The organism is Acinetobacter sp. WCHAc060042 (genome assembly GCF_003231195.1).
GTDB lineage: Bacteria > Pseudomonadota > Gammaproteobacteria > Pseudomonadales > Moraxellaceae > Acinetobacter.
The window spans coordinates 57,672-115,342 of record NZ_QKVN01000003.1 but is presented as its reverse complement, the minus strand read 5'-3'; the positions used below and the strand labels follow the sequence as shown (position 1 = coordinate 115,342).

Sequence of the window (57,671 nt, the reverse complement as noted above, 5' to 3'; positions counted from 1 at the left end):
GTTTAGGTTGTAACATGGATTATTCTCCTTTTTCAGCAGAACGATCATTGCGACGACCACGACGCTCTTGACCTTCACCACGACCACGACCACGTTTAGCTGGACGTTCTTCAGCTGGAGCTGGGTTCATGACTTGTTTCATGCCACCCAAGATCTCACCACGGAAGATCCAAACTTTAACACCAATGGTACCGTAAGTCGTTTCAGCACGCATAGTTGCATAGTCGATGTCTGCACGAAGTGTATGCAAAGGTACACGACCCTCACGATACCATTCAGTACGAGCAATCTCAGCACCACCTAAACGGCCTGATACTTCAACTTTAATACCTTTAGCACCAGCACGCATTGTGTTTTGAACCGCACGCTTCATAGCACGACGGAACATTACACGTTTTTCTAATTGAGAAGCGATTGCTTCAGCAACTAAACGAGCGTCTAAGTCTGGGCGATCAATTTCATTGATACTTACTTGCGCTGGAATACCCATAATCTGAGTAAGTTCACGCTGTAATTTCTCAATATCTTCGCCTTTTTTACCGATCACGATACCAGGACGTGCAGTGCTAATTGTTACTTTAGCAGCGCCCGTAGGACGTTCGATAAGAATATTGCTGATCATCGCATTCTTAAGTTTTTTAGTTAAAAACTCACGAACTTGAAGATCTTTAAGCAAGTATTCAGCGTATTGTTTCGGACTCGCATACCAGTTGGCGTTATGACGTTTTACAACACCAAGGCGGATACCGATTGGATGAACCTTCTGACCCATATCAAACCCCTACCTTAACGGTAATGTGACAAGTACGCTTAGTAATACGATCTGCACGGCCTTTAGCACGTGGCATAATACGCTTAAGGCTAGTACCTTCATCAACGTAAATCGTAGTAACCTTAAGGTCGTCTACATCTAAACTGTTATTGTGTTCAGCGTTTGCAATCGCAGATTCCAATGCTTTTTTAACCAAAACTGCAGCTTTTTTGTTGCTAAAGTTAAGAATATTAAGCGCGTGAGCAACAGATTTGCCACGGATTAGGTCTGCAACCAAACGAGTTTTTTGTGCCGAGATAGCGGCACCGCGTAATTTAGCAGTAACTTCCATCATAGCACCTTAACGTTTAGATTTCTTGTCAACACCGTGACCACGATAGGTACGAGTTGGCGCGAATTCACCAAGTTTGTGACCAACCATATGTTCAGATACGATCACTGGAACATGGTTACGGCCATTATGTACAGAAATTGTTAAACCAACAAAATCTGGGAGGATCATCGAACGACGCGACCAAGTTTTGATCGGCTTACGGTTATTAGCCGCGATAGCCGCTTCAACCTTAGCGAACAAGTGCGCATCGACGAATGGGCCTTTTTTCAGAGAACGAGGCATTGTCAGATTCCTTTACTTGTTACTTAACGCGACGGTCGCGAATAATCATCTTAGTCGTACGCTTATTGGTACGTGTCTTGTACCCTTTAGCTTTTTGACCCCATGGGCTTACAGGTTGAATACCTTTGCTACGACCTTCACCACCACCGTGCGGGTGATCTACTGGGTTCATCGCCATACCACGAACGGTAGGACGAACGCCACGCCAGCGTGCTGCACCTGCTTTACCAAGTGAACGAAGGTTGCTTTCTTGGTTAGAAACTTCACCAAGAACTGCACGGCACTCAACGTGAATTTTACGCATTTCACCAGAACGTAAACGAACGATGGCGTAAGAACCGTCACGACCCAACAACTGAACTGAAGTACCAGCAGAACGAGCTAATTGCGCGCCTTTACCAATTTTAAGTTCAATGTTGTGAAGAGTAGAACCGATAGGCATGTTGCGAAGCGGTAAACAGTTACCTGGACGAATTGGTGCATCGTTACCAGATTGAACTTTATCGCCAGCGCGAAGGCCTTTAGGCGCGATGATGTAGCGACGCTCACCATCAGCATACAATACTAGTGCAATGTGTGCTGTACGGTTAGGATCGTATTCAATACGCTCTACAGTTGCAGGAATACCATCTTTGTTACGTTTGAAGTCAACTAGACGATAGTGCTGCTTGTGACCGCCACCAACGTGACGAGTCGTGATGTGACCGTTGTTATTACGACCACCAGTACGTTTTTTAGCTTCAACCAACGGAGCATAAGGCGCGCCTTTGTGAAGATGGTCGTGAACGACTTTCTCTACAAAGCGACGTCCAGGAGACGTTGGCTTACATTTTTGAATTGGCATAATTCTCGTCCTTATTCCGCTGCGCTTTCAGCGGTATCGCCCAAGTCAGCCATTTCAACATCTTGGCCAGCTTTCAGGGTGACGTATGCTTTTTTAACATCAGAACGACGTCCTAATGTTTTACCAAAGCGTTTAGTCTTACCTTTAGTGATCGTTGTGTTAACTTTAACAACTTGAACACCAAACAATTGCTCAACCGCTTTTTTGATTTCAAGTTTGTTTGCATCAAGTGCAACTTTAAAAACTTGAACACCAGCAGTTTCGCCTAAAACTTGTGCTTTTTCTGAGAATACAGGTCCTTGTAGGACTTGATAGATACGTTCGTTGTTCATCCGAGTTCTACCTCAATTTTCTTAGCAGCAGCTACAGACATAACAACTTTATCGAACGCGATCAAGCTAACAGGATCGATAGCAGCAGCATCAACCACATCAACGTGTGGAATGTTGCGCGCTGCAAGGTATAGATTCTCATCTACAGCTTCTGTAACGATCAATGCGCGAGTAGCATTCAAGTCGTTAAGTTTTGCAAGCAACTCTTTAGTTTTTGGAGCAGCAACAGCAAACTCTTCAACTAATACTAGACGATCTTGGCGAACAAGTTCAGCTAAGATACATTGCATTGCACCGCGGTACATTTTGCGGTTAACTTTTTGAGACCAATCTTGTGGGCGAGCAGCAAAAGTTTTACCACCACCTACCCAGATTGGGCTACGAATAGAACCCGCACGAGCGCGACCAGTACCTTTTTGACGGAATGGTTTTTTACCACCGCCAGAAACGTCTGCACGTGATTTCTGAGCTTTTGAACCTTGACGGCCACCAGCTAAATAAGCGGTAACAACTTGGTGTACAAGAGCTTCATTGAATTCACGACCGAACGCAACTTCTGATAATTCAACAGCAGAGCCGGAAACAGTATTTAAATTCACGTTATTTCCCCTCAGGCCTTGATCGTAGGACGAACAGTTACGTCACCGCCAGTAGCGCCAGGAATCGCACCTTTTACTACTAAAACTGAACGTTCTGCGTCGATAGATACAATTTCTAGACCCTGTACAGTTACGCGTTCAGCACCTAAATGGCCAGCCATTTTTTTGCCTTTGAATACGCGACCAGGAGTCTGGTTTTGACCTGTAGAACCTAGAACACGGTGAGAAACTGAGTTACCGTGAGTTGCGTCTTGCGTACGGAAGTTCCAACGCTTAACACCACCTTGGAAACCTTTACCTTTCGACTGACCAGTTACGTCAACAACTTGACCCACTGTAAACAAGTCTACACCGATAGTTCCACCAACTTCACGACCTTCAAGATCAGCTTCTGTTGCACGGAATTCTTGAACTAAACGACCAGCAGCAACACCCGCTTTAGCGAAGTGACCTTTCTGAGCGCTAGTTACGCGAGATTCGCGACGTTCACCAGTAGTGATTTGAATCGCTTGATAACCATCAGTTTCAAGCGTTTTGATTTGAGTGATGCGGTTAGGATCAACCTCAATCACTGTAACAGGCACAGAAACACCAGCATCTGTAAAGATACGTGTCATACCGCACTTGCGACCGACTAAACCAATAGCCATGTGCATAAACCTCTAAAAAAGCGGCCTAATTAACTTAGAGCGTTAATTAACCCGAAAGCCTTAACCCAATGCGATCTGAACATCAACACCAGCTGCAAGATCCAACTTCATCAATGCATCTACAGTTTTGTCTGTAGGTTGAACGATGTCGATCAAACGTTTGTAAGTGCGGATCTCGTATTGGTCACGCGCATCTTTATTAACGTGTGGTGATGTTAAAACGTTAAAACGTTCAATGCGTGTAGGCATTGGGATTGGACCACAAACCTGTGCACCAGTACGTTTTGCTGTTTCTACGATTTCTTGAGCTGATTGATCAATTAGACGGTGATCAAAAGACTTAAGACGGATACGAATTCTCTGGTTAGACATACCAGTAAACTCCAAGCCAAATATATAAAGAATCACTCTTGACGCATCTCACCCCACTATTTAAGGTAAGTGTCAAGAGCAGTGAAATATCACTAAGGTCATGATCGATGCCACGACTGTCACGATGTTAACTACTTTATTCGTAGCCAACCCCTTTCATTAAAGGGTCGCTCATTATAGCCATTGTTTAATGCATAAGCAAATTGATTTTCGAGTTTTTACAATATTTTCAATTTGTTTGCATTTTCAGTAGCTTAAAAAATCATCAATATATTGTTTGTCGGAGCACATATTCAATAGCCCTATTAAGAATCTGATTTCCTTCAATAAAATTTAATTTAGGTGTTTTTTTCAATTCTGTTTCCGCGGTGACATAACGCCCTGAAAATTTACTCAACTCATCATCATTCTCTAAAAACAAGTCTAATGTTTCAGGTGTGATTTCTGGGTGAAACTGAAAACCCAATACGTTTTTGCCAATTTGGTACATTTGATTACGACAGATGGTATTTTCTGCCAAATGAATAGCCCCTTTAGGAATTTCAAACGTTTCACTATGCCATTGCATTACATTAAATTGTTCTGGTAGCTCAAAACATTCTATTGGCACATGTTGAATTTTCCGTACTGTTGTCCAACCTAGTTCCTGTTGTTCATTTCGACTCACAGCAGCCCCAAGTGCATTTGCAATCAACTGCCCCCCTAAGCATAGCCCAATGACAGGTTTACCTGATGCCAAATACCGACGTAACCAACGTTTTTCTATCTTTAGCCATGGATAATTTACTTCATCATTAACGCTCATTGTTCCCCCCATAATGATAAGTAAATCCACATCTTCAATGTTGGGTAAAGCTTCAATTTCCAGAGCCTGATCAACGGGTAATGCAAAAAACTCCGTTGCACTTATAACAGCACCTTGCTTTTTCAAATATTCATAACAACTACCGAACCCTTCACCAGCAATATGCTGAAAATAATGTACTTTTAAATGCGACTTCATGCGCTTAAGCCTTCTTTTATGCTATCTCTTCAGATGGTTTAGCAAAATTGAAGCCAACTTTTTTATTTTGCTGAGCTTTACTTACATTTACTCAATTTTCTAGCCTATTTCATCACTTTCTCTTAAGCTAAAACAATTTAGCGCTTTATGTTGAGTCGATTCGTGAAGAAAAATCCGCAAACCGCTTTAATCCATGCACCAAGACAAGCCCCGCAATCCATTTCAACCATTCAACCTCCCCTCTATCGTGCATCAACGATCATTTTTAAAAATACCGATGCACTATTTAATCGCCATTGGACAGATGAATATGATTACAGTTATGGCACCCATGGCACTCCTACCACATTCACATTGGGCGATAACATTGCACAAATTGAAGGGGGTAAATATTGCTTACTGGCGCCCAGTGGTTTATCCGCCATTAATCTAGTCAATTCATGTTTTCTCAATCAGGGTGATGAAGTTTGGGTTGCAGACAATATTTACGGTCCGAACATGGAGCATCTGCGCAATCTAGAAAAGCGCTATGACATTACGGTCAAAGTCTATAACGCCATTGATGTGAACTCATTTCAACCAACGGAAAAAGCAAGACTAATCTGGTTAGAGGCAGCAGGCTCAGTCACCTTAGAGTTTCCCGATTTAGTTGGACTTATTAAAAAGGCAGAAGCACATAACATACTCACCGCTTTGGATAATACTTGGGGAGCAGGTCTTGCCTTTAATGCTTTTGATTTTAGTGATGCACATTTAAGTGTCGATATGACCGTACATGCCCTAACCAAGTACCCCAGCGGTGGCGGTGATATCTTGATGGGTTCTGTGGTCACACGTAAGCAACATTTGCACCATCAATTATTTCAAATGCATGCCATTCAAGGTATTTGTGTATCGGGAGATGATGTTGCTCAAGTGCAGCGCAGTCTGGCCTCGATGCGTGTTCGCTATGCCGCACAGTCTCAAAGTGCAATACAACTCCTCACTTGGCTAAAGCAACGACCTGAATTTTTACAAGTTTTACACCCAGCAGATCCGAATACTGCAGGTCACACCTTCTGGAAAGATATTTGCATAGAACAACACAGCGCAGGTTTGGTCAGTGTGATTTTTAAACCAGAGTTTAACTTACAAGATATTCGTCATTTTTGTGATGCCTTGTCTTTGTTTAAACTGGGTTTTAGCTGGGGTGGTCCCGTCAGTTTAGTGATGCTCTATGATCTCAAAGACATGCGTCTGCTTGAACATACACATTTACAACAAGGTTTATTGGTTCGCTTTTGTATAGGACTGGAACATCCTAACGATTTAATTCAAGATATAGAAAACGCACTAAAACAATTGAATAGCCATCACAAGAAAACCGAATAGGAAGAAATATGAGTACACCGATTATCATTGCAAAAAAAACCAGTGATACCCAACAAGACGTGGTTCTACATTCAAAATTTGCTAACCGCCATGGCTTAATTGCTGGTGCAACAGGGACAGGCAAAACCATCACTTTAAAAGTATTAGCTGAAAGTTTTTCACGACTCGGTGTACCCGTGTTTCTGGCTGATGCCAAAGGTGATGTTTCAAGCTTAGCCCAAGCAGGAACAGCCAATCCTAAGTTTGATGAACGCATCAAAAGCTTAGGTATTGATAGTATTCCGTTTGCCGCATCCCCTGTAGTGTTTTGGGATTTATTTGCTGAACAAGGTCATCCTATTCGTACAACAATTACAGAAATTGGCCCATTACTTCTGGCGCGCATGCTGAATTTAAATGATACTCAGGAAGGTGTCCTTTCTGCGGTGTTTCGTATTGCGGATGATCAAGGTCTACTATTGATCGACTTTAAAGACTTAAAAGCCATGATTAGCTATGTCAGCGAACATGCTGCTGAGTTTAAAGCAGAATATGGCAATCTATCGCCTGCTAGTCTTGGCGCCATTCAGCGCAATTTACTGGCTCTAGCCGACCAAGGTGGTGATCAATTCTTTGGTGAACCTAGCTTAAATATTCTCGACTTTATTCAAACCGACAGTAATGGACACGGCTATATCAATATTTTAGCTGCAGACAAGCTGATGAATACGCCGAAGTTGTATGCAACCTTTTTATTGTGGATGCTCTCCGAACTGTTTGAACAGCTCCCTGAAGTGGGCGATATGGACAAGCCTAAACTGGTGTTCTTCTTTGATGAAGCGCATTTATTGTTTGATAATGCTAGTACAGCACTACAAGAAAAAATTGAACAGGTGGTCCGTCTAATTCGATCTAAAGGTGTGGGGATCTACTTTGTCACCCAAAATCCTCTTGATTTACCCGAAAGCGTTTTGGGGCAGTTGGGTAACCGTATTCAGCATGCGTTGCGTGCTTTCACCCCAAAAGACCAAAAGGCTGTAAAAACAGCAGCAGATACCTTCCGTGCCAATCCTGAATTTAAGGTTGAACAAGCCATTACCGAACTAGCTGTCGGGGAAGCGCTGATTAGCTGCCTTGATGAGCAAGGTACACCGCAAATTGTAGAACGTGCATGGGTCATGCCTCCCTACTCATCGTTCAGCCCGATTAGCCCTGAACAACGTCAGGTCTTAATCTCACAAAGTATTGTCGCTGGCATTTATGAGAAAACATTAGACCGCGAAAGTGCCTTTGAATTGTTACAAAACAAAGTCGCTGAACGCCAACAACAAGCGGTACAGATAGAGCAAGAAAAACAACAAGCCAAAGAACAAGAGCAGCTCGCAAAACAACAAGCCAAAGAAGCGGAAGCAATTGCCAAACAACAAGCGCGTGAACAAGAGCGTGTTGCCAAAGAACAGCAAAAAGAAGCTGAGCGCTCAGCTAAACAGCGTGAGAAGCTAATTCAAGACACAGTAGGAACGTTCGCCAAAAGTGCAGCACGTAGTCTGGGTGGCAGTACTGGACAGAAAATTATGCGTGGTATTTTAGGGTCTATTTTTGGTAAGTAATGCGCGCCTAACTGCTTACAACCTTCATTCAACGTCACCAATTTTTGGTGACGTTTTTTATGTACGACGATTAAATACTCCATTACAACATGACGTCATCTGCATATAACTTGGCATGATCGGATGTCAGAAAGCTGGACTCAATCACTAAAATTCAATCATCAAGTTAGATCAACAAAGTATTGAGGATAGTGAAATGAATAAAGCCCAAGAACAAGTGGTATTAATTACAGGCGCATCATCAGGCATGGGTAGAGCATTTACACGCGCCTTATTACAACAAGGCGCCCTCGTATATGCTGTAGCACGTCGTCTTGAAGCAATGAATGAGCTAAAAATACTCGGCGCTCGTACATTAAAAATGGACATCAGCCGATCTGAAGATATTCATCAAGTCATCCAACAGATTGAACGAGAAACCCAAGGTGTAGACATCCTGATTAACTGTGCAGGATTTGGCTTATACGGTGCCATGGAAGATACGTCGATTGCAGACGCCCGCTATCAATTTGAAGTGAACCTGTTTGGCATGGCTGAATTGACCCAACAAGTTTTGCCATCCATGCGCCAAAAAAATAAGGGGCGCATCATCAACATCTCCTCAATGGGTGGCAAAATTTATACGCCGCTCGGCAGTTGGTATCATGCCAGTAAACATGCTGTTGAAGGCTGGTCAGATTGCCTACGTCTAGAGCTGAAAGCTTTTAATATTGACGTGGTTGTGATCGAACCCGGTGCGATTAATACTGAATTTGCCGACGTCATGCTCCAACCCATGCTCTCACGTTCAGGTACAGGTGCTTATGCCCACATGGCGCAAGCAGTTGCCCATGCTACCAATGAATCGGTGCGTAAAGGTGAACTCTCAGATGTACAAGTCGTGGTCGATATGTTGATAAAAGCCGTTAATGCAAAGCAACCAAAGACCCGATATGTGGGTGGCAAGTATGCCAAACTCATGATTTTTGTGCGCAAATGGTTTGGGGATCGTATTTTCGATATGATGGTCATGTCAGTCGTTAAATAATGCCAGTGACTCATTCACATGAAATCGCAATATCTAATGCAGGGATTGCTACCATGAAATATGCAACAAAGTTTGTACTGCAACCTAATTGGAGGCTTTTTTTGATTGATTTAGGCATCCGACCTGAAGATGTAGTTCGACAAGCTGACCTGCCATTAGATGCGTTTAACCGTGAAAAAATGGAACTCACACCACAACATTATTTTCAATTTTGGGAAGCTGTTGAGCATATTGCAAATATTGAGCATTTACCGCTTAAAATCGGGCAAATGCTCTCAGTAGAACTTTTCGATCCCGCCATTTTTGCGTGTATATGCAGCCCCAATTTAAGCGTTGCTTTGGAACGCATAACGCTGTTTAAAAAATTGATTGGTCCTATTCATCTAAATACAGCAACCGATGCTCAGCAAATGCGCTTAGACATTGAATTCTATCAAGTCGGCGCAGCCATTCCCCAAAGTCTGATACTGACAGAATTGGTCTTTTTTACGCAGTTGGCACGATTATGCCTGCGTAGCCATATTATGCCACTAGCAATCACTTTACCTGAGCTCCCCGAACAACTCGCGCCCTATCGAGACTACTTTGGTGTCACCCCAAAGAAAGACTCAAAAATTTCGATCAGTTTTTCACACGTAGACTGTACCAAGCCCTTCTTGACAGCAAACCCAACCATGTGGGCATTTTTTGAGCCCAATCTCAGACAAAATCTGCTGAATTTAAACAATGCAGTGCAAACTCAAGAAAAAGTAAAAACAATTTTACTAGAAAATTTACCTGCTGGATTTAGCCGAATTGAGGATGTCGCAGAAAAACTGGCGCTCAGTAAGCGTAGCTTACAACGACTTTTAGAGGAAGAGCAGACCAACTTCCAAAGCATTTTGGATAACACGCGCCAAGCTCTAGCCGAACACTATCTCACCCGCTCCTCAATTAGCCCCAGTGAGGTCTCTTATCTACTCGGTTTTCAAGAAGTGAACTCTTTTGCTCGCGCCTTCAAAAAGTGGACAGGCGAAACTCCCTATGCTTTTCGACATCGCTATTCATAATCAAATAATAAAAAGACCTCTTGATGAATCAATACCTCACGCCTTGTCACCATTGAACACTAAAGAAAATCTACGTAATCGGTTGAAAAAACGCTAAATGAAACATCAATTCCATATAATGTTTCATAGAAATATAAAACATTCCTATAGGCGCAATAATAAACATCTAAAAAGAGCAAACTAAGATATTAAAAATGTTAAAGAATTCACCATCACATCAAAAACTTTCCTATACGCCTGAAAATATTTTATCCTTTTAGTATAAAGATGTATTTACATTACATCTTTAAAGGTATATTTTTAATACATCTTATAAATGATAGCCAAGAGAGATCAACCATGACTCCGCAGCAAATTGACCTTGTAAAAGCAACTGTTCCTGTCCTCCGTGAAAACGGTGTCGCGCTCACAGGTTATTTTTATAACCGCATGTTAGGTAATAACCCTGCTTTAAAAGAAACCTTTAATATGGGTCACCAACGCAGCGGTGCTCAAGCTCAAGCTTTGGCTGGCGCAGTGTTAGCTTATGCTGAAAACATTGAAGATCCTTCTGTATTGCTTCCAGTGGTTGAGCTGATTGCACATAAACATGTGAGCTTGAATATTCAAGCTCCTGATTACAATATTGTTGGAGAAAATCTGCTACATTCCATCAGCGAAGTTTTAAGTATTTCAATGGAAGACCCTTTAATTGGTGCGTGGGCTGCGGCTTATGGTCAGTTGGCTGACTTATTCATTAGCACCGAAAAGGCAATTTATGAACAGCATCAACAAACCAAAGGAAGTTGGTTAGGCTGGCGCAACTTTAAAATCGCGAAAAAAGTGGTTGAAAGTGAAGAAATCACGTCGTTCTACCTTACCCCTGTTGATGGTGGTGATTTACCACAATATGAAGCGGGTCAGTACATTTCAGTACGTGTATTTGTTGAAGAACTTGGCCTAAAACAACCACGCCAATACACCCTTTCAACGAGTCCTCAAGCAGATTATTTACGCATCTCAGTTAAACGTGAAGATGAAAAAGGCGACTTGGTTGCAGGCTGGGTTTCAAATACTCTACATGGTCTGGACGTTGGTGCCGAAATTGAAGTCTCTGCACCAACAGGTAACTTCTACCTGATTGATCCAAACAAACGTAATGTCTTTATTAGTGGTGGTGTGGGTCTCACCCCAATGGTGGCAATGCTGAATCAGTTGGTGACTTTAGATATGCCTGAGCCTGTAACCTTCATTCATGCATGTCGTAGTAAACAAGTACATGCCATGAAACAGCACATTCATGACTTAAAAGCGAAGTACCCTCGCCTAAGTACCTTTACTGCTTACGAGTTTCCACATCAAAGTGATATTTTAGGTCAAGACTTTGATGCGAAAGGTCGTCTTGATTTGAGTACCATTGATAGTGCGATTCTACCAACGCAAGCAGATTATTATTTATGTGGTCCAATGCCATTTATGGCTGAGCAACAAAAAGCTCTGATTGCCCGTGGTGTTCCTGCCGAAAATATCCACAGTGAAGCTTTTGGTACAGGTGGTGTTCATCACTAACTGATGCCATCGGCATAAAATAGAGTGGGTTAGTCAGGTTATGCTAGACTAGCCCTTTGTTTTTTGCGTATCGACGATTAATACCCTCATGCAGCTCAATAAATTTACAGATTATGCTTTGCGAATTCTGATGTATGTCTCTCAGCCGAAAGCGCTGCCACATACCATTGCAGAACTGGCTCAAGCACTTCAAGTGTCTGAAAATCACTTGATGAAAATCGTGCATTTTATGGCAAAGCAGCAATGGATTATTACCGCACGCGGTCGTGGTGGTGGGATTCGACTCAACCCAGAAACCCTACATTTAAGACTAGGGCAGATTGTGCGGGTTTTACAAGCCGATCAAAACATAGTTGAATGCAATACCCCGCCCTGTGTACTCCGCTCTAACTGTGGTCTGAAAGGTATTTTAGATAATGCCTTAGATGAGTTTTACAACAGCTTAGACCAATACACCCTAGCTGATGTGCTTGGTACCCCTTCGCAGAATAAGTTTGCAACACACTCCCCGATTAGCTTGATCAATCTTGTAGACTGAAGTCTTTTCTCGACAAGATTGCCGACTTTATGTTGCAAAGGTCGATTGCCTGCCCGACTTCTATTATAATGGCTGATTGTAGATCATAAATTGAAGTTGAGTTATGCACCACAGCCGAGGAAAATCCAAAAACAGTAAGATTGCTGCTGCCCCAAAGCAAAAAATTAGCTATGAAAAAAAGGTAGATTCTGCAGTTACTGAATATGCTGTGCGCGCTCTCAACTGGCTGCGTAAAGCCGAGTTTTTAATGAGTGCCCCGAAGCTCAATCTTTGTGTAGAAGATACAGGTTATGAAATTGCCTTTGCGGGTCGTTCAAATGCAGGTAAGTCTAGTGCTATCAATGCCTTAACCAACCAAAAGCAATTGGCTCGTGCCTCGAAAAGACCGGGTCGTACGCAGATGATTAACTTTTTCAGTCTAGGGAATCCTGACCAACGTCTCGTCGACTTACCCGGTTATGGTTATGCAGCCGTGCCTGAAGCGATGAAAATCGTGTGGCAAAAAGAGTTAGAAAACTACCTGATTCAGCGTAAAAGCTTACAAGGCTTAGTATTGTTAATGGATATTCGTCATCCGCTACAGCACTTTGACGTGATGATGTTGGAATGGGCTTATTCGCGTAAATTGTTTGTGCATGTACTACTCACCAAGTCCGACAAACTCAACCGTGGCCCTGCTTCTAAGGCATTGCAAGAAGTTAAAGCCCAATTGAAAAAGATGAAATTGGATTTCTCAATTCAATTGTTCTCCTCCCTCAACAAACAAGGTCTAGAAGAACTGGCGAGCGTGATGGGTGGACGACTCAATTTTACGTTAGACCAAGCCCAACACTTTGACTTAAGCAGCATTCCAGATGCGACAGCCGATGAGCTGGATGCAGACGAATTCGATGAAGATACTGAAGTAGCTATGGATATTGACGCTGAAGATCATATTGAAACTAAAGGCGATGTTGAAACCAAACCACAGTCTGAGGCTTAAGTTTTAAACACCATTCGATAAAAACATCATCTATTGCTGTATCTGTGTCCCCTATTGCTAATCACAATTGGGGACTTTTTTTTATACTGAATTTATTCAACTCGTGAAAAAGTTCAACACATATAAAAATAGGTCAGCATATGAAATTATGGTCTCGATTGAAAAAAAACAAAATTCGCTCCTCGATTGCCTACACCATTAAGCCCCGCAAAGTTAAATTTGAATGGCAAGACAGCCCGATTGATTGGATTCCCAACCAACCTTTTGCTAGCTATTTCATCAATGAAATTAATATGATCCTACCCGCAGGTGAGTTCTGGTTCTGCCGCCTCTACAACAAAGTCTTACCGCAAATTAGCGATGAAAAGCTGAAGCAAGATGTACAAGCCTTTATCCGCCAAGAAGCCATGCATGCGCAAGCACACAACTCAGCCAATAAAGAGTATCTCAGCCAAAGAAAGATTGATGTCTCCCGTAATCTAGAGTTGATGGATTTCTTATTTGGAAAATTACTGGCCGATAAACCCCTTGATCTCACTGTACCCAAAGCACTTGAACACCAGTGGGATTTGTTTCGACTTGGCATTATTGCAACGGTGGAACACATGACCTGCGTACTTGGCAAATATGCACTGTATAACACTGAATGGGAGAAAATGGGCGCAGACCCTGCTATGCTGGACTTAGTGAAATGGCACGGCGCAGAAGAAATTGAACACCGTACCGTCGCATTTGATTTGTACCGACATTTAGGCGGTGGCTATATTGCACGTTATTATTTGAGTCTCGTCGTGATTGCTGCCGTTCTCGGTTTATGGGTCGATGGTGCAGCCCATATTATGAAACAAGATGACCGCTTTAAGTCGATTCAACCCAGTCTGTTTAAACCTTGGATTTGGCGTGAATGGTTCTCTATTTCCAAGCGGAATCATCAAGTACTACCAAGCCCGCTCTGGTTAGTGTCACAACAGTTCGGCTATTTGGTGCCATGGTATGACCCTGTACACGAAGCCAAAACAGAAGATGCGATTACCTACTTAGACCAATCCCCTGCGGCAAAACGTGCCATGCTCAAAGTCGCTTAAATCCAAAATAAAAAAGCAGTTCAATCGGCTGCTTTTTTATTCTAGAGCAAGACTTAAGATGAATTTGATAAATTCGGTAAAGGTGCATCCAGATCTTGGGTATGTCGATCGACCACCACACTAATCATCATGTCGCCTTGTACATTGACCACGGTACGCACGGTATCCAGTAAGCGATCAATCGGCAATAAAATCGCAATCGCTTCCGCAGGAAGCCCGACAGACTGCAAGACCATAATCATGGTGACCATACCTGCACTCGGAATCCCGGGAGCTCCTAAAGAAGCAATCATCGCGGTCAGACACACCACCAACTGCTGACTCAAGCTCAAATCGAGTCCCATCAAGTTGGCAATAAACAAAGCTGCCGCCGCCTCATATAGTGCAGTACCATCCATATTGAGCTGCGTCCCCAATGGAATCACAAAGCCCGCCGTTTGCGGACGTACACCGAGATTTTCTTGCGCACATTTCAGTGATAAAGGCATAGTCGCCGAGCTTGAACTGGTGGCAAAAGCAGTAATTAAGGCCACACGCGTGCCTTTAAAAAAGGTGATCGGATTCATCTTGCCAAAAATCCACAGCAATAGCGGCAAAACCACCAGACCATGAAAAATGGTGGTGCCTGTTACCACAGCCGCAAACTCGGCCAAACGGCTCAATACCGAGATGTCTTCAATGGCAATCAATTTGGCAAGTAAGGCAAAAATTCCCAGTGGTGCAAGCTTCATCACCCACCCAATCATCAGCATCATGATGTCAAAGAACTGCTGACTCAGCTTACGCACGGTACGGAATTGCTCTCCACCTTTAACCAGTGCCACTCCAATAAACAGAGCAAAAACCACCACCGCCAAAACATTGCCTTCAGCAAAAGCTTTAAACGGGTTAATCAACGTATTTTGAATAAAGTTGGTGAAGAACGAAGATGGAGTGAGGGTATCTGGAGTTTGATGATTCGCCATGGCATCTTGAAACATGGCAATATCGACACCTTTGCCGACTTCAAATAAATGCGCGCAGCTTAAACCCAATATCAAGGCCAATGTCGTGGTAGTGACACAGCATGCCACCGTAATTTTCCAAACACGGGAGAGCTGTCCGCCCGCCTGTAAGTTGGATACCCCCACCACAATTGAGCTAAAAATGAGGGGAATCAGAAGCATTTTTAATAAACCGATAAAAATACTACTGACCACTCCAATTCCATACAAACTCATTTCTAAAAAAGCGGTTTCAGGAAATAGATTTAAAACAAACCCGAAGACGACCCCAAAGATCGCTGCAATTAGAATTTGCGTGTTTAAGCTCATAGCTTCATGCTTTTCAAAGATTTCTTTGGGAAACTATGCCATGTGAATCGGCTAGAATCGAGGATTTTTTTGTCACAAGTACTGCACATTTCCCCATATACCTATCACCAAAGGTGAGACCATGACAATTGAAACTCAACTCATAGCCCAGCTCTGACCACCTTTCAGTCATAAAATCAGTCATAAAAAAAGCTGAGTCATATCACTCAGCTTTTTCCTATACTCAGGCTTTATTGGGCTTCGATTTCACGGAGCCGAATCAAACCTTCTTGCGTAGTGCTACACACCAACTCACCGTTTTGCCACATCCGACCAAAGTTTAAACCACGTGAACTGGCACTCACTGTGGCGTCCATGTCATACAGCATAAACTCATCCACGCGAAAGGGTTTATGAAAATACATAGCATGATCAATGCTCGCACACTGTAAACTTGGAGACAAATAGCTTAAACCATGTGGACGCAGTGCCGTAGTCATTAAGGTAAAGTCTGAATAGAATGCCGCAATCGCTTGATGTAACGAAACCTCATCTACCTCAGATGCAATGCGGTCATGCGTACGAATATAGTGTGCATAGACAGGCGCTTCTGGCTGCGGTTGATATGGGTTTTGTGGATTGATGGGACGAATCTCCACATGCCGATCTCGCATAAAACTTGCACGTACATTTTCAGGCACAAACTCTACCATCATCTTTTTCAGTTCAGCCTCAGACTTTAGCGACTCTGGTGCTGGGTATTCAGGTTCGCTAATTTGATAGTTCAGCCCTTCTTCATTGTCAGCAAAGGACACCATACACATAAAGATGGTTTTACCATGTTGAATGGCACGCACTTGACGGCTGACAAAACTACGCCCATCACGAATCCGATCGACTTCATAGATAATCGGTGCGTTTACGTCACCACCAAATAAAAAGTACGCATGTAAAGAGTGTGCAGGACGATCTGTGGTATATGATGCTGCACGCAGTGCCTGACCTAAGACTTGCCCACCAAAAACACGCTTCCCAACCAAATTACGGCTTTGTCCACGAAAGATGTTTTCCTCAATTTTTTCGAGGCTCAGTAATTCAACCAACTCTTGGGTTAAAGCATTCATAAACAACCTACTTAATGGTGAGATACCCAATATTTCTGTAAAGTAATAGGTATCATATATAGAGTATAAAACCTATTTTGCCATAAATTCTGACTAAAACCCTAGAGATTGCTTGACTGAGATGTCACAACTTTTTTTCGTTATTTTTGACTAAAAATACGATTTTTAACGATAAAATTCACCATATAAAACAAATTTGTCAGGAAATGACATACGGTTTATGTTTACAATTACGCAAAATAAATACCCCTTCAGGCAAACTGCGGGATTGGTCATTTAAGCAGGAGTGTATATGTCCAAAAGTGGCTTTGGTCAAATGTATAGAAAGCTTTCAAGTAAGCTTCTTGACCTAATCGTAACCCCACACGTATTGGGTGAGGTTCCAACAGAACCGACAGTAAACGATGCTGACTCAGCAGCTTCAGACCATCCCAAAAAAATTGTCTGTTATGTACTCCAAAACCACTCTCGTAGTAATGCGCTGTTGGTGGATGGTGAAACACGTCGCTTAAAGCTTTCCCCTGCACTAGACCCTTTAGTCTTGGGTACACATCAAGAAAAAGCATCAATCGTGTTTCTACAACATAACGATGAAAATAATTTACTTAACGCTCCATCCCACACCTTTCCACCACGTCTTTTACGTTTGGTTGAAGCTTTAGAAAAACAACCCGACTTAGACGTTGAACTTGTCCCCGTGACAGTGCTTTGGGGACGTTCACCAGATAAAGAAGACTCTTGGTTTAAATTGTTATTTACTGACACTTGGGCGACACCAAGTACAGTGAAACAGCTGATGAATATTGGTTTACATGGTCGCCAGTCATTTTTAGAGTTCCATGAAAGTCAGTCTTTACGTGCTTTAATTGACTTTGCAAAAACCACCTATCCGAACTTATCGCCTGCAACGTATATTCTAAACACCCTAAATAATCAGCTCGATGCACACCGTGAAGCAGTACTCGGCCCTGACCTTTCAGATCGCCGCAACGTGATGCATTCATTGATTAAAGCTAATGATGTACAAGATGCCATTCGTCGTGAAAGTATCCGCGGCAAAATTAGCATGTTGGATGCAGAGCGTCGTGCCATTGGTTATGTCAATGAAATCGTATCGGACTATTCACATTCCACCATCCGTTTTGCGGAAATGGCGCTAGCACGTTTATGGACGCAGCTCTATGACGGGGTTGAAGTCCATAACTTCAATACGGTTCGTGAGTTGGCAAAAGATTATGAAATTGTGTATACCCCATGTCACCGCAGTCATATCGACTATTTACTGCTGTCTTATGTGGTGTATAACCGTGGTTTGATGGTGCCTTATATCGCTGCGGGCGATAACCTGAATATGCCATTTGTTGGGCAAATTCTACGTGGTGGCGGTGCATTCTTTATTCGCCGTACCTTCCGCGGTAACGCGCTCTATACTTCGGTCTTTAAAGAATACCTATACAGTATTTTGTCGCGTAACACGCCTTTAGAATACTTCATCGAAGGTGGTCGTTCACGTACAGGTCGTCTGCTACCCCCAAAAACAGGTATGTTGGCCATGACGGTGCACAGTCACTTACGTGGTCGTGCCAAACCGATTGTCTTTGTTCCGACCTATATCGGTTATGAACGCTTGATGGAAGGTGCAACCTACGTTGGTGAGATGAACGGTAAACCGAAAGAAGCTGAATCTGTCTTTGGGATTCTGCAAACTTTACGCAAAATTGAACGTATTTTCGGTAAAGTCCATCTCAACTTTGGCGAACCAGTCTTCTTAGATGACATGCTGAAAAAGCATGGCGCTGAGAATGTACAAATTGCTAAAAATGATGATCCGATTCCGCAAGAAGTCTCTGATGCTGTGAATAGTTCTGCACATGCGATTTTAGAAAATATTAACCGTGCCGCTGTGGTGAACCCTGTTTCATTACTGTCTTTGGTTCTGTTGGCTACTGAGAAGCATACGCTTGATGAAGAAATCTGTATCAAACAGCTTGATACCTATCGCAAGTTGTTGACCACACTTCCTTATGATGAGCGCCTCTTGGTCACGCCATTATCAGGTAAAGAAATCATTGCTTATGGCTTGAAGCTAAAACTGATCAAACGCGTCAATCACGTACTGGGCGACATCATTGCGATTGCGGACAATCAAGCGGTACTGCTGACCTACTTCCGTAATAACATTTTGCATGCCTTTGTATTGCCATCACTCGTTGCCGCTTTGGTTGAACACAATGGAACCATTGGCCGTGGTGATTTAATCAATGTGATTCGCACGCTCTATCCATTCTTAAAAGCAGAATTGTTTTTAAAATGGGAAGATGCTGAACTCAAAGATCAAATCTGTGCCTATGTAGATGGTTTGATTCAAGCCAAACTGATTTCTGAAGATGCCGAAGGTCACTTGATTTCCCCTGCTCCAAACAGCGAAGACCATAACCAATTGGTGGTATTGGCGGCGCCAGTCATGCAGAGTCTTGAACGTTACTACATGACGCTTGCGTTAATTACACAGCGTGGTTCTGGGAATATTTCAGCACGTCAAGTGGAAGAGCTCAGTCATTTGGTGGGTCAGCGTTTGTCTGTCCTATATGAGTTCAATTCGCCTGAATTCTTTGATAAGGCTCTATTCCAAAGCTTTATTAAAGTGCTCACGCAACAGGGTTATATCAGTACCAACTCTGACAACGCGATTGTGTTTGATGAGAACTTCCAAAACGTTGCGCAATATGCCAACTTGGTACTAGATGATGTCACGCTACAAATGTTGCAACACATCACTACTTTCAGCGATGAAGAACTGAAAGACACGCTAGACAAAGTCGCTGCTGAGCAAGCGAAGAAGCGTTTGAAACGCAAGAAGAAGTAATTTCTTTTTAAAAGCATAGGTATCTACAAAATGTAGGTGCCTGTGCTGTAAGTCTATGAATAAAAATTAAAATCTATGTCGTACAAGCTCTATTATGTTAAATAGAATGCTTTTATCGCCTCTTCTTTAATATTTTGCAGTTGTTCCAGTTGATAAATTAATATTTAATTCTGCCTGAATTTTATATTTTGCGGAGAAAAAATGAATAATCTAATGATCAAAGTTGCTAGCTTAGATCACGCTGATACTCTTCAGGAGATACATGCTGCTGCTTTTTCTTCTAATGCCAGATTTTTCCCTGACAATATGGAAGAGGACGAAGATGATGAAGAGGACGATGAGCTTTCTTTTAGATCATTAATCGAGATGCAAACTAAAGTTATTCTTAGTATTTTTGATAATAATAATTTGATAGGCGGTGCAGTCTTATCTACAGATGAACATAACGTGAAAGTACTCGAACGATTATTTATTTCACCCAATTTACAGGGGAAGGGGTATGGCTATCTTGCTTGGGAAAAAATAGAAAAAATGTATCCTAGCCCGAATGGATGGCGGTTAAGAACACCATCTTGTCTTATTAATAATGTATGTTTTTATGTGAATAAATGTGGGTTCTCAATTGTTCGAGTTGAAGATGTTGGTAATGATGGAGTTGGAATGTATGTTTTCACGAAAATCTAACTTTTATATTAAATTTAAGGACTAAGGAAAGATCTCTTATGCCTAATCATATAGTTCATCGTCGTAATGGAGATGATATTTTTGAATCAAGTTAAAGCGATTGCTATATCAGAAGAAGACTTCGATCGTATCTATGAAATTTGTCTTAGTAAGACAATGAAGTCTATGATGACATTGAACTAGTAATTATGGAGAAAAACTTAGAATAATAAATTAAGTTTTTCTAGAATCAATATAATACACCTTATACGAAATGATTAAAATTTTCTTATAATTATCAATATCTTAATTAAATAAATTCTAAGGTTCATCGCACTAGAACGGATTTGTCATGATTTTCCACGTTCCACAGCCATTTTCTCAGCTACGTTTCACATTTTTTATGAGTGAAAGTAAAAAATTATTTTGACTCACACACTGCTAACAACGCCAAATAATCATCAAAACAATGTGGATGCTGTAATTCAAAATTCATTTGCTGCATCTGCGTAGCATAAATTTTCTTGCCTGATGGCACATCACTTTCTAGAACCAAAACTGGCAGTCCTAACTGTTGTTGAAACCATTGGATAATTTCATGCAAAGGCAGTGGTTGGCTATTGCTACAAATGTAAGACTTTTCAGTATGTTCCACGTGAAGCAAGTGCGCTAAAAAAGCCGCCAAATCCTCAATATGAATTCGGTTCGACCAATGAAGTTTAGGATAAGATTTTGTGGTTTCTGCAAGTTTAATCATACGTGTAACTGAGGTTCCATAAATGCCTGTTGGACACACAATCACACATTCAGATGGATAAGCCTGTTGCCACAAAGTTTCCATATTCAATAACACCTGCCCTTGCGCATCGCTCGGCTGGGGACATGTGTCATCATCAACTCGCTCACCTGCACTTTCACCATAAACGCGTGTGGAAGAAACCACGATCACTTTTTTTAAAGGATGACTTTTTAAGGCGTGTAGCATGGGTGCAATCGAGTCTACAAAAGTTCGCTGATACGCCTCCACCGTACTGCCCTCAGGCGAGAGTAAGACATACACAGCATCAACCGGTGCGATTTGGGACAGATCCAACTGATGAATATCTTGAGTCAAATGCTCAGCCCAATCATCGGATTTCGGACTTCGGCTAATTGTGGTAATTTGGTGGCCTTGCTGAAATAACTGTTTAGCAACACGCTGAGATGTTTTACCATAACCGATAAATAAAATATGCATTTAGCACCAAATCACAGACAAAGTTGAGGGGACATGGCTGCAGTCCATCAGTTGCAGGGGGTCGGAGCTGCCTCTGCTGCACTACTTGAAAAGTTGAATCTCTTCACTACAGATGATCTGTTGTTTCATCTGCCACGAGACTATGAAGATCGTAGCACGATCATCCCCATGAACCAATTGACTGTGGGGCGTAGCTACTTACTCCAAGGCACGATTCAAGGTGTGGACTTTCCACCGGGTAAACGAAAATCAATGGCGATTGGACTGCAAGACGACTTTGGCAAAGTGACTTTACGCTTTTACCATATTTATAAAGGCTTAACGGATCGCGCAAAGGTTGGCAACCGTCTGCGTATTTTTGGTGAAGTCCGCGTGGGCGCGCGTGGCTTGGAAATGTATCACCCTGAAATTCAACTCATTACAGAGCATACGCCGCTTCCACAAACTCAACTGACTGCGATTTATCCCAGTACAGAAGGGCTGACTCAACCGAAGTTTCGTGAATACATCAAACAGGCTTTAGCCAAACACAGTGATGATTTACCTGAACTACTGCCCGCAAAATTTACCAATGGCTATGCACTTAAACAGGCATTGGATTACATTCACCATCCCCCAGTCGATGCCAATATGCTGCAATTGAGTCAAGGTTCGCATCCAGCCCAGCAACGTTTGATTTTTGAAGAGTTGGTTGCGCATCAGGTCAGTCTATTAAGCCGTCGTGCCTATATCCAACAGATTGAAGCCCCACGTATTTCTGCCAGTCGTCAGTTTGCCAAACAACTGCTCAGTAGCCTGCCTTTTGAAATGACCAATGCACAAAAGCGCGTCTCCAAAGAAATTGTACACGACTTAAAACTCAATAAACCGATGCTACGTTTGGTTCAAGGCGATGTCGGTGCTGGCAAAACCTTGGTCGCAGGCGTCGCAGCCTGTCATGCTTTAGAAGAAGGTTGGCAAGTGGCGTTAATGGCACCGACTGAAATTTTGGCGGAACAACATTATCTCAATTTTAAAAAATGGTTTGAGCCTTTAGGACTCAGTGTATCTTGGCTTTCAGGTAAACAAAAAGGCAAAGCCCGTGCCACAGCCGAACAAGCCATTGTTGACGGCACGGCGCATCTGGTGGTGGGTACGCATGCCCTGTTTCAAGACAATGTCCGCTTTGCCAAACTCGGGCTGGTGATTATTGATGAGCAGCACCGCTTCGGGGTCGATCAGCGCTTAGCCCTGCGTACTAAAGGTGCGCAGAATATGACCCCACATCAATTGGTCATGACCGCAACGCCGATTCCACGAACTTTAGCCATGTCCGCCTATGGAGACTTAGATACGTCCGTGATTGATGAACTTCCACCCGGACGAACGCCGATTCAAACCGTGACCATTCCACTCGACCGCCGTGAAGAAGTCCTGCAACGTATTGCCAGTAACTGTCTAGAAGGCAAACAAGCTTACTGGGTCTGCACCTTGGTTGAAGAGTCTGAAACCTTAGATGCCCAAGCCGCTGAAGCGACCTATTTAGAAATTAAAGAACGCTTCCCCGAGCTCAACATTGGCCTCGTACATGGCAAAATGAAAGCCGATGAAAAACAAGCCGTGATGCAACAGTTTAAAGCCAATCAATTACAACTGTTGATTGCGACCACAGTGATTGAAGTGGGGGTTGATGTACCAAATGCCTCGATCATGGTGATTGAAAATGCGGAACGTTTAGGACTGTCTCAATTGCACCAATTACGTGGCCGTGTTGGTCGAGGTGCCAAGGCTAGCTTTTGCGCCCTGCTATATAAAAGTCCGCTGTCTCAAAATGGACAAGAACGTTTGCGCATCATGCGTGAAACCAATGATGGTTTTTTAATTGCCGAAAAAGATTTGGAAATTCGTGGCCCGGGTGAATTACTCGGCACCAAACAAACCGGGGATATGGGCTTTCGTGTAGCCAAACTAGAACGCGATGATCATTTGCTCAATCAAGCCCACTTTGTCGCAGCTCAGATTTTAAAAGACTATCCTAGAAATGCCGAAGCCTTACTGAAACGCTGGCTGCCTGAAGCACCACGCTATGCCTATGTTTAGTCATTTACTGCACACCGCCAAACAGTTGTTACACAAAACACAGCCTTGTCAGTTGTGTGGCATTGTACGCACAGATCTGCATTCGGTCTGTCTGGACTGCTGGCAACAACTTCCTCTGCATCCACAAACCATTGAAAAACAAGCGCTGAGTATTCATGTCGCAGGACAATATCAATATCCTTTAGATCATTTGATTCAGCAGTTCAAATATGAACAACAACTGCATTGGCAACCTTTACTTTCAGGCATTCTTCAGCAAATACGCTTACCTAAAGTCCAAGCAATTGTTCCAATGCCGATTTCGAGCCAACGTTTAGCGGAACGTGGCTATAACCAATCAATGATCCTCGCCAAAGACTTAGCCAAGCAGCTAAATGTTCCCATTTGGCAACCTGTGATTCGGCTGCATCAACATTCGCAAAAAGGACTCAGTCGACTAGAACGCTTAGATCACATTCAGCAGCAATTTAAAATTGATCCACAGCAACGCCAATATGCAAAACGTTACCGACGTGTTTTGATTTTGGATGATGTCGTGACCACAGGCAGCTCGATTCAGGCCCTGACTTTACAACTTGAACACTTAGGTTGTCATAAAGTCAGCGCCGCGTGTATTGCCTACGCACTGGAATAGTTAAACGACTTCAATCAGCAAATGTTCGCGCACCCAAGGGATGACCACCTCAGTGGTTAACGGTGCAAGTGCAGTTTGTTGATCATCCAAGTTCAGCCACTTCATTTCCGCAATTTCAGCCGCAATCTGTGGCGCTTGCTGAAGCTGAACATGGTAAACGTAGCTGACCAATTTAAAATCAGGCTCGTTAGCTGTGGCTGTTTCAAAACGACCGACAAACTGTTTAATAATCGCATCTGTGCCTATTTCTTCCTGAATCTCACGCAGCATGGTTTGCTCAGGTGCTTCATTTGGCTCAAGCTTACCGCCAACTTGCATAAAACACGTGGTGTTTTGCTTGCGCACCAATAAAAGCTGCTGTTGTGCATTTACAATAATGGCTGCAGCAACCGTAATCACCTTCATGCTTTGACATCCAACAACTCAGGATCAACCATGCCCCACTTCGGTTCAGGCGCTTGGAATTGATCCATTTGCTTTAAAATTGTTTTCACTGAGTCCGATACAATCAGGCTGTCGGTAAAACGTGTATGGGTAAAACCTTTGCTAGTTGTCATTTTTAGAAACTTGATTAAATCATCATAAAAGCCATTTACATTCAAAAAGGCATTTGGCTTGAGGTGAATGCCGAGTTGAGCCCATGTCCATTGTTCAAAGATTTCTTCTAAAGTCCCAGCACCGCCTGGCATTGCAATAAATCCATCCGACAAGGCTGACATTTTCAGTTTACGCTCTTGCATGTCTTTGACGACATATAACTCGGTGAGGCCTTGATGTGCCAATTCACGATCCACCAGCACGTGTGGAATCACACCAATCACTTGACCACCCGCTTCTAAAGCACTGTCAGCCACGATACCCATTAAACCTGAGCGACCCCCACCATAGACCAAGGTTTTGCCTTGTTCAGCGATGGTGTGTCCAACCTGACGAGCTGTTTCTGAAAAGATTTGATCTGAACCTAATGCGGAACCACAAAAGATCGCAATTGAATTTGTCATTTTTTACTCTGATATTTAATTGTCATGCAACTTCACTAAAATGAATGGATATTTTTTAGCAATTTAACCATTCGATCAGTGTTTTTATTGCAATCCTTGTCTAAAATACACCCATCCACCTCAACCATTACTGCGCAAAGGAGAAAGACGGCATGCTTGAAGCCTTTTACGCCACAGAGCGCGGTAGCTTAGAAGACATCACCATTAATGGCGATTTCGATCTTCAGCCCGATTTGGTCTGGCTTGACCTCATTGCTCCCTCACAAGAAGAACAACAGTGGATTTTAGATGCATATGAACAAAATTTACCTACGTTAAAATCACTCGAAGACATTTCATCTTCAGCTCGATTCTACCGTGATGATGATGGTATTTTGCATATCAGTACGTATTTTTTAACGAAAAATAAAAATTACCAAGTCGATGGCGAAACTGAAGAAAGCAACGGAGCGCTTGCCACGGTACAAACCGTGGCTTTCATTTTGCATAAAGAGCGACTCTTCACTCTTCGTGGTGAAAAATTGGTCGCATTTCGGGCATTCCGTGCGCGTGCACGTCGTAATGACTACGAAATTGACTATAAAGACCCGACATGGATCTTACTCGGTTTACTTGAAGCCAAATTGGACGAGCTTGCGGATATCTTAGAAGATATCCACAAGGACTTGGAAAAGTATTCCACAGAAGTGCTGAATAACCGACACCGTGAGATGATTCTCGACTTGGATGACATGATTACGCGTCTGGCCCACTTGGAAGATATGCTTGGAAAAGCACAGCTGTGTCTGATTGACTTACGTCGTGTACTGACTTTTTTATCCCGTCCACGTGCTTTAGGCAGTCATATTTATGATGCGGATATTCGAGAGCTTAGCGAAGACGTCCGCTCACTGGTTGAACACGATGCCTTCTTGTTCCAAAAAGTCCGATTCTTGCTCGACACCACCTCAGGCTTCATTAACACCGAGCAGAATGACACGATTCGTCGCTTCTCCATCTTACCAAGTATGCTCGCTCCACCAATGCTGATTGCCAGTATTTATGGGATGAACACCGATGTGTTGCCTTTTGCAAGAGGAACGACCAGTTTTGTGATTGTCAGCTTAATTTTGGTGGCTTTCTTGATTGGCCCACTGATTTACTTCCGCTGGAAAAAATGGATTTGAGTACACCTTAAGACACTGCTTTTCCTCATAGATTTAAGAAATGCAATACATAAAAAAAGCACCTCACGGTGCTTTTTTTTATTTAAGGGATTAACTTGAGGTCATCCTGTAAATGACAGGCTTGAATGATTTTCATCATTTTTTCAGGCACCGCTTTAAAATGTAAACTGTGCGCATTTGGTGTTTGACGCACCCAACGGACTAAAACCGCCAGTGCCAATGTACTACCATGCTCAAGCTGGGCCAAATTAACCACCACAGGATAAGACTGTGACTGCATCACCTTCAAACCTTGCTGATAGTAACTTTCAGCATTGTCATAGGTAATCTGACCTGAAAGCTGCATTTCCTGATTGCTAAAGTTAATCACCTTTCACCTACTTATTTTTTCTTTTCAACCGCTGCTTCTGCATCAGGTTGGAAGTTTGCAATCGCTTTATCTAGGTCGCCACCATTACGTTTAACCGTTGCCGCGAACTGATTACGGAACTGTAAACCAAGGTCGATACCCGACACATTGATATTACGGATTTTCCATTGGTTGCCTTTATCCGCCAACTGGAAAGATACTGGGATTTTTTCGCCTTTGTTATTAAAGTCGATCGTCACCACAGGGTTTTTGCTGTTCGTTTCTTTATACGGACGGATGGTATATGTCTGATTACTAAACTTCGCGAATGCAGTACCGTAGTTTTCAATCAAAGTTTCACGAAAGTTATTTTCAAACTTCGCACGCTGTGCAGCAGTACTGTATTGATTGGTCGCATAAGTCCCCATCACGATACGTGAAAATGCTTGTGAATCGACATACGGATCTAGATTTTGACGAACAATCGTTTTCACAGCAGCTGGGTTGTTTTGTAGCTTGGCATGATCTGCTTTTAAACGCGCAATCAGGCCATCTGCCACTTTTTTAACAAAAGCAGGTGGTGCTTCACTTGGCGCTGCAAAAGCAGTACCTGCAAGCAAGGTTGATAAAATGCTAGCTGTTAGTGTTTGTTTCAATAAAGTATTCACTACAATTGTTCCTCTTCAAATCATTCAACAAATGACACATTGGCATCTGTTGTTTCAGCGGTTTCAGGTTGCTCAGTCTTTGCTGTAGCATCTTGCGATTTACCTGCCCCACCCGTAATAAATTTAGTAATTAAGTCTTCTAGATCCATTGTACCTTGGGTATTGCCAATGCTTTCACCACGTTTCACGTAGTTCAAGCCACCCCCCGGAACAATTTTCAAGTACTTTTCACCAAGCAGACCATTGGTTGCCACCATAATATAAGCATCTTCATCTATGCTGGTAATGGACTTCATGTTCGCAATAAGTTGCTTTTCCATTTCTTTTTGTTGCGCAGCATCCGCAGCGGTATAGTCGCTACTGTAACGAAGCTCTTCAAGTGCATTCTTTTCAACTTCTTTGAGCTGTGTTGCATTGAAAGATGTCAACTTCCCATCTAAAGAAAAAGAAACCGTGGCTAAACGTGTCACAGGGTCTAAGCTAATTTGATCAACTTGACCAATTTTCACCCCACTCATCGTCACTTTCGCACGTGGTTTTAAACCATTCACGTTATCGAAGGTTGCACTCATTTCATAGCGATCACTGAGATTTGAACCCACCAAGCCACTTACTCGCATCGCAATAAAAAACAAAGCGATACCGAAGAGAATGACAAATATGCCGACTGCCAGCTCACTTGCACGTGATTTCATTAAACACCTCCAAACATGACCGCAGTCAACACAAAATCAAAACCTAAAACACAGAGCGATGAATACACCACAGTGCGTGTGGTTGATGTCGCAATACCTTCAGATGTCGGTTCACAGGCATAGCCTTGATACACCGCAATCCATGTACAAATTAAAGCAAAAACAAAACTTTTAATGATGGTGCCATTCAGGACATCTTTATAGAACTCTACGCTACTTTGAATGCCACTCCAGTAAGAGCCCTCATCTGCACCCAAGAAGTCCACACCCACCATTTTACCGCCCATAATCCCGACTGCAGCAAAGATGACAGACAGCATCGGCAAACTAAAAATACCCGCCCAAAGTCGCGGTGAAATCACACGTTTGAGTGGATCAACCCCGATCATTTCCATACTGGACAACTGCTCTGTGGCTTTCATTAAGCCAATCTCAGCTGTTAATGCCGAACCTGCACGGCCTGCAAACAACAGTGCAGCAACCACAGGTGCTAACTCACGGAGTAAAGTCAATGCAACCGCAGTACCTAGCATCGCTTCGCTACCAAAGGTCACTAAGATGCTATACATCTGTAGACCCAAGACCGCACCAATAAATAGCCCCGACACCACAATAATAAGTAGCGACAATACGCCAACACGGTACATTTGGTATACAAATAACCGAACGCCCTGTACCGTTGGCATCGAAAATAAGATTTGCAATAACATTAAGCTCGCAACACCTATGCCGCGAACCCGTTCAATCACACGTCGACCTAAGAGTGCTATCGCATTCATGCTTGCACCTCAGTACTTAGATATGCCTTTTGGCTAAATTGATAATCGACAGGTCCTTCAACTGAACCTGTTAAAAATTGTTTCACGAATGGAGATGCATTCGCCTGTAACTGTTCAGGCGTCCCCTCACCTTGCACTTTGCCCTCAGCGACAACATAGATATAATCTGCTATCGACAAAGTTTCAGCCACATCATGTGAGACAATAATTGTTGTTAAATCAAGAGCTTCTCGCAATGATCGAATCAGACGTGTGAGTACACCCTTCACAATCGGATCTTGTCCTGCAAAGGGTTCATCGTACATAATCAGTTCAGGATCCAGTGCAATCGCACGCGCCAAAGCCACACGACGGTTCATCCCGCCTGAAAGCTCAGAAGGCATCATCAGCTCTGCGCCGCGCAGGCCGACAGATTCCAGTTTTAAAGACACAATCTCTGCAATCAAATGTTCAGGCAATGCCGTGTGCGCGCGAATTGGGAAAGCTACATTTTCATAGACTGACATGTCGGTAAACAGCGCTCCACTTTGAAACAACATGCCCATACGTGCACGCGCAGCAAATAACTCTTTGCGTGACATTTTCGCAATGTTTTGTCCATCTAAAAGCACTTCGCCCTGATCTGGTGTCAATTGTCCCCCAATCAGACGCAGTAAAGTGGTTTTACCTGTTCCCGATGGTCCCATGATGGCCGTGATTTGACCCTGTCGTATTGTAATACCGACATTGTCGTAAATAACACGTTCCCCTCGCTTAAAGCTCAGGTTTTTGACCTCAATGAGGGCTTGAGCAGTCAGAGGCGCTTGATTATTCATAGCTGTGCGTTTTCCTGCATTTTTTCAGCATGCATACTATAAAGGATTAAAAAACGATATGTTAGCGTATTCCATGCCTAATTTTGTGCACGAATTGATTTCAATTGGTTGTATTTATATTTATTTAATGGAAGAAAACAACCTAAATAAAGCGGATCACTTCATCCATAGCGACTATAGACAAAGAAAAGGATATTGCAAATCAGTAAAAAAAATCCAAGATAATGTGCCATATTGACCTCTTTCGCGTCAGAGTGAGTGGCGATTGATTCAACCTCATTATTGTGCATCATTATTATCAATGTAATTAAAATATGACTCAGTATACATTTTAATTTTCGGATTGAAAGCAATAGACATAAAAAAAACCAGTGTTTCCACTGGTTTTTTTAATTTTAGTTCAAATTAGTCATTGAACTTACGACGTGGGCGGTCAAAACCACCTTCAGTGCGTGGACGATCTGAGTTAAATTCACGCTTTGGACGATCTTCACCAAATGTACGCTTAGGGCGGTCATCACCACCAAACGAACGCTTAGGACGATCTTCACCAAAAGAACGTTGTGGACGGTCACCAAAACCACCTTCACGGCGTTGTGGACGATCACCAAAATCACGTTTAGGACGGTCACCAAAAGAACCTTCACGACGTGGTTTATAGTCTACACGGTTACCACGGTTGTCATCATTCGAGTCAAAACGCGGCTTGTCGTTGAAACCACCTTCGCGACGCGGGCGATCGTTGTTAAATTCGCGACGTGGACGGTCTTCGAAACCACCTTCACGACGTGGACGATCATTGTTAAATTCGCGACGTGGACGGTCTTCAAAACCACCTTCACGACGTGGACGATCGTTGTTAAATTCGCGACGTGGACGGTCTTCAAAACCACCTTCACGACGTGGACGATCATTGTTAAATTCGCGACGTGGACGGTCTTCACCACCGAATGAACGGCGTTCGCCATCACGACCACCTTCACGACGTTTAAAGTTGCTTTCGCCTTCAAAACGACGACCGCCACCAAAACCGCCACGACCGCCATCACGACGACCACCGCCATTGCGACCACGACCACCATCACGACCAGAACGTGCTGGAGGTGGAGATGGCTCTAAACCTTCAATTTCAGATACTTCTAAACGTGCATCTAAGTAGTCTTCTAAAGCACGGATTTTACCGCGTTCACGGTAAGTTGCTAAAGTAATTGCTTTACCAGTACGACCCGCACGACCTGTACGACCAATACGGTGTACATAGTCTTCGTTCTTCATAGGAAGACCGAAGTTAATAACGTGTGAAATTGTTGGTACGTCTAAACCACGTGCAGCAACGTCAGTTGCAACCAAGATTTTTGCACGACCTTCGCGGATGCTACGTAAACGACGGTTACGAACGGTTTGTGGCATTGCACCGTGAAGTGCAACCACTGAGTGACCCGCTTCAGCCAATTCTTCAGCAAGCATGTCTGTGTCTTCTTGTGTAGACGCGAAAACAACTGCTTGATCAAGATCTTCTTCGCTCAACCAGTGAGTTAAAAGTTTTTTCTTGTGCTCGAAACCATCAGTCCAGTGTAAAGTCTGAGTGATATCTGTATTGGTAGAATGACCTGTCTCAATTGCAATACGTTCAGGATCATTCATCATGCGTTCAGCAAGTGTGATGATACGTGGTGCAAATGTTGCAGAGAACATTAAAGTTTGTTTACGGTTTGCAGCAAGGTCGCTAATCGCTTCTAAGTCTTCAGAGAAACCTAGATCAAGCATACGGTCTGCTTCGTCAACAATTAGAGCATCAACTTTGTCTAATTTGATTTGACGACGGTTCACAAGGTCAAGTAAACGACCTGGTGTTGCAACAACAACTTGCGCACCTTTTAACTGTTGGATTTGTTTACCAAATGGCATACCACCCATGATTGCAGCAATACGTGCACCTTTCATGTGGCGAACAAATGCAATTGCATCTTGGCTCACCTGTTGCGCCAACTCACGTGTTGGGCAAAGAACTAAGATATTCGGTTGAGTAATTGCTTTCATACGTTCTTTGAACGGAACGAAAGTTTCTTGGCCTGCAAGTGCGTTTAACGTTGGTAATAAAAACGCTGCAGTTTTACCTGAACCAGTTTGGCTCGATACTAAAAGGTCTTTACCGTCTAAAGCTGCAGGAATAGATTGTTCCTGAACTGGCGTAGGAGACGTAAATCCTAGGCTTTGTAGAGCTTGTTGTAACGATTCGTGTAAAGGAAATTCAGCAAAAGTCTTGCTCATAGAGTATTTCACCCGAAAAATGGGTGCTCCATTAAAAATAAAATCAGATGGACATCGGCAAAAAGCGGCACAGCAATAATCGCTGAAAATATAGAATCAGCGGCGATCCGAGAACGACGATGCGTATAACGCACATTTGATTACAGCCGCAACCTGAAGGAATCGCTTAAGCGATTGGGTGGGGCGCGAAATAATGTCCTCTCTTTGGACCGGACGCGCATACACAATGATAGAAGAGAATGTTCAGGTAATGAACGAAATTTAGTGCGTGGGCGGAGTATAGCAGGATATTTTCAAAAGTCACCTCTTTTCTTAAAATTGATACAATATTTTTATCAAACATTGAATAAATACAGGTTTTCACTTCAATTTTTTTGACCATCTAGGAAAAAATTAAATAGCATTCTTCGTTCTCCCCCTCCACTATCAACCATAAAACGCAATTAATTGTACTAGCTCTTGCTCTAATGCTGCCACGATTTGACACGGCAATTGATCGGTGATGACGGTCCTACACGGCAAACTTAAATAGTGATCTATACGCTTATTGATTTTAGTGCTCTCTTTTTCTTTATTTGCCTTTAAATAACTGCGCCCCATTTGTCGTTTCACAATTTCTTGAATACAGCATTGCTTGTCTAATGATGGCAAAAATAAAAAAGTATAAGGATCTAAAATGATCTGTTGTTTAAGCCTTATATATGTATCACTAAGCGGATGTGTATAGGTCATAAATCCAGATGAACACACCAAAATATGATGTTGCTGTGGACTAAGTGATTTTCCAAGTTGTATATATAATTCAATGTTCCGAAGTACGTAAGCATCGTAACCATAATATTCAATATAATCGGAAATATCCCCCTCTCTATGCATGAAGTATTCATCTAAATCATGGCTCTCTACCTCCATTTGTACTGAAAGTAGTTTAGCAACCGTTGTTTTTCCTGCTCCACCAGGACCGATAAAATGAAAGAGCATAAATACCTTTACTTGTTTTTATTTTCCGCATCATAAAAGAAAAAGCCCTCTTGTGAGGGCTTTTTCAATGTCTTAAACTCAATCTACATGCTATTACTTAGCAGCTTCACCCCAAGCAGGTACAACTGCTTTCATTAAAGGTTTCAACAGCTTCATAGAACATGCCAGTACTTGGCCATTTTCCATAGATTCGCTACCACCACGTGCATCAACCACTGTTCCGCCTGCTTCTTTCACAATCAACTCACCAGCTGCGATGTCCCAAGGCTTTAAGCCGAGTTCGAAATACGCATCGAAACGACCTGCTGCCACATACGCCAAATCTAATGCTGCTGAACCTGTACGACGGTATTGCGCGCCAGCTTCAGTCACATTTAATAATGAATCAAAGTGATTTTTTGCATAAGAAATCACTTCACCATTACGTTTTGCACGGTAAGCATGACCCACAGACATGAATGTATTTTCAAGGCTGTCTTTTACATTTACACGGATACGGCGTTGATTCATCATGGCACCACGACCACGACTTGCAGAGAATAACTCATCTTTCACAGGGTCATAAATTACACCGTGTTGAGTAATGCCTTTATGTTGAACTGCAATAGAGATACAGAAGTGAGGAACACCGTTAATGAAGTTTAGCGTGCCATCAAGTGGGTCAATGATCCAACACCAATCTGCGTCGTGACCTTTACCTTCTTGAAGACCAAACTCTTCACCAAGGAAGCTGTGATTTTTATAACTTTTACGTAGGGTATCTATCGCCAATTGTTCCAAATAACGGTCTACACGCGTTACCGGACCATCAATTCCTTTTTCTTCGACTTGTAGATCGAGCTTATGACGATTTTGATGCGCTTTTAAAAGCTCTTGACCGACTAATTGAGCCGCACGCGCAGCCATCACCACCATAGGTTCCATTGAACACCCACTACAATCTGAAGATATTGATAAAGAATAATGCATAAAAGCCCGCATATCTTAGCAAAGATCGGGGCTTTTAGGGAAAAAATGTTTCTAAAATTTAAAAACGGCGTTTACACCATATGTACAAGTTTTAACCACGCTTGGCGTACTGAACGTTCAATGCCTTCGGCATCTAGTCCGGCCTGATGCAACATTTGCGCATGCGTGGCTTGATGCATGAAGGTATCTGCTAAACCAAGATTTAACATCGGTTTCACGATTTGAGCCTGTGCCAAATATTCATTCACTGCACTGCCCGCACCCGCCATCACCGCATGTTCTTCAACCGTGACAAATAAAGCCGTTGAGGGCGCTAAAGCCGTAATCATTTTTTCATCAAGCGGCTTCACAAAGCGCATATTTACCACACGAACCGCCAAATCTTGTTCAGCCAAAGCCTGTGCTGCTTCTACTGCGGCCTGAACACGACTACCAAAGGCAAGAATGCTAATAACGTCATCTTGGGCATCATTAAAACTCGCGACAATTTCAGCCTGACCAATTTCCATCGGGGTCATCTGTTGTTGAATCTCAACTCCGAGACCATTGCCACGCGGGTAACGCACTGCGGCAGGACCATTGTATAAATAAGCAGTATGCAACATTTGACGACATTCATTTTCATCTTTAGGCGCCATAATCACCAAATTCGGTACGGTGCGCATGAAAGCATAGTCATAGGCCCCAGCATGAGTCGGTCCATCTTCACCCACTAAGCCTGCACGGTCGATACCAAAGGTAACATCTAGGTTTTGTAGTGCCACATCATGAATCAATTGATCATAACCGCGTTGCAAGAAAGTCGAGTAGATTGCAACTACAGGTTTTAAGCCTTCACACGCCATGCCTGCAGCCAAAGTCACCGCATGCTGTTCTGCAATCGCGACATCAAAAAAGCGCTGTGGGTACTGTTTGGCAAAACCCACCATACCTGAGCCTTCACACATGGCAGGGGTGATCGCTAACAAACGCTCATCTTGTGCGGCTTCATCGCATAACCATTGACCAAAGACATCTGAGTACTTCGGTGCAGTATTGCTAGATGCGGTAGCATTTATTTTTGTAATTGCGTGATATTTAATTTGGTCAGCTTCAGCTGGGGCAAAGCCTTTGCCTTTTTTGGTATAGACATGAATTAAACGTGGCCCTTTACGTTTTTTCAATGCGGTAAAGACTTGTGTCAACTGCTCGACATCGTGCCCATCGAAAGGCCCAAAGTAATCAAAACCAATCGCTTTAAAAACGTTGTCGGCCGCATCTGTGGCTGCACTATGTAAGCGCGAGTTATAAGTCCATTCAGGATGTGGCTGCACATAGGCTTCGCCATCATCTGAAATATTAATGGACTGTCCACTTTCCCAAATTGAAGCCAGATGTTTTGCAAAACCACCAGTACTACATGAAATCGACATATCGTTGTCATTCAGTACCACCATCAGGTCCGCATCATGCGCAACTGCATCGTTCATGGCTTCAAAGGCCATACCTGCAGTCATCGCCCCATCGCCAATGATTGCGACCACTTCACAAGGATTGTTTTGATAACGACGTGCCAGTGCCATCCCCAAACCTGCTGAAATCGCAGTCGAAGAATGTCCAACACCAAAAGTATCAAATACCGATTCATCACGTGCAGGAAAGGCAGCTAAACCATCTTTGGCACGAATCGTAGTCAACTGTTCACGACGCCCAGTCAAAGCTTTATGCGGATAGGCTTGATGACCGACATCCCAAATTAAGCGGTCATTTGGTGTGTTAAAACAATAATGCAATGCCACGGTGAGCTCGACCACACCAAGGTTTGCACCAAAGTGTCCCCCACTTTGTCCTGCGGCATACAGAATAAATTGACGTAGCTCGTCTGCCACTTGTGCTAATTGACTTTGCTCAAGCAAGCGAAGTTGTTGAGGATGATCAATCGTATCCAACAACGGTGTTACAGGGCGATGAGCTGGTATTTCTGTATACAACATAATATGGCAAAGCCTTCTAAAGCCTGGCAAATCTAGCTAGGTCAAATGGGTAATTCGATCATATCGTCGAATGCTATCACCTTCAATCAGCCATATTTCTAGCGATGCAGTTTTGAGCAGTGCTCTCACTGGGTGTTCGTTTAGTGGATGTGATTATCCTGAATAATCTTACTATTTATCAACTATTATCGTTCGCTTTATACAAAAAAGAAAATCTTCTGCATAAATTCATGGATGCAATTCTACCAATGTCGATGCATTACGCTATACTTTAGCCAATTTCTGAACTATTTACAGGTTTAGCTGTGCCGATTGAATTTGTTGCTACATCCCGTTTACCGACTGCTTTTGGTGAGTTTAACATCACCGTATTTCAAGATCCTAAGACCGGTGAAGAACATGTTGCACTCTCAAAAGGTCTCGATCAACCGATCACAGAACCCGTTTTAGTCCGTGTTCATTCAGAATGTCTCACAGGCGATGCCTTTGCGTCCTTGAAGTGTGACTGTGGCCCACAATTGCAAGCCACGCAAAAACTGATTAATGAAGCTGGACAAGGGGTGATTCTGTATTTGCGTCAAGAAGGTCGTGGCATTGGTCTCACCAATAAAATTCGTGCTTATGCGCTGCAAGACCAAGGGCATGACACCGTTGATGCCAACCTGATGCTTAACCTCCCTGCCGATGCACGTCGTTATGACATGGTCAGCATTATGTTGGATCACCTGAAGATTCAGCAGGTGCGCTTGATTACCAATAATCCACTGAAGATTGCAGCACTGCAAGAACAAGGGATCAATGTGGTGGATCGTGTACCATTGACGGTTGGTTTAAATCCCTTCAATGAAGAATATTTAAAGACCAAACATGAGCGCATGGCGCACTTGTACAAGAAAGATGATTTTTAAATTTTGAAAACATGCTCTAAGCCTGCTTTTTTAAAGGGCGACTTAGAGCACTCCAATCATATTAGATGGTCATGGAGAAAATACGGCTCTCGGGTCGGCGGCGTTTTAAATGCAAATCAAACGCCATACAAATATTACGTACAAAGGCTTTGCCTTGCTCAGTCACCCGTATACTTTGTGGCTTAATCTCTAATAAACCATCGTCCTGCATTTCTTCTAGTTGTCCCAAGACCTCAACCAATTCTGGAAATTGCATCTCTGGTTCTGCCCACGACGTTTGAAAGCCACACATCAAATTTAAAATATGACGACGAATCATCAAATCTTCGGCACTTAAAATATGCCCACGATAGACAGGAATTTCATTGTTTTCGAGTCTCGCATAATAATCTTCGAGTTTTTTTTCATTTTGCGCAAAGCTATACCAACTGTCGCTGATTGAGGAAAGCCCTAAACCAATCATCACTTGGGTTTTCGAAGCGGTGTAGCCCATAAAATTGCGATGCAGAGTGCCTGCCTGAAATGATTGGTACATCGCATCACTTTCTAAAGCAAAGTGATCCATGCCAATTTCATGATATCCCTGTGCCAGTAATTTATTCTTTCCTTCTTCATAGCACTGGCGTTTTATTTCATCTTTCGGCACATCATGGTCTTTAAAACCACGCTGTCCATTGCCCTTAATCCAAGGCACATGCGCATAACTATAAAATGCCAAACGGTCTGGGCGTAAACGATTGGTTTGATTAATGGTATTGAGGACATCATCTAGGTTCTGAAAAGGTAAACCAAAGACCAAATCATGTGAAATTGAGCTATAGCCTATTTCACGTGCCCACTGCGTCACTTGCTCGACATGTTCAAAAGGCTGTATCCGATGAATGGCTTTTTGAACCGTTTCATTATAATCCTGCACCCCATAACTGACACGGCGAAAGCCTAGGTCATACAAGGCTTGCAAATGCGCCCGTGTGGTATTGTTGGGATGCCCTTCAAAGCTAAACTCATACTGTTCAGCAATCTCTGCTTGCGCAAGAATACCTTCAATCAATTGAGTTAAATGCATTGGCGAAAAGAAAGTTGGCGTTCCGCCACCCAAGTGAATTTCTTTAATGCGGGGTTTTTCTTCAAGCAAGTCACAATACAGTGACCATTCCTTTAAAACCGCCCGAATATAGGGCTGCTCCATCTCATGCTTTTTAGTCACACGTTTGTGGCAGCCACAAAAAGTACAGAGGCTTTCGCAAAAAGGCAGATGAATATACAGACTGATGCCTTCAGTCGAATTCGATTCAGCAAACGATGTTTTCAGCGTCTGTTTCCATTGCTCTAGAGAAAACTGCGCCTCTTCCCAATATGGCACCGTTGGATAACTGGTATAACGTGGACCAGGAACATTGTATTTTTGAATCAATGAATCGCGCATATTTACCATCAGTTCTTCCGCATTCAGAAGATGCAGCCCATTCTGCATCATCAAACTCGGGTCTGTATTTGGGTTATTCTGCTGAGCTTGGAATCAGAATTCAACCTAGCGAATTAGTCAGATTATTTTTCACATGGCAGCATTTCATTTTTAAATTACTTCGAGACGACTCAATCTGCTGTAAGCCTCTCAGGAAAATATTCTTAATCTTTTTGCTATTTTATGTTTTGATGTAGGCAGTTTTCATCTCTTCCCTTGAGGCTTTTCATGCAGCACCCAACGTCTGCGGATATCCAACGCGTTCGCGAATTTCTCCTCGATTTACAAGCACGTATTTGCTCTGCACTTGAACAACAAGAGTGTGCTGGCGGTGGAACAGCGCAATTTGAAATAGATGACTGGGAACGTCCTGAAGGCGGTGGGGGGCGTTCACGCGTTTTACAAAATGGCACAGTGATTGAAAAAGGCGGGGTGATGTTCTCACACATCAACATTTCTAAACTCCCCGCTTCAGCGACTGAACGCCATCCGCAAATTGCAGGTGCCAAAGCACAAGCCATGGGTGTGTCCTTGGTGATCCATCCGAAAAACCCGAATGTCCCGACTTCACATGCCAATGTGCGCTTATTCGTGGCTGAAAAAGAAGGGCAAGACCCCATTTGGTGGTTTGGGGGTGGTTTTGACCTCACCCCATTTTATCCCAACGATGAAGATGTACTGTCATGGCATCAGACGGCGCATGACTTATGTGCTCCCTTTGGCGCTGAAGTCTATGCCGAACATAAACAATGGTGCGATGACTATTTTTACTTAAAACATCGTGATGAACAGCGCGGTGTCGGCGGATTGTTCTTTGACGATCTTAATCAATGGGACTTTGAAACCTGTTTCCAATATATTCAAGCTGTGGGCAATGGCTATCTGAATGCCATTCTTCCAATCTTCCAGCGCAACCAAGACAAGTCATATAGCGAGGCACAACGCGACTTTCAAATCTATCGTCGCGGTCGTTATGTCGAATATAATTTGGTCTATGACCGTGGTACGCTTTTTGGTCTACAAACAGGAGGTCGTATCGAGTCGATTTTAGTGAGCTTGCCGAATTTGGCGGGTTGGTCATATCGACCTGAATGGGAGCTTGATTCCGCTGAGAAAAAACTCACCGATTATTACCTCAAACCCCAAGATTGGCTCAACCTACTCAAATAGACACACAGGCTTACAATTCTATACCCTCTACGCATGCCCTTTTCACTAGATTAGGGCAGCTTATCCATTAAATTTTATATATTTCCCGATCAATTCCCCGTAGAATGACCACTACACAAAGCGTCATTTCTTTGCATTTATTAAAGCATTGTCACAGGTTTAAAACAGCAATTGGGTTCTTTTGAGTTCGCAAAAACCGTAAGCTAAATTAAGTCATTTTCAATGTATTCATTTTAATGACATCAACATTTAGTATCCTCCTTTGCTGTTCTCTGAGGTCCCAAACATGTTCGCAAAAAGAGTTAGCTCGACCACCATGGTTCTTTTCTGCTTTGCTATAGTGTTGCTAAGCTCGATCAGTACCACTATTTTTTCTGAAAGTGCATTCAATGATAATGCTTCTATCAGCATCACCGTATTTGCAGGTATCGGATTAACCCTGACTGCGGCAAAGCTATTGTTTGATACGATTCACAACATCTGTAATCCATAAGCCCTTCTGCTTCAGAAAAAATAGTCTAACGCTTTAGCCTGAGTCTAATTTGCCGTATATTGAACGGCATTTCTCACATGGACTTGGTGCGATGAGCAAACAATTCGCTGTCATTGGCAACCCGATTGAGCAGTCTTGCTCACCTGAACTTCACCATGCGTTTGCACAAAAAATGGGGCTCGACCTCAACTATAGTAAACGTCTTGCACCGCTCGATGGCTTTCTCGCCAACATCCAAGAATTTTTCGCCCACGGTGGCATAGGTCTAAACGTCACAGTTCCATTTAAAGAGCAAGCTTTTGCTGCCTGCGCAGTCCTCACTGAACGCGCCAAAATCGCAAAAGCAGTGAATACTTTATGGATGGTCGATGGTCAACTGCATGGAGACAACACCGATGGTCAAGGGCTAGTTGATGCTATTCATGCTTTGGACTGGAACTTAGACCAGACTGATGTGCTGATCATCGGTGCAGGTGGTGCAACTCGCGGCGTTATCTACCCACTGGTACAAGCAGGGGTAAAAAAAATTGTGATTGCCAATCGTACCCTTGCCCGTGCAGAGCAACTGGTGAGTGACTTAAAAACAGCTGTCCCTCAAGCTGAACTCCAAGCTATCGGCTTAGATGCACTCGATGGTCAGTTTGATCTAGTGATTAACGCAACCTCCGCCAGCCTAAGTGGTGACGCCCTCGTTCTGCCCGAGACACTCCTGTTTCAACATGCCTATGAAATGGCCTATGGCAAACCTTCGACCTTTTTAGACCAAGCCAAAGCACGTGGCGTACTCACCTCAGAAGGCTATGGCATGCTTGTTGGTCAGGCGATTGAATCTTTTTCCATTTGGAATGGCGTCAAACCCAACCTGAAAGATTTTTTATAAAAATCAATAAAAAAGAACCTCCGCAGAGGTTCTTTTTTCACATTACTTCATCTGCTTTTGTACGGATTTATACGTCTCATAATAAGTCGACTCACTAAAGAAGTCGTCATGTTCAAGCTTCAAACCTTGCAATGATTTTTCTGTCAATTGACCTTTTAAGTCATCGGCAAATGCTTTAGCAAAGATTTGTGCCGCCTGCGCTAAGTCTGCTTTTTGCTCTGGCTCAATCTCATAGCTATCGGTAAATTTTTCTTGATAGACATGTGCAAAGAGTGCCTGCTTGGTCTTGTATTTTTTAACCAAGTCTTTCCATTGCTGACTTTCTTGTGCTTCGTCTAAGGCATCTTCAACAATATTCGCGACACGTTCGCCCAATTCGTCAAAGTCTTGTTGGTGCTGTAGGACATGTTTTTGACGTAACTGATTCAAACGTTTCAGTGCTGAACCTTTCGGCTCTGCAATATCCATGAACTCATAGGCATACACTTCTGAAATTTCATTGATGGTCGCTGGGCTATAATAACGAATATATTCTGGACGTTGCGCAGCGAATACCAAGGCAAAGGTTGCTTGATATGCTTTTAACTCTGAATGATGACGTGCATAGCTTTGTTTGGAAACTTGCTGGTAATAATCAGAAATGTCTTTAGGTTGCTCTGCCGTATCTGACAATGTTGTCTCAACACTTTGAGATGCGCTAGCGTCTGCACCTAATGGTCCAAGCATGCCTTTCACTACGTTTTCCAGTAATGAACCTTTAGACACTTCCTCAATAGATTTGGCGTTTTTTAAAGCTTGACGGTCAATCGCTGCGGCATTGCCATAATTAAACACCTGATTGGTACTCTTAATTTGTAGCTTACCAATTTGCTCATCGCTGATTACAATGTTGTAATCCATATTTTGCGCACGGCCTTTTTGGTCGAGTGCAACATCCATCACAAATGGTGAACGCTCTGTTCCCAATTGTGCCATGATCGGTGTAATTTCAGCCTGATGTTTTTGCCAAAGTTGTTTAAAACCTTGCGCATCGACCAGTTGCTCAGTTTGATATGCCGTAAAGAGTGGTTTTAGCTCTTCCAAAACATTGATCGCGGCTTGACCAAAACTCTCTGTATCTACCGATTGAGTCACGGCTTTAGGCGCAAGCACATCAATATCTTGATAGTCCCGACATGCCGTCACTTTGCCGATAGGAATATTCTTAGTGTTGATGAGCGCATCACAAGCTTCTTCAGAGAGAGTATTAGATGATGCAGAAGCAGAGACTTCTTCTGTATCCTCTGTCTCATCCTCTGCATAGGCAACATCAGCAGCCGCATCTGTAACCGCATCGCTGACAGCATCTACCACGATGCCCTGCTCATCCCCATCTGTATGTGAACCTAAATGATGTATTTGCTGATTCACTAAACTCGTGACACGCTCAAGTGAGGCATAAGCAGGGTCTTCAGTTGCTACACCTGCGGCAGCCATCTCCGCTTCTTTCGCTGCTTGCATCGCATCATCTGCTGCGCTTGGCGTTTTTTCAGCGTCTTGAATCAGACGCTCGGCATCAAAAGCTTGTATCTGCTGGGTATAGTGCAGTTTGTTGACGTATTCAAATAAGCCCAATTGTACTTGTGCTGTTTCTAAGTCGCCGATATAGCGAATTTTCTTACTCAATCCTGCATCTTTTTCTTGTTTACTCAAACCCACACTATGCACCTGATTTGGCTCTGCCAATGCATAAGGTAAGGCATTCATTTGCTTTAAATATTCTGCAAATTTCTTAAAATCAATATGGCCAAATGCATCTTTATGCTTGGAAAAGTCAATGTATGCAAAACGATCCTGACTTTCACGGTTCACCATGAATGGCATAAAGGCAAAATAGTTGGTGTAAAACTTATAGTCATTAAAATCAACCACCATCGGCAACTGCGCTTGCACTTGTAAGGTTGGCTTTTGATAACTCAACTGCAACGTCAGTGCAGCCAGTTTTTGACGAAAATGTACGGAACCGTTGTAACTAAACTGCAAATCATTGAGTAAATTCACCAATGATTCTGCAATTTGCGTGCGAGCTGAACGTGACTCACCCGTGCTATACAGTGATGCATACGGATTTTGTTCACGCGCAAGCGCATCATACAAGGCCTGCTTCTCTTTAGCTGTAAATGGAATCTTTTGATTTTTTAATAATTGATCTAATTGCTTTTTCAACTCTGGATCTAAGTTCGTTGCATTTGATTGAGCATTGGACTTGGAATTTGACTGAGCCCTAGGCTTTGACTCATTAAAATTAAAATCCGACTGAATCGAGAACTGCCCTTTAAAATCATAACTGGCATTTTCAAACATGGCATTTAGACCATGCGTGGCTTGTTGCCCCAACTGCTGATCTGAAGAGGCATTGGATTTAATGACATGCTGAGTACACCCACTGATACTCAAACCCAATAAACAAAGTGTTATATATTTTAAGCGCATAATACTTGCTGAAAACCTGAGTTAATTATAGTTTATTAAAAAAGTACATGATCAAAAGACCATCGAGTCAGTGTAACAGAACTGTCTTTTTAGATTGATGATTTTATCTACCAATTCGCCTTTCTGACATTTTTTTAGGTCTGATTTATCAATGTATTTTGATACGATGTATGAATAATGAAATGATCGTTTTAAATAATCCAATACTATTTCTAAATTAGGATTACACACATGCCTGCATATAAAGCTCCCTTACATGATATTCGCTTCTTAATGAATGAAGTGCTGGACTATCCTGCACATTATCAAACCCTATCGAATGGTGAAGCTGCCGACGCTGACACGGTAGATATGATCTTAGAAGGTGCAGCAGATTTTTGTGAAAATATTTTATCTCCTTTAAACCAATCGGGTGATGAAGAAGGTTGTACCTTCGACAATGGTGAAGTAAAAACACCAAAAGGCTTTAAAGACGCGTATGACCAGTTTGTCCAAGGTGGCTGGCAAGGTTTGTCTTTCCCTGAAGAATTTGGCGGTCAGAACCTGCCACAATCATTAAACCTGATTAAATCGGAAATGATGGGTACAGCAAACTGGTCTTTCCAAATGTACCCAGGTTTAAGCATCGGCTGTATGAACACCATTTTGCAGTTTGGTACAGACGAACAAAAAAATCTATATATGCCGAACTTAGTGGCTGGTACATGGTCAGGCACTATGTGTTTGACTGAACCACAATGTGGTACCGACTTAGGTCAAGTCAAAACCAAAGCCGAACCGAATGCTGATGGCACGTATAACATCTCAGGCACTAAAATTTTCATCTCAGCAGGTGAACAAGATTTAACCGAAAACATCATTCACATCGTACTTGCACGTCTTCCAGATGCACCTGCAGGCACCAAAGGAATTTCACTGTTCATTGTGCCTAAATTCTTGGTCAATGCAGACAGTAGCCTCGGTGAACGTAACCCTGTGACCTGTGGTTCAATTGAACATAAAATGGGTATTCGTGCTTCTGCAACAGCCGTTCTCAACTTTGACAATGCTGTCGGTTACTTGATTGGTGAACCAAACAAAGGTTTACATGCCATGTTCACTTTCATGAACACCGCACGTATCGGTACAGCAATTCAAGGCATTGCACATGCTGAGCTTTCTTTCCAAGGTGCACTTCCATATGCCAAAGAACGTATGTCAATGCGTGCACTTTCTGGCAAGAAAGACCCTGAAAAAGTCGCTGATGCCATCATTCACCATGCCGATGTTCGTCGTATGTTGTTGACTCAAAAAGCGATTGCTGAAGGTGGTCGTTCAATGATTTATTATGCAGCGCAAATTGCAGACAAAATGGCCGATGCCTTAGAGCGTGGCGACACTGCAGCATTTGAAGCACATGATGATCACTTAGGTTTCTATACTCCAATTTTAAAAGGCTTCTTAACTGAATTAGGCTTGGAAGCTGCAAACCACGGTATGCAAGTTTACGGTGGTCATGGCTACATTAAAGAATGGGGTATGGAGCAAATTGCACGTGATGCACGTATTGCGACACTGTATGAAGGTACAACAGGTGTTCAAGCACTTGACTTAATCGGTCGTAAAGTACTGCTGACCTCTAAAGGTAAAGTCATTCGTGACTACACCGCTGAAATCCTGAAATTCTGTGGTCAACATGCTCGCAACAAATACATGCGCCGTTTTGCTTGGGACTTAACTAAGCTTTGCGCACAATGGAATGCTTTAACTGTTCGTATTATGCTGGCAGCACGTAAAGACCGTGACATCGTGTCTTCTGCATCTGTAGACTTCTTGATGTTCTCTGGCTATGTGATGATGGCTTACTTCTGGGCTCAACAAGCAGCTGTAGCTTCTGCGAAATTGGCATCAGGTGAAGGCCAAGAAACAGCTGAATTTTATAAAGCTAAAATCAAAGTGGCTGACTTCTACTTTGAGCGTATGCTTCCACGTACCCAAGGTCATGCTGAAGCAATGGTCAATCCTTCAAAAACCATGACTTCCTTGGCAACTGAACACTTTAGCTTTGATTACTAAGCTTAAAATTGAAGATGTCATCTTGTAAATGCATTGCATAACATCGGATGACCTTCATCAAAATTAAAAAAATCCAACTATCTGATGATAGTTGGATTTTTTATTTAAATCGTGGAATGAGCTTACTTTACAGTGACCGTAATACTGCCAGTATTTGCAGCACCAATCGCTGAGGTTTTGATACTTTCAACAGTGTTTTTGAAGCCTTTGGTATTGACTGAAGCATCAACAGAACCTGAATTAAAGGCTAAATTTGCAGCAGCGTAATTGCTCAATGTGCTATTCAGCTCTTGATAATATTCAGTATCCACACCTGCTGCCACAGAAGCTTCAACACCTGAGTCTAATTGTTGATAATGATGACCATCCATGTTTTTCCAAGCACTCATGGAGGCCTCCAGATCACCACTAAATGCACCAGAACTCACTTGATACACACTACCTTGTTCAAGGGTGATCTCACCCGTATTTACAGCACCAATTGCTGAGGTTTCAATTGTGCCCACGTCATTGATTCCACCCGCCGTATTCACTGTTGCGTCTATGCTATTGGTATTAATAGCTAAATTTAACGCACTTCCATTTTCAGCATTTTGAGCTAAAAGTGCTAGGGTGTCTTGCAAACCAGTATCCACCTGTACATGGTGTCCTCCTCCAGCCAATGCAGCACTTGATAAGAAAGCTACAGATACAGATAAGGCAATTGTTTTGATAGTCTTATTCATCGTTATTTCCTTATACACTCTAAAGTACTCCTCGCTAAGCACTTCTTTTTTATATAATAGGAGCGAGCCTATCTTTTCAATTCAGTTAATCTCGATTCGTTGTTGACCAATAATTTTCAGTGACTGCTGGATTGATATCCCAAAGTAGTTGAGGAGCTTCCTCTGTTTTGACATCGTCTTTCTCTACAGACTTAGACGGTATAGCTTTTTTCTTGCTGATATATTTAATTAAATCCTGCTTGCTCATTTCTGGTTCTGCATCAGGATCCTGAATCAACTCAGACTCTCTTTGTTTCGGAGGACGTGTATCTTTACTGGGTGTATCCGTTAATTTATTTTTTTCATTGGGCGCTGCCCCCTTATATGGTTGGGCATCCAATAGGCGCTTATTGGGGTTTTCAATCGTGCTGTTTTGCTGACTTTCTTTATATTTATGCAGTGCAACCGAACTGCGCGTTAAATTGAGACTGCCAAATTCAGGGGGAATCGCAGCTCTGCAACTCTCAAATGTACTCGGGGGAATGACCTGGCTTAACAGCTCAAAGGTTGCCAAATTCAGCATTTGGCGTAATGCAAAATTTGTTGCCTCACGCTCACCTTTGCCGATTTGAATATTCAGTAAAGTGTGTCCAGCAAATCGACCTGCATTCAGACCATAATCCTGTGAAACGATTTGCTTTTGCAGAGAGACGTTTGCGACCACTCGACTGCTACGGGTATCGGTAAGAGACAAGTCCAGACCAACCATTATTCGGGTTTGGCTATAGCTAGGCCCAACACCACCGACTTGCATGTCAAAACCCCCGCCAGGAATAAAATCCAAACTATTGATACTCCCTGTGACGTAATAATCTGAAGCGTGAATATTTCGAGGATCTCGAATCCCCCACTTTGCTTCACTTTCAATAATCCGCGGATCACGTCGGTTTAACAGGCTGACACCAGCTTGGAACAGGGCTGATTGCACCATATCCCCTGCGCCTTGGGTCACCATTTTTCCACTTCCGCCATTGGTGACCACGTCTTTCCCTGTCTGGTCTAAAATGGCCCCTACAGAAAAATTAACATCGGTGCGTAATTGTCCTTTTAAACAAGACAAAGCCATATCAAAAGGGGTAAAGATATCTGTAATTGGAGGGCCTTGTACTAAAGTGACAGGCTGTTTATTAGATGCTGCGAGTCCCGTACAACCTGTTAGCACTTGACTTAAGGCGACCAACACGCTCGCTGAAGATATTAATCTTCTATTGATTTGAAAACTCAGCATAATGAGACCCCCTGTTGGGTGCTCAAATTAGGGCATGCTGGATTATTTTGATTTGTGGTTGAATTCACTGCTGCTTCATTCACAGCATCACTAGAAATATCAACGCTGTTCTCAGAACCATTCACATTAACGTTACTGGTAGATGAATTTACGGTCCCAATTGAGCTGGTCGATGTGCTATAAATTGTGGTTTTTCCAAGACCTTCATAATAATCTGAGTCCATAAGCTCAATTAAATTCGCTTGGACTAAATTCTCTGTAGAACGTACTGTAGAAGCTTTCCAACGCGTACTCCATTCATCGGACGTTGCATAGGCATTATTCAAGCAAAATAAAAAACATAATCCTATATTAATTACTACTATTTTCATGAACTTAACCTTCCCTATTAACCCATATTATTTTCACACTCTCTGCTTCATAAAATTAAACTCAATACAAATTAAAACCCATTAAACCACATATAAAATTAAAATAACCCAAACAGAATAATGAAATAACAGACAGCCCAAAAAAAACCAACCCATCCCATTGTTTTAATTTTGATTGACTGAAACTTGGTATGCTATTTAAAATGTAAATAAAAATTTCAAAATAAATTAAAAACATATTAATAAAAAATCAAAAACATAAATAAAAGAAGAAAACATATTATGTAAACATTATTTATAATTCTATATTTTTATCCAATTAAACGGTTTAAATTCAGTCATTAAATAAAATACTCAGCAGAATTTCTCGCATCTCTAGTATCCTACTCAGCTCACATTTTGCGCTAAAAAGCTAAGACTCAACTGCTGTATAGCCAAGAGCCATGTACTGCGCTTTTCCACTTGCACTCATTTGATCTTGCTAAAGACGCATCATTGCTTGAATTCATGATCCATTTCCTTTACTCAGTAAAGAAAATAAAATTCTTATCGTCTTGATCATTGCTATCCAACCTAAAGCATTATTCAAAATAATAAATATAAAACACAAGAACAAATAAAAAAATAAACCATAAGCATTTAAATTAAAAAATCTTATATTAAAACACAGTCACAAAATAAAATAAAAACATCATATAACCATTTATTTGCATTTTCTTTTACTTCATAAACTTAAAAAATAAATATTAAAAAAATAAAACCATTAAAAATAAAATACAGAATAAAAAATTAAATTTAAAAAAATAAATTAGACTCATTTATAAAACTATTTCAGGCTAAATTTAAATATTATTACGCTTTATATAAAATAGAATGCTTTGCCTTTCTTATGGTTTCCACACTAGATAAAAAGTGTGAAAATACATGGTTTGATGTGCTCAGACGATGTGATGATGGCCTGTCTCTAGGTACGCTCCGTAGGTAGGTCTTAAAGCTGTTATCGAATGGCGTAAAATGAGATATTTTTTAGAGAGAAGGTTAAAGTGACAGACTATTTCTTCTTTGCAAGGCCGACAAAATCATGCACTCAGGCTAAATTGATCATAAAAGATGAGGTCATTTGTAACAGGGTCGTGAATCAACTGATCTATACAAAAAAGACTGCAACTGCAGTCTTTTTAATTGAATATTATTGATCTACTGAACTTCAGCTAAAAGTGCCTGAGCAGCCATTTTCCCCAAAGTATTAGAAGCCAAGGGACTGTCTCCCGTAATTAACTTACGATCTTGAATACACTGTCCTGACATCTCTTTATTGACGACATCTACACCCAGTTGCTCAAGTCGTTCTGCCAACAACCAAGGTAACTCTCCTGGCATATAACCAATCTCTAAATTGGCTCCCTGATCAAGGGCATCCGGGAAGACACACATTTTATAGCCCTTGAAAAGGTAGTTTTCTGGCGCTTCCTTAACCGCAGCAGCCAATAAGCCTGCTGGTCCATGACACAAAGAAATAACGAATTTATCTTTGGCTACCGCCCACTTCAGTAAAGTTTTTAGGTCTTCACTTTCAGGTAGCCCAATTAAAGCCCCATGCCCACCGGGAATAAGAACAGCCAAATAAGGCGAGTCGTCACCTAAACTGCTTTTCAATACCTCTGCTAGTTTTAAAGGTTTCTTAAACTGAGCAAGATACTTCTTAAAAGTTGCTGGAACAACGGGGTCTTCGTGTGGCATTGCCCACATTTCCAATTTGACAGGATTACCCGATAAAGTGGCGATATCAATTTCAAAACCAGCACGGTCTAAATGATACATCGGTAGCAATGTTTCCACAGGATGATTCCCTGTAGAGAAGAACTTACCGTTCTTCATCAGTAAATAACGCTCATCACTGGCAACCATCAGGATTTTTTTATGCCCGATATAAGGATTGGGATAATCTGTGCCATCAAAGTCTGTTTTACTGGCGGTATACTGGGAAAGTGAATAAGGTGAAGGGAAAAAAGCATTGTCTTCAGCTAAATCAGGGGTTGGATTACGATCTTGATGTGTCTGGGCCATTCTATTTCTCCTTGTTATTACTTTTTCATTTTCGATTTTTCTCAGTCTCAAACCCTGTATTTCAGGTCATTTATTCAGCATAGCAAAGTTTACACAGGTCTCTGTTTTTAACATGTAAATATTCATTTTCATGGCAAGCATATAAAATTAAAGCAATAAAAAACCCCGACATCCTGTCGGGGTTTTTCGTATTAATTGCTGAGGCATGACTCCTGTCTTACCTTCGTCCCTGTGCTGATCTTTATTGTTATTCTATTGGAGCATCCTGCTCTCTATGGTTCTATAGTAGAAAAATCACATGCAGACGTATAGGCGCAAAAAGCGGGAATTGATGTAAGCCAATTCGTACAAAATAATGAACACATTTCCACATAGAAGCAGTGATCATTTTTGATGAAAGGAACTCAAAGAAACAACTCATGTGAATATGTGAAAAATAACGTTCACTAAACTCATGATTGTTTGATATCTTCAAAACTCGGATTTTAGCGAGTATAGATGATGATTGACCTATCTCAGATGATTGCTTTTGCAGGTGTCGCGCTGCTCATGGTGCTCACGCCCGGTCCAAATATGATTTACTTGATTTCTCGCTCCATTTCTCAAGGAAAATCGGCAGGCTTAATTTCATTGGCCGGTATCATTTTAGGCTTTATTTTCTATATGGCTTGTGCCTCACTCGGCATTACCGCTTTCTTATTTGCCGTGCCTTTTGCCTATGACACCATCAAAATATTAGGTGCATTGTACTTACTTTGGTTGGCTTGGAATGCAGTGAAACCCAATGGGGTTTCTGCCTTTCAAACGGTGGATTTAAAACCCGATCGTCCGATGAAACTTTTTATGATGGGATTTCTCACCAATTTGTTAAATCCTAAAATTGCGATTATGTATCTATCCTTACTTCCTCAGTTTATTCAGCCCAATCACGGCAGTGTTTTTGTACAGTCGATGACTTTAGGCCTAATTCAAATTGTGGTCAGCTTTTTTGTGAATGTATTGATTGTCTACTCTGCGGGTTCATTAGCAGCCTTAATGAACCGCAAGCCGATTTGGGCACAAATTCAAAAGTGGATGATGGGGACGGTTTTATCGGTCTTAGCTGTTCGTCTTTTGATGGATGAGCGAAAATAAGCATGTCGATTCAGAGATTTAGCCTGTATTGTAATGAAGCTTTATGATGCGAAAGAAACGCTAGATAAGAAGTTTCTTTTTGAGTAAAGCATCCAACCAATCCACAAAGTCCTGAAAATACTTTGGCCGATACTGCCTGTCAGTCAACAAAATATTGATGGGCAATTCAAGACTTGGAATATCTAGAAATAAACGTTTTAACTGACTTTGTTCTACATATTGCACAGCATCAAATTCAGGTATTTGGATTATTCCCATACCTGCAAGGCTGGCTTGAATATATGCTTCAGTATTGTCAATGAGTAAACGATAAGGCATCTTCATTCGATGATCACGAAAGACTAATTCACTCCATTCCCGATAATATTTCCCAACATGATAATCAACGGCAAAATGTTGATTCAACTCAGCCAAGGTTTTAGGTTCTCCAAACTGTGCTAAATACTCAGGTGAAGCTAATGTCCAAATTTTTGTTTGGCAAATTGGTTTCATGAGCAAATATTTATCCTGCACCTCTCCCACACGCACCACACAATCTAATTGTTGCTCAATCAAATTAGAAAAATCATCACTGCCGTTCACCAACACTTTTACTTTTGGAAACTGCGCATAGAACTCTGCCAAATGAGGGATCAGGATTTGTGTTGCTAATCGTTTCGACATGCCAATACTAATTGTTCCCTCTTGGCTTCTTACATGGGTTTTAAAGCGATTAAGCTCTTTTAACTGTGCAACCAGACGGACTGCTTCGTCATAAAACAGAATGCCTTCATTGGTCAAAGAGACTTTGCGAGTGGTTCTATAAAACAATAGCACTTCATATTCTTTTTCAAGAGATTGAATCGCATAAGTTACATTCGATCGAGGCAAACCCAATTGTACAGCAGCCTGCGCAAAAGACTTCTTCTCTGCCACTAAACAAAAAATTCTTAGTCGATCAATCTTATCCATTTTATTGTGCAACTTTTTCAGACAATCAGTGCAATTTTAACAACTATTTCATACAAATAAATTCTTTTAAGATCATTTCAAACAACTACATACAAACCGAGGCTAGGCCCATGTCACAACACGACCTGAAAGGAAAAACTGTATTAATTACTGGCGGTGCTAAGAATTTAGGTGGATTGATTTCACGTAAGTTTGCAGAACACGGCGCAAATTTAGTCATTCATTATAATAGTACAGCAACACAAGCAGATGCCGAAAACACATTCAATCTAGTACAAGCATTTGGTGTCAAAGCCATCTTGGTACAAGCTGATTTAACAAATATTCAAAACATTGAAGCACTATTCGTTCAAGCTAAAACTGAGTTTGGTGGAATTGATATCGCAATTAATACCGTTGGTCGCGTCCTTAAAAAACCCTATCTAGATACGACTGAACAAGAGTTTGATGACATGAATGACATCAACAATAAAATTGCATATTTCTTTATTCAATCAGCAGGACGTCATCTGAATGAAGGTGGGAAAATATGCAATATCGTAACGAGTTTACTCGCAGCATATACGGGTCTTTATTCAACGTATGAAGGACTAAAAGCACCTGTAGAACACTATACACGTGCAGCATCTAAGGAATTTGGAAGTCGTGGTATTTCTGTTACTGCTGTTGCACCAGGTCCAATGGATACGCCTTTTTTCTATGCTCAGGAAGCCCCCGAAGCAGTTGCATATCATCAATCTGCCTCAGCACTGGGCGGACTCACCAAAATTGAAGATATAGAGCCATTGGTACGCTTCTTGGTTACAGATGGCTGGTGGATTACAGGACAAACTATTTTTGCCAATGGCGGGTATACAACACGTTAATCGTGTAAGCAAAATGAACAGCTGTTTTGATTCCATCATGCACAGCCGATATCCCCTTTCGTTTAAATTTAGAACCATGATTGCCCACGCAATCATGGTTCTAAAACTCAGAGAAATGATTCCAGCACTGAATTTAAAAATACATGCCCCTGCTCGGTGCACGCTAAACGCGTCGCATCATCCACCATTAATTTTCGACTGCGTAATGAGTCCAAAGTTTCGGCCAAACTCTCCAGATTCAAACCTGTACGCTGCGCATAATTTTCAGCTGCAACCCCATCATTTAAACGCAAAGCATTCATCATAAACTCAAATGGAAGTTCGTCGGCTTCAATCCGCTTAAACTGTACATGCTCCGCAGGGACTTTAGCCAAATAATCTTTCGGTAAACGAGTTTTCTGGAAACGATAGACTCCATCTGGCTGGGTCACTTTAGCATGTGCACCTGCACCAATCGCCAAATAGTCGCCAAACTGCCAGTAATTCAGATTATGTGCAGAAGGTAATTCCTTACGCCATGCCGAAACTTCATAGTTGATAAATCCCTGCGCTTTTAAATAAGCTTCACCCTGCGCCTGAATCTCTTCAAGCACATCATCCACTGGTAAAATCGGCTGGGTTCTAAAAAACACCGTATTCGGCTCAATGGTCAGTTGATACCATGAAATATGCGTGGCACCATTTTCCACAGCAAGTTTTAAATCCAATAAGGCTTGTTCCAAAGTCTGCTCAGGTAAGCCATGCATCAGGTCGACATTAATACGTTTAAAACCTGCATCACGTGCTAAACCAATGGCTGAAATCGCATCACTATTGCTATGAATACGCCCCAGTTTTTTTAAATGTTCCGTGTTAAAACTTTGCACCCCAATCGAAAGCCGATTAATGCCTGCTGCCAAATAATCGGCAAAAGGGTCATGTTCCACTGTACCTGGATTGGCTTCTAAGGTAATTTCACAGTTCGTCTCAAACGGTAGTAATGCTTTGAGCTGAGCAAATAACCATTGATATCCCTGCGCTGAAATGAGGGACGGTGTTCCACCGCCAATGAACACACTATGAATGTGACGCCCTTGAGCAAACTCAAGCTGAGTTTTAAAGTCCTCAACCAAAGCATGTAAATATTCTTGCTCTAAATCTAAGGACAGTTTGCCATCTGGGACTGCGTGCGAGTTAAAGTCGCAATAAGGACACTTACGCACACACCACGGCATGTGGATATATAAAGACAACGGAATATTTGCAGGATGTAAATCGGTCAAGGACGAGACTCTAAAGCACAGCGATAATCTTGCACATTTTAACATGACTGCATCAAGACACTTATGAAATCTGTGGCTATTTGGATTAGACTGATAAAAAGACAAGAAGAATGAATGGTTTAAAATGATGAAAATATCGAGCCAATTGCTGTTTATGTTGCCGCTTGCTTTCGGTATTGGTATTGCTATGACCTTTCAAACTGCACTGAATACACAACTCCGAGAATATCTATACTCCCCCCTGCAAGCTGCACTGTTATCCTTTTTCGTTGGAACCTGTGTGTTAGCGCTTTTAGTTTTGTTTCAGCCTGTCGACAAACCACAGTTACATGCTTTTTCCAATATTCCGTGGTACTTATGGCTCGGCGGATGCCTAGGGGTTTATGCCATCAGTATAAGCATCTATACTGCGCCTCAATTAGGCTTTCTCACGTTTTCAGGCTTGGTTATTTTTGGACAAATCCTGACTTCGATGATTTTTGACCACTATGGTCTATTGGGTACCGAAAAAACACCTGTCAATTGGCAGCGTTTACTTGGTGGCGTCGTAATTTTTATTGGTGTGCTTCTCACTTTACAACGCTGAATTTATTTAGACCAAGCACATGATGAATATGAGTAATTTTTGTGTCGACTACAAATAAAATCACCTCCCATCGTTTCGAATTAAAAAAGTTATTGGTGTTAATGCTCCCCATCCTGATCACGCAGTTTTCTCAAGCGGGTCTTGGGTTGATTGATACCATCATGGCGGGACATTTATCTCCGACCGATTTAGCCTCAATTGCTGTCGGGGTCGGTTTATGGATCCCTGTGATGTTGCTGTTTAGCGGCATCATGATTGCCACTACACCATTGGTCGCCGAAGCGAATGGGGCACGTACCCCTGAAAAAATCGCCACCATTGCTCGTCAATCCCTTTGGGTCGCCTTTATTTTGGGCAGTATTGCGGGTTTAATTTTACAAGCCATGCCGCTGTTATTGCCCCTCATGGGTGTACCTGCAAACTTACTGCCTAAAGCCAGTTTATTTTTACATGCGATTGGCTTTGGTATGCCTGCGGTAACGATGTATGCAGCACTGCGTGGATATTCAGAAGCGCTCGGCCACCCACGTCCTGTTACCGTGATTAGCTTAGCGGCTTTGGTCCTTTTGGTTCCCCTAAACTTTGTCTTTATGTATGGTTTCGGCCCGATTCCAGCGCTGGGTTCGGCAGGCTGTGGATTTGCCACTGCAATTTTACAGTGGATCATGTTTGTCACTTTGGCCACTTATATTTTTAAAGCCTCGGCGTATCAAAAAACTCAAGTGTTTGGTACTTGGGAGAAGATGGATCGCTATTGGATCGAGCGTATTTTAAAACTTGGTCTACCCATTGGTTTAGCTATTTTCTTCGAAGTCAGTATTTTTAGTACCGCTGCAATTATTCTCAGTCCACTGGGGGAAACCATTGTGGCAGCACATCAGATTGCAATGTCGGTCACCTCTCAGTTATTTATGATTCCGATGTCCCTTGCTATCGCCCTCACTATTCGTGTTGGGACTTACTATGGCGAGAAAAACTGGATCGCAATGCGAAAGGTGCAAAAACTCGGGCTCGCTACGGGTACGATTTTGGCGCTGATGACCATGTTACTGATTGCGCTGTTCCGTCCTGAAATTGTGGCAATTTATACCTCTGATCATGAAGTATCAGAAGTTGCGATGTATTTACTATTGTTTGCACTCGCCTACCAACTGATGGATGCTTGGCAAATTAGCGCCGCAGGTTGTTTGCGTGGTATGCAAGACACCAAAGGCCCAATGTGGATCACCATGATTGCCTATTGGATTGTGGCTTTTCCAGTCAGCATTTATTTGGCACGTTATACCAACATAGGTGCAGCAGGCGTGTGGATTGGGTTGATTGTTGGTTTAAGCGTAGCATGTGCCCTACTCTTGCTTCGACTTTATAACAACAATAAACGTCTCAGTCAGGACTATCACTAAAACTTTGCGGTGAATAGGAGGGTTAAATACTCTCCTATTTCTCTCTTACAGTTGTGCCAAAGCATCTTTCAGACCCTGTGGTACTTCGCTTTCATCCTCAACTTCTTTGACCACCACCTGCCCTACGATCACTTCATTGCCATTAAAGGTCATGGTCGGTGAACCATACAGGCTATAGCCTTCATTCAGTGCTTTGGTAACACGTGCACAAAACTGCACATCATCCTTGCCTGTAAAATAACGATAAACTTTCATTTATTTCATACTCAAAATTTTTCGCACAGTGTAACGCGATTTTTAAATGCAGCGACATCCAGCGTGCAATTCACTCAATTGACCACTATTATTTAAATAGAAACATCAGCTTAACAATTTAAAGTAGGCAGTCTTGCATTTGTCGCCTATGATCAAATCTGAGATGTAACAAAAATGCCCCGAGGAATATCGCATGGCAAATACGACTCGTACGCCCGGTCGTCGCTTTATGAAACTTGCCAGTATGACAGCAAGTATCGCAACCAAGACTGTGACCAATTCAATTAGAAACTTCAATGCCGATGAAGATAAAAAAAATGCGGCGCGCAGTCAGCTTTTTCAGGACATTGGAGTTCAAATTGCAGATACCTTAGGTGAAATGAAAGGTGCTGTAATGAAAGTTGGGCAAATTGCATCTCAGTACAAAGACATTTTCCCGCCTGAAGTGGCACGCGCGATTAGTAAATTACAACGCCAAGCGCCAGCGATGCCTTTTAGCGAAATCAAAGCGCAGGTAGAAAAAGAACTGGGTAAACCGCTTAATCAAATTTTTACAGCCTTTGAAGAACAACCCTTTGCCGCAGCCTCAATAGGCCAAGTGCATAAAGCCACTTTACCGAGTGGTGAGCAAGTTGTAGTTAAAGTTCAATATCCGGGTGTAGAAGAAGCCTGTGAAAGCGACTTAAAACAAGTCCGTTTAGCGCTCCGCTTAATGGGTGTGCTCAAAATTGACCGTAAGTTACAAGATCAACTCTTTAAAGAAATTCAGGACAGTTTGGATAACGAGCTGAATTATCAAATAGAAGCGCAAAACTTAGAGGTCGCACGAACCTTTCATCAGGCCCTAGACCCTAAGATTATTATTCCTCAAGTCTATAAAGACTATTCAAGTCGGCATATTTTGACCTTAAGCTTGGAACAAGGTGAAAGCATTGAAACTGCCAGTACGTGGTCACAAGACACGCGTAATGAACTGGGACGTCGTTTATTCCGTGCCATTGGTCGTGAGATTTTCTTTTTAAAGCGCTTTCACTGTGACCCCCATCCGGGCAACTTTGCCTTTCGTGAAGATGGTAGCGTGATCGTGTATGACTACGGCGGTGTCAAAACCCTATCGACTGAAATCGTGATGCATTTTAAGCAGCTGATTCAAGCAGCGCGTGACAGTAATATCTTGGCCATGGAGCAACAACTGACCGCTTTGCACTCCATGTCCGAACAAGGCAAATTTCCTGCCGAACTGTATGAAGCATGGTTAGAGGTACTAATGCGCCCCCTTACGACCATGTATGACTTTGCTGAGAACTCTGCACATCATGATGGCATTGAACTGGTCAAACCATCGCTGAAATATTGGGATGTGTTTAAACCTTCCCCCGATACGCTGATGGTCAATCGTACG

General features: G+C 42.4%; 55 protein-coding genes and 1 pseudogene (3 of these 56 running past the window's edge). 23 read left to right on the top strand and 33 right to left on the bottom strand.

What is annotated here, in order from left to right; all coding sequences use genetic code 11:
• A protein-coding gene (rplP, locus tag DPG01_RS02345; protein WP_004691317.1) for a 50S ribosomal protein L16 crosses the window boundary here: on the bottom strand, positions 1-16 show its beginning. 398 nt of this gene lie to the left of the window's left edge; 16 of the gene's 414 nt are visible here — the first part of the coding sequence; the start codon lies at positions 14-16; its stop codon lies beyond the left edge, outside the window.
• A pseudogene (rpsC, locus tag DPG01_RS02340) lies at positions 1-772 on the bottom strand (30S ribosomal protein S3) (it extends 45 nt beyond the left edge of the window). The gene rplP and the pseudogene rpsC overlap by 61 nt, the downstream one beginning before the upstream one ends.
• Before the next feature lies 1 nt (position 773).
• The gene (gene rplV, locus DPG01_RS02335; RefSeq protein WP_004691320.1) at positions 774-1,103 is read right to left on the bottom strand and encodes a 50S ribosomal protein L22; all 330 of its coding nucleotides are present in this window, start codon (positions 1,101-1,103) and stop codon (positions 774-776) included.
• Positions 1,104-1,112: 9 nt separating this feature from the next.
• Positions 1,113-1,388 carry a 30S ribosomal protein S19 gene (gene rpsS, locus DPG01_RS02330; RefSeq protein WP_004281508.1) on the bottom strand — a complete coding sequence of 92 codons (276 nt, stop codon included), beginning with the start codon at positions 1,386-1,388 and terminating at the stop codon, positions 1,113-1,115.
• Between the two features lie 19 nt (positions 1,389-1,407).
• Positions 1,408-2,232, bottom strand: a complete 825-nt coding sequence (gene rplB / locus DPG01_RS02325) for a 50S ribosomal protein L2 (RefSeq protein WP_004691322.1) — start codon at positions 2,230-2,232, stop codon at positions 1,408-1,410.
• Between the two features lie 11 nt (positions 2,233-2,243).
• A complete protein-coding gene (gene rplW, locus DPG01_RS02320; RefSeq protein ID WP_004691323.1) occupies positions 2,244-2,564 on the bottom strand; it encodes a 50S ribosomal protein L23 in 321 nt (106 codons plus the stop codon).
• Positions 2,561-3,163 carry a 50S ribosomal protein L4 gene (gene rplD / locus DPG01_RS02315; RefSeq protein ID WP_086208953.1) on the bottom strand — a complete coding sequence of 201 codons (603 nt, stop codon included), beginning with the start codon at positions 3,161-3,163 and terminating at the stop codon, positions 2,561-2,563. The genes rplW and rplD overlap by 4 nt, the downstream gene beginning before the upstream one ends.
• Before the next feature lie 11 nt (positions 3,164-3,174).
• The gene (gene rplC / locus DPG01_RS02310; protein WP_110974073.1) at positions 3,175-3,813 is read right to left on the bottom strand and encodes a 50S ribosomal protein L3; all 639 of its coding nucleotides are present in this window, start codon (positions 3,811-3,813) and stop codon (positions 3,175-3,177) included.
• Between the two features lie 60 nt (positions 3,814-3,873).
• Positions 3,874-4,185 carry a 30S ribosomal protein S10 gene (gene rpsJ, locus DPG01_RS02305; RefSeq protein ID WP_000070912.1) on the bottom strand — a complete coding sequence of 104 codons (312 nt, stop codon included), beginning with the start codon at positions 4,183-4,185 and terminating at the stop codon, positions 3,874-3,876.
• A 265-nt stretch (positions 4,186-4,450) separates the two neighbouring features.
• A complete protein-coding gene (locus DPG01_RS02300) occupies positions 4,451-5,188 on the bottom strand; it encodes a type 1 glutamine amidotransferase (protein WP_086208955.1) in 738 nt (245 codons plus the stop codon).
• Positions 5,189-5,350: 162 nt separating this feature from the next.
• Between DPG01_RS02300 and DPG01_RS02295 the strand changes: the two genes are divergently transcribed.
• The 8 genes from DPG01_RS02295 to DPG01_RS02260 all read left to right on the top strand — a co-directional run bounded on the left by DPG01_RS02295 (position 5,351) and on the right by DPG01_RS02260 (position 14,377).
• On the top strand, positions 5,351-6,559 hold the full coding sequence (locus tag DPG01_RS02295) for a PLP-dependent transferase (protein ID WP_110974072.1): 1,209 nt from the start codon (positions 5,351-5,353) through the stop codon (positions 6,557-6,559).
• A gap of 8 nt (positions 6,560-6,567) precedes the next feature.
• Complete coding sequence (locus DPG01_RS02290; RefSeq protein WP_110974071.1) at positions 6,568-8,148, top strand: helicase HerA-like domain-containing protein; 1,581 nt, start codon at positions 6,568-6,570, stop codon at positions 8,146-8,148.
• A 196-nt stretch (positions 8,149-8,344) separates the two neighbouring features.
• Complete coding sequence (locus tag DPG01_RS02285) at positions 8,345-9,175, top strand: oxidoreductase (RefSeq protein WP_110974070.1); 831 nt, start codon at positions 8,345-8,347, stop codon at positions 9,173-9,175.
• A 53-nt stretch (positions 9,176-9,228) separates the two neighbouring features.
• The gene (locus DPG01_RS02280) at positions 9,229-10,224 is read left to right on the top strand and encodes an AraC family transcriptional regulator (protein ID WP_110974096.1); all 996 of its coding nucleotides are present in this window, start codon (positions 9,229-9,231) and stop codon (positions 10,222-10,224) included.
• 339 nt (positions 10,225-10,563) lie between these two features.
• Positions 10,564-11,772 carry an NO-inducible flavohemoprotein gene (gene hmpA / locus DPG01_RS02275; RefSeq protein WP_110974069.1) on the top strand — a complete coding sequence of 403 codons (1,209 nt, stop codon included), beginning with the start codon at positions 10,564-10,566 and terminating at the stop codon, positions 11,770-11,772.
• Positions 11,773-11,860: 88 nt separating this feature from the next.
• Positions 11,861-12,310, top strand: a complete 450-nt coding sequence (locus tag DPG01_RS02270) for an RrF2 family transcriptional regulator (protein ID WP_086208961.1) — start codon at positions 11,861-11,863, stop codon at positions 12,308-12,310.
• A 103-nt stretch (positions 12,311-12,413) separates the two neighbouring features.
• Positions 12,414-13,292 (top strand): ribosome biogenesis GTP-binding protein YihA/YsxC, encoded by an 879-nt coding sequence (gene yihA / locus DPG01_RS02265; protein ID WP_110974068.1) that lies wholly within the window; start codon positions 12,414-12,416, stop codon positions 13,290-13,292.
• Between the two features lie 140 nt (positions 13,293-13,432).
• Entirely contained in the window at positions 13,433-14,377 is a 945-nt protein-coding gene (locus tag DPG01_RS02260) for a metal-dependent hydrolase (RefSeq protein WP_110974067.1), read from the top strand.
• 53 nt (positions 14,378-14,430) lie between these two features.
• On the opposite strand, the gene DPG01_RS02255 is transcribed toward DPG01_RS02260, so the two are convergent.
• Both DPG01_RS02255 and DPG01_RS02250 read right to left on the bottom strand, forming a co-directional pair.
• On the bottom strand, positions 14,431-15,690 hold the full coding sequence (locus DPG01_RS02255; RefSeq protein ID WP_110974066.1) for a dicarboxylate/amino acid:cation symporter: 1,260 nt from the start codon (positions 15,688-15,690) through the stop codon (positions 14,431-14,433).
• 230 nt (positions 15,691-15,920) lie between these two features.
• A complete protein-coding gene (locus DPG01_RS02250; protein ID WP_110974065.1) occupies positions 15,921-16,793 on the bottom strand; it encodes an acyl-CoA thioesterase in 873 nt (290 codons plus the stop codon).
• Positions 16,794-17,085: 292 nt separating this feature from the next.
• Between DPG01_RS02250 and plsB the strand changes: the two genes are divergently transcribed.
• Both plsB and DPG01_RS02240 read left to right on the top strand, forming a co-directional pair.
• Entirely contained in the window at positions 17,086-19,659 is a 2,574-nt protein-coding gene (plsB, locus tag DPG01_RS02245; RefSeq protein ID WP_110974064.1) for a glycerol-3-phosphate 1-O-acyltransferase PlsB, read from the top strand.
• 201 nt (positions 19,660-19,860) lie between these two features.
• Complete coding sequence (locus DPG01_RS02240) at positions 19,861-20,343, top strand: GNAT family N-acetyltransferase (protein WP_110974063.1); 483 nt, start codon at positions 19,861-19,863, stop codon at positions 20,341-20,343.
• 400 nt (positions 20,344-20,743) lie between these two features.
• Here DPG01_RS02240 and DPG01_RS02235 read toward each other — a convergent pair whose 3' ends face one another.
• Positions 20,744-21,559: an NAD-dependent epimerase/dehydratase family protein gene (locus DPG01_RS02235; protein WP_110974062.1), complete on the bottom strand. Its 816-nt coding sequence runs from the start codon at positions 21,557-21,559 to the stop codon at positions 20,744-20,746.
• Between the two features lie 33 nt (positions 21,560-21,592).
• On the opposite strand from DPG01_RS02235, the gene recG reads away from it, so the two are divergent.
• A complete protein-coding gene (gene recG, locus DPG01_RS02230; RefSeq protein WP_110974061.1) occupies positions 21,593-23,638 on the top strand; it encodes an ATP-dependent DNA helicase RecG in 2,046 nt (681 codons plus the stop codon).
• Entirely contained in the window at positions 23,625-24,272 is a 648-nt protein-coding gene (locus DPG01_RS02225) for a ComF family protein (protein ID WP_110974060.1), read from the top strand. The genes recG and DPG01_RS02225 overlap by 14 nt, the downstream gene beginning before the upstream one ends.
• On the opposite strand, the gene DPG01_RS02220 is transcribed toward DPG01_RS02225, so the two are convergent.
• Positions 24,273-24,677: an NUDIX hydrolase gene (locus DPG01_RS02220; protein WP_086208971.1), complete on the bottom strand. Its 405-nt coding sequence runs from the start codon at positions 24,675-24,677 to the stop codon at positions 24,273-24,275.
• Entirely contained in the window at positions 24,674-25,273 is a 600-nt protein-coding gene (locus DPG01_RS02215) for a TIGR00730 family Rossman fold protein (protein WP_087527366.1), read from the bottom strand. Before DPG01_RS02215 ends, DPG01_RS02220 begins: the two co-directional genes overlap by 4 nt.
• A gap of 152 nt (positions 25,274-25,425) precedes the next feature.
• Between DPG01_RS02215 and DPG01_RS02210 the strand changes: the two genes are divergently transcribed.
• Positions 25,426-26,439, top strand: coding sequence for a CorA family divalent cation transporter (locus tag DPG01_RS02210; RefSeq protein WP_086208973.1), 1,014 nt, complete (start codon positions 25,426-25,428; stop codon positions 26,437-26,439).
• Positions 26,440-26,521: 82 nt separating this feature from the next.
• On the opposite strand, the gene DPG01_RS02205 is transcribed toward DPG01_RS02210, so the two are convergent.
• From DPG01_RS02205 to dxs, 9 genes are all read right to left on the bottom strand, one after another.
• Entirely contained in the window at positions 26,522-26,809 is a 288-nt protein-coding gene (locus DPG01_RS02205) for an STAS domain-containing protein (RefSeq protein ID WP_086208974.1), read from the bottom strand.
• Positions 26,810-26,820: 11 nt separating this feature from the next.
• Positions 26,821-27,456, bottom strand: coding sequence for an MlaC/ttg2D family ABC transporter substrate-binding protein (locus tag DPG01_RS02200; RefSeq protein WP_086208975.1), 636 nt, complete (start codon positions 27,454-27,456; stop codon positions 26,821-26,823).
• Between the two features lie 20 nt (positions 27,457-27,476).
• Positions 27,477-28,151: an outer membrane lipid asymmetry maintenance protein MlaD gene (locus DPG01_RS02195; RefSeq protein WP_086208976.1), complete on the bottom strand. Its 675-nt coding sequence runs from the start codon at positions 28,149-28,151 to the stop codon at positions 27,477-27,479.
• Entirely contained in the window at positions 28,151-28,930 is a 780-nt protein-coding gene (gene mlaE / locus DPG01_RS02190) for a lipid asymmetry maintenance ABC transporter permease subunit MlaE (RefSeq protein WP_086208977.1), read from the bottom strand. Before mlaE ends, DPG01_RS02195 begins: the two co-directional genes overlap by 1 nt.
• The gene (locus DPG01_RS02185; RefSeq protein WP_086208978.1) at positions 28,927-29,745 is read right to left on the bottom strand and encodes an ABC transporter ATP-binding protein; all 819 of its coding nucleotides are present in this window, start codon (positions 29,743-29,745) and stop codon (positions 28,927-28,929) included. Before DPG01_RS02185 ends, mlaE begins: the two co-directional genes overlap by 4 nt.
• Before the next feature lie 405 nt (positions 29,746-30,150).
• On the bottom strand, positions 30,151-32,016 hold the full coding sequence (locus DPG01_RS02175; RefSeq protein WP_110974058.1) for a DEAD/DEAH box helicase: 1,866 nt from the start codon (positions 32,014-32,016) through the stop codon (positions 30,151-30,153).
• A 426-nt stretch (positions 32,017-32,442) separates the two neighbouring features.
• Positions 32,443-32,997 (bottom strand): shikimate kinase, encoded by a 555-nt coding sequence (locus tag DPG01_RS02170; RefSeq protein WP_110974057.1) that lies wholly within the window; start codon positions 32,995-32,997, stop codon positions 32,443-32,445.
• Between the two features lie 93 nt (positions 32,998-33,090).
• A complete protein-coding gene (locus DPG01_RS02165; protein ID WP_086208980.1) occupies positions 33,091-33,921 on the bottom strand; it encodes an inositol monophosphatase family protein in 831 nt (276 codons plus the stop codon).
• 116 nt (positions 33,922-34,037) lie between these two features.
• Positions 34,038-35,939: a 1-deoxy-D-xylulose-5-phosphate synthase gene (gene dxs, locus DPG01_RS02160; protein ID WP_110974056.1), complete on the bottom strand. Its 1,902-nt coding sequence runs from the start codon at positions 35,937-35,939 to the stop codon at positions 34,038-34,040.
• A gap of 305 nt (positions 35,940-36,244) precedes the next feature.
• Between dxs and ribA the strand changes: the two genes are divergently transcribed.
• Complete coding sequence (ribA, locus tag DPG01_RS02155) at positions 36,245-36,847, top strand: GTP cyclohydrolase II (protein WP_110974055.1); 603 nt, start codon at positions 36,245-36,247, stop codon at positions 36,845-36,847.
• A 61-nt stretch (positions 36,848-36,908) separates the two neighbouring features.
• On the opposite strand, the gene hemN is transcribed toward ribA, so the two are convergent.
• Positions 36,909-38,273, bottom strand: a complete 1,365-nt coding sequence (gene hemN, locus DPG01_RS02150) for an oxygen-independent coproporphyrinogen III oxidase (RefSeq protein ID WP_110974095.1) — start codon at positions 38,271-38,273, stop codon at positions 36,909-36,911.
• A 267-nt stretch (positions 38,274-38,540) separates the two neighbouring features.
• On the opposite strand from hemN, the gene hemF reads away from it, so the two are divergent.
• The 3 genes from hemF (at position 38,541) to aroE (ending at position 40,855) form a co-directional block, all read left to right on the top strand.
• Entirely contained in the window at positions 38,541-39,482 is a 942-nt protein-coding gene (hemF, locus tag DPG01_RS02145; RefSeq protein ID WP_110974054.1) for an oxygen-dependent coproporphyrinogen oxidase, read from the top strand.
• A gap of 286 nt (positions 39,483-39,768) precedes the next feature.
• Positions 39,769-39,975 (top strand): hypothetical protein, encoded by a 207-nt coding sequence (locus tag DPG01_RS02140; RefSeq protein ID WP_086208984.1) that lies wholly within the window; start codon positions 39,769-39,771, stop codon positions 39,973-39,975.
• Positions 39,976-40,066: 91 nt separating this feature from the next.
• Positions 40,067-40,855: a shikimate dehydrogenase gene (aroE, locus tag DPG01_RS02135; RefSeq protein ID WP_110974053.1), complete on the top strand. Its 789-nt coding sequence runs from the start codon at positions 40,067-40,069 to the stop codon at positions 40,853-40,855.
• Positions 40,856-40,897: 42 nt separating this feature from the next.
• Here the strand turns inward: aroE and DPG01_RS02130 are convergent, their stop codons facing one another.
• Positions 40,898-43,327, bottom strand: a complete 2,430-nt coding sequence (locus DPG01_RS02130) for a hypothetical protein (RefSeq protein WP_110974052.1) — start codon at positions 43,325-43,327, stop codon at positions 40,898-40,900.
• A 231-nt stretch (positions 43,328-43,558) separates the two neighbouring features.
• Here DPG01_RS02130 and DPG01_RS02125 point away from each other — a divergent pair, with 231 nt between their 5' ends.
• Positions 43,559-45,382, top strand: a complete 1,824-nt coding sequence (locus DPG01_RS02125) for an acyl-CoA dehydrogenase C-terminal domain-containing protein (RefSeq protein ID WP_086208987.1) — start codon at positions 43,559-43,561, stop codon at positions 45,380-45,382.
• 122 nt (positions 45,383-45,504) lie between these two features.
• On the opposite strand, the gene DPG01_RS02120 is transcribed toward DPG01_RS02125, so the two are convergent.
• The 4 genes from DPG01_RS02120 to hchA form a co-directional block, all read right to left on the bottom strand.
• The gene (locus tag DPG01_RS02120) at positions 45,505-46,107 is read right to left on the bottom strand and encodes a hypothetical protein (RefSeq protein ID WP_086208988.1); all 603 of its coding nucleotides are present in this window, start codon (positions 46,105-46,107) and stop codon (positions 45,505-45,507) included.
• An 85-nt stretch (positions 46,108-46,192) separates the two neighbouring features.
• The gene (locus tag DPG01_RS02115; RefSeq protein WP_110974051.1) at positions 46,193-47,374 is read right to left on the bottom strand and encodes a CsgG/HfaB family protein; all 1,182 of its coding nucleotides are present in this window, start codon (positions 47,372-47,374) and stop codon (positions 46,193-46,195) included.
• Positions 47,368-47,745 (bottom strand): hypothetical protein, encoded by a 378-nt coding sequence (locus DPG01_RS02110; protein WP_086208990.1) that lies wholly within the window; start codon positions 47,743-47,745, stop codon positions 47,368-47,370. Before DPG01_RS02110 ends, DPG01_RS02115 begins: the two co-directional genes overlap by 7 nt.
• A 1,197-nt stretch (positions 47,746-48,942) precedes the next feature.
• On the bottom strand, positions 48,943-49,812 hold the full coding sequence (gene hchA / locus DPG01_RS02105) for a glyoxalase III HchA (protein WP_110974050.1): 870 nt from the start codon (positions 49,810-49,812) through the stop codon (positions 48,943-48,945).
• Between the two features lie 501 nt (positions 49,813-50,313).
• Here hchA and DPG01_RS02100 point away from each other — a divergent pair.
• Complete coding sequence (locus DPG01_RS02100) at positions 50,314-50,946, top strand: LysE family translocator (RefSeq protein WP_110974094.1); 633 nt, start codon at positions 50,314-50,316, stop codon at positions 50,944-50,946.
• A gap of 60 nt (positions 50,947-51,006) precedes the next feature.
• On the opposite strand, the gene DPG01_RS02095 is transcribed toward DPG01_RS02100, so the two are convergent.
• On the bottom strand, positions 51,007-51,897 hold the full coding sequence (locus tag DPG01_RS02095) for a LysR family transcriptional regulator (RefSeq protein WP_086208992.1): 891 nt from the start codon (positions 51,895-51,897) through the stop codon (positions 51,007-51,009).
• Positions 51,898-52,007: 110 nt separating this feature from the next.
• Between DPG01_RS02095 and DPG01_RS02090 the strand changes: the two genes are divergently transcribed.
• Entirely contained in the window at positions 52,008-52,763 is a 756-nt protein-coding gene (locus DPG01_RS02090; protein WP_110974049.1) for an SDR family oxidoreductase, read from the top strand.
• Between the two features lie 107 nt (positions 52,764-52,870).
• Here the strand turns inward: DPG01_RS02090 and hemW are convergent, their stop codons facing one another.
• On the bottom strand, positions 52,871-54,025 hold the full coding sequence (hemW, locus tag DPG01_RS02085) for a radical SAM family heme chaperone HemW (RefSeq protein WP_110974048.1): 1,155 nt from the start codon (positions 54,023-54,025) through the stop codon (positions 52,871-52,873).
• Positions 54,026-54,149: 124 nt separating this feature from the next.
• Between hemW and DPG01_RS02080 the strand changes: the two genes are divergently transcribed.
• Together DPG01_RS02080 and DPG01_RS02075 are read left to right on the top strand one after the other, a co-directional pair.
• Positions 54,150-54,611 carry a DMT family transporter gene (locus DPG01_RS02080; protein ID WP_086208995.1) on the top strand — a complete coding sequence of 154 codons (462 nt, stop codon included), beginning with the start codon at positions 54,150-54,152 and terminating at the stop codon, positions 54,609-54,611.
• A 101-nt stretch (positions 54,612-54,712) separates the two neighbouring features.
• Positions 54,713-56,014 carry an MATE family efflux transporter gene (locus DPG01_RS02075; RefSeq protein ID WP_110974093.1) on the top strand — a complete coding sequence of 434 codons (1,302 nt, stop codon included), beginning with the start codon at positions 54,713-54,715 and terminating at the stop codon, positions 56,012-56,014.
• A gap of 45 nt (positions 56,015-56,059) precedes the next feature.
• On the opposite strand, the gene DPG01_RS02070 is transcribed toward DPG01_RS02075, so the two are convergent.
• Positions 56,060-56,269 (bottom strand): DUF1737 domain-containing protein, encoded by a 210-nt coding sequence (locus DPG01_RS02070; RefSeq protein ID WP_086208996.1) that lies wholly within the window; start codon positions 56,267-56,269, stop codon positions 56,060-56,062.
• Positions 56,270-56,462: 193 nt separating this feature from the next.
• Between DPG01_RS02070 and DPG01_RS02065 the strand changes: the two genes are divergently transcribed.
• Positions 56,463-57,671 carry the 5' portion of an ABC1 kinase family protein gene (locus tag DPG01_RS02065; RefSeq protein ID WP_110974047.1) on the top strand. The gene runs 90 nt beyond the window's last position, so 1,209 of the gene's 1,299 nt are visible here — the first part of the coding sequence; its start codon is at positions 56,463-56,465; the stop codon falls past the right edge of the window.

Bases quoted from the DNA above. Each gene is read 5' to 3' on its own strand.
- rplV (WP_004691320.1), bottom strand. From the start codon at position 1,103: ATGGAAGTTACTGCTAAATTACGCGGTGCCGCTATCTCGGCACAAAAA.
- rpsS (WP_004281508.1), bottom strand. From the start codon at position 1,388: ATGCCTCGTTCTCTGAAAAAAGGCCCATTCGTCGATGCGCACTTGTTC.
- rplB (WP_004691322.1), bottom strand. From the start codon at position 2,232: ATGCCAATTCAAAAATGTAAGCCAACGTCTCCTGGACGTCGCTTTGTA.
- rplW (WP_004691323.1), bottom strand. From the start codon at position 2,564: ATGAACAACGAACGTATCTATCAAGTCCTACAAGGACCTGTATTCTCA.
- rplC (WP_110974073.1), bottom strand. From the start codon at position 3,813: ATGGCTATTGGTTTAGTCGGTCGCAAGTGCGGTATGACACGTATCTTT.
- rpsJ (WP_000070912.1), bottom strand. From the start codon at position 4,185: ATGTCTAACCAGAGAATTCGTATCCGTCTTAAGTCTTTTGATCACCGT.
- DPG01_RS02300 (WP_086208955.1), bottom strand. From the start codon at position 5,188: ATGAAGTCGCATTTAAAAGTACATTATTTTCAGCATATTGCTGGTGAA.
- DPG01_RS02290 (WP_110974071.1), top strand. From the start codon at position 6,568: ATGAGTACACCGATTATCATTGCAAAAAAAACCAGTGATACCCAACAA.
- DPG01_RS02285 (WP_110974070.1), top strand. From the start codon at position 8,345: ATGAATAAAGCCCAAGAACAAGTGGTATTAATTACAGGCGCATCATCA.
- DPG01_RS02280 (WP_110974096.1), top strand. From the start codon at position 9,229: ATGAAATATGCAACAAAGTTTGTACTGCAACCTAATTGGAGGCTTTTT.
- hmpA (WP_110974069.1), top strand. From the start codon at position 10,564: ATGACTCCGCAGCAAATTGACCTTGTAAAAGCAACTGTTCCTGTCCTC.
- DPG01_RS02270 (WP_086208961.1), top strand. From the start codon at position 11,861: ATGCAGCTCAATAAATTTACAGATTATGCTTTGCGAATTCTGATGTAT.
- yihA (WP_110974068.1), top strand. From the start codon at position 12,414: ATGCACCACAGCCGAGGAAAATCCAAAAACAGTAAGATTGCTGCTGCC.
- DPG01_RS02260 (WP_110974067.1), top strand. From the start codon at position 13,433: ATGAAATTATGGTCTCGATTGAAAAAAAACAAAATTCGCTCCTCGATT.
- DPG01_RS02255 (WP_110974066.1), bottom strand. From the start codon at position 15,690: ATGAGCTTAAACACGCAAATTCTAATTGCAGCGATCTTTGGGGTCGTC.
- DPG01_RS02250 (WP_110974065.1), bottom strand. From the start codon at position 16,793: ATGAATGCTTTAACCCAAGAGTTGGTTGAATTACTGAGCCTCGAAAAA.
- plsB (WP_110974064.1), top strand. From the start codon at position 17,086: ATGTCCAAAAGTGGCTTTGGTCAAATGTATAGAAAGCTTTCAAGTAAG.
- DPG01_RS02240 (WP_110974063.1), top strand. From the start codon at position 19,861: ATGAATAATCTAATGATCAAAGTTGCTAGCTTAGATCACGCTGATACT.
- DPG01_RS02235 (WP_110974062.1), bottom strand. From the start codon at position 21,559: ATGCATATTTTATTTATCGGTTATGGTAAAACATCTCAGCGTGTTGCT.
- recG (WP_110974061.1), top strand. From the start codon at position 21,593: ATGGCTGCAGTCCATCAGTTGCAGGGGGTCGGAGCTGCCTCTGCTGCA.
- DPG01_RS02225 (WP_110974060.1), top strand. From the start codon at position 23,625: ATGCCTATGTTTAGTCATTTACTGCACACCGCCAAACAGTTGTTACAC.
- DPG01_RS02220 (WP_086208971.1), bottom strand. From the start codon at position 24,677: ATGAAGGTGATTACGGTTGCTGCAGCCATTATTGTAAATGCACAACAG.
- DPG01_RS02215 (WP_087527366.1), bottom strand. From the start codon at position 25,273: ATGACAAATTCAATTGCGATCTTTTGTGGTTCCGCATTAGGTTCAGAT.
- DPG01_RS02210 (WP_086208973.1), top strand. From the start codon at position 25,426: ATGCTTGAAGCCTTTTACGCCACAGAGCGCGGTAGCTTAGAAGACATC.
- DPG01_RS02195 (WP_086208976.1), bottom strand. From the start codon at position 28,151: ATGAAATCACGTGCAAGTGAGCTGGCAGTCGGCATATTTGTCATTCTC.
- mlaE (WP_086208977.1), bottom strand. From the start codon at position 28,930: ATGAATGCGATAGCACTCTTAGGTCGACGTGTGATTGAACGGGTTCGC.
- DPG01_RS02185 (WP_086208978.1), bottom strand. From the start codon at position 29,745: ATGAATAATCAAGCGCCTCTGACTGCTCAAGCCCTCATTGAGGTCAAA.
- DPG01_RS02175 (WP_110974058.1), bottom strand. From the start codon at position 32,016: ATGAGCAAGACTTTTGCTGAATTTCCTTTACACGAATCGTTACAACAA.
- DPG01_RS02170 (WP_110974057.1), bottom strand. From the start codon at position 32,997: ATGCTCTTTCATTTTATCGGTCCTGGTGGAGCAGGAAAAACAACGGTT.
- DPG01_RS02165 (WP_086208980.1), bottom strand. From the start codon at position 33,921: ATGGAACCTATGGTGGTGATGGCTGCGCGTGCGGCTCAATTAGTCGGT.
- dxs (WP_110974056.1), bottom strand. From the start codon at position 35,939: ATGTTGTATACAGAAATACCAGCTCATCGCCCTGTAACACCGTTGTTG.
- hemN (WP_110974095.1), bottom strand. From the start codon at position 38,273: ATGCGCGATTCATTGATTCAAAAATACAATGTTCCTGGTCCACGTTAT.
- hemF (WP_110974054.1), top strand. From the start codon at position 38,541: ATGCAGCACCCAACGTCTGCGGATATCCAACGCGTTCGCGAATTTCTC.
- DPG01_RS02140 (WP_086208984.1), top strand. From the start codon at position 39,769: ATGTTCGCAAAAAGAGTTAGCTCGACCACCATGGTTCTTTTCTGCTTT.
- aroE (WP_110974053.1), top strand. From the start codon at position 40,067: ATGAGCAAACAATTCGCTGTCATTGGCAACCCGATTGAGCAGTCTTGC.
- DPG01_RS02130 (WP_110974052.1), bottom strand. From the start codon at position 43,327: ATGCGCTTAAAATATATAACACTTTGTTTATTGGGTTTGAGTATCAGT.
- DPG01_RS02125 (WP_086208987.1), top strand. From the start codon at position 43,559: ATGCCTGCATATAAAGCTCCCTTACATGATATTCGCTTCTTAATGAAT.
- DPG01_RS02120 (WP_086208988.1), bottom strand. From the start codon at position 46,107: ATGAATAAGACTATCAAAACAATTGCCTTATCTGTATCTGTAGCTTTC.
- DPG01_RS02115 (WP_110974051.1), bottom strand. From the start codon at position 47,374: ATGCTGAGTTTTCAAATCAATAGAAGATTAATATCTTCAGCGAGCGTG.
- DPG01_RS02110 (WP_086208990.1), bottom strand. From the start codon at position 47,745: ATGAAAATAGTAGTAATTAATATAGGATTATGTTTTTTATTTTGCTTG.
- hchA (WP_110974050.1), bottom strand. From the start codon at position 49,812: ATGGCCCAGACACATCAAGATCGTAATCCAACCCCTGATTTAGCTGAA.
- DPG01_RS02100 (WP_110974094.1), top strand. From the start codon at position 50,314: ATGATTGACCTATCTCAGATGATTGCTTTTGCAGGTGTCGCGCTGCTC.
- DPG01_RS02095 (WP_086208992.1), bottom strand. From the start codon at position 51,897: ATGGATAAGATTGATCGACTAAGAATTTTTTGTTTAGTGGCAGAGAAG.
- DPG01_RS02090 (WP_110974049.1), top strand. From the start codon at position 52,008: ATGTCACAACACGACCTGAAAGGAAAAACTGTATTAATTACTGGCGGT.
- DPG01_RS02080 (WP_086208995.1), top strand. From the start codon at position 54,150: ATGATGAAAATATCGAGCCAATTGCTGTTTATGTTGCCGCTTGCTTTC.
- DPG01_RS02075 (WP_110974093.1), top strand. From the start codon at position 54,713: ATGCTCCCCATCCTGATCACGCAGTTTTCTCAAGCGGGTCTTGGGTTG.
- DPG01_RS02070 (WP_086208996.1), bottom strand. From the start codon at position 56,269: ATGAAAGTTTATCGTTATTTTACAGGCAAGGATGATGTGCAGTTTTGT.